Genomic DNA, 57,671 nt, shown 5'->3' with positions numbered 1-57,671 from the left:
TAATTTGAATCTAATCTATGATAGCTTATAAATACTTTCATAACAAAGCCCCAAGTAAAATGAGTCCAATAATTATTAATCCATAAAAACAGATAGTCGAAACAGATGCTAAAAAAGCGCGGAAAAATGAATATTTCCATCCCTTATAACGATTTAATGCCATTTCAAATTCTTTTAAGTTCTTTTGTTCAGCCACTGGCGTTATTCCCGCAACATCATTATAAATCCCAATAAACTTATATTCTCTAGAAAGGTAGAACGCATCAAGAACCCAAAACAACACTGTCGGTGCGATGCTAATCCAAATAAACAGTTTATTGCCTGTATCCTCTGAGACGGTAGAAACATAAATGGCGATCAGCGCTGATACAATCGCAATAGCCCATCCTTTCATTTGGAACGAGCATTGATTCATCCTTGTAATATTTGCTTGTAAAAATTCAAGGTGTTTATCGTTAATCTTATCTTTTACATTATCCTCTTCCATTATCTAAACCTCCGCATTTACTTCTATTATAACACAATTTATCAATATAGTAAATCCGTTAATCGAACACATTTAACAATAAAACACCGAAATCTCTATATTTCATTTAATTGCAACAGTTGCATTTTTTCGTAAATGTGTCTTGACTTATTATTAAGTCTATTGTATAATGGATATGATAAATGTAAAATGTTGCAATTATCCGCAATGGAGGATGAAATGGAAAGCATCAAACGAGATATATATCTCAAAAGGCTGATTGACAGAGAACAAAACGGATTAGTCAAAATTATTACCGGAATTCGACGTTGCGGTAAATCCTATCTTCTTAATAATCTTTTTTATGATTACTTAAAAGGAAAAGGGATTGCTGATAGTCACATCATCAAGATTTCTCTCGACGATGATGAAAATGAAGATCTACTCTTGCCAAAAGCATTAAGCCGTCACATCAAAAGCTTGATTGTTGACAATGACCTTTACTACATTTTACTTGATGAGGTCCAACTCGCGGACAATTTCGTTGGCGTTCTGAACGGATTGTTGAAACGGCCCAACGTAGATATTTACGTCACCGGTAGCAATTCGAAGTTTTTATCTACCGATATCGTGACCGAGTTCCGCGGACGCGGGGACGAGGTTAGAATTCTACCGCTTTCATTCTCGGAGTTTATGTCTGTATATGATGGAAGTGTATCCAACGGCTGGAAGGATTATTATACCTATGGCGGTCTTCCCCTTGTCCTTTTGCAAAAAAGCGAAGAAGCAAAGATGAATTATCTCAAAGGACAACTGAAAAACGTTTATCTCAACGATATTATTGATCGGAACCACGTTCAAAACGAAGAACAGATTAATGCTGTCGTAGAAATTTTGGCATCAAGTATCGGTTCACTTACCAACCCATTGAAATTGTCCAACACTTTCAAGAGCGTAGCCAATTTGCCTATTGCGGATAAAACAGTTTCCAACTTCCTATCATATTTAGAGGACGCTTTCCTTGTTGACAAGGCAAAGCGATACGACGTAAAAGGTAAGAAATACCTATCTACCCCATCGAAATACTATTTTACCGACCTCGGCTTGCGTAACGCCGCGCTCGGATTCCGCCAACAAGAAGAAAACCACATTATGGAAAATATTATCTACCTTGAACTCATCAAGCGTGGTTTCTCCGTAGACGTTGGGATCGTAGAAGTCGCCAAGCGCAACGAAGAAGGCAAAGTCGTTCGCAACTATTATGAAGTAGACTTTATCGCTAATCGCGGCAACAACAAATTTTATATTCAGTCAGCGTTTGCGATGGACGCCGAAGAAAAGCAAGAACAAGAAAAGAAATCTTTGATAAAAATAAAGGACTTCTTCAAAAAAATAATCATCGTCAAGGACGATATTAAGCGCAAGCGCGACGAAAACGGCATCGTAACTATGAGCATTTACGACTTTTTGCTCGATGAAAACAGTATCGATTACTAACTGCATTTAGAAGGAATAGTTTTGTATGTTAAATCAAACAGTTAAGACTGATAAAACCGAATTTGACAAGGTATTCTTAGAAATTGAACATAATGAAACTCTTTGTGTTGGCAATAATCGAGAATTAAAATTTTTCATGCTAGACATCGAAAACAATAACTATTGTTACTATAGAATGTTTGAGATATTAAAAAGAAACTTGGGTAGGTATGCTTTATCTCGCAAAGAGTTTGACAAAGATCCCGAAATGGCTATTTCAAAAGCCATTTCTCGTTTCCATGAAATTCAGAATGCTGGTACGGGTGCCGGCGGAGAATTGGGCGAGATTTTGCTATATATGTTTTTAGAAACAGTATTAGGTGCTCCTAAATTGTTATCCAAAATGGAATTAAAAGGAACGAGAAATCAATACAATTATAATTCAGATGCTGTTCATTTCTTTTCATTTCAAACTGAAAATGGACAACACAATCAAATCATTCTGTGCGAATCTAAACTTATAGGGGATGTTAATGACGCGATTACAAATGCCTTTAAATCTTTGCAAATCTCTTTAAAAAATAGAGATTATGATTTTTCACTTGTATCCACGGAAATCTTTAAAGAAACCATCTCGGAGAAAGAAGCAGAATATATAATAGAGCAAATAGTGCCTAATCTTACATCTGATTATATAAACAATGTGATTAAAGAAACAGCTGCCGGTATTTTTATTGGATATAATCAAGAGGTTAATCCATGTGATGACACAATACAAACTCGCAAAAAGAATGTTGAAGCTATTCGAGCACTAATTCCCCAAATCACACAAAAATTAAACACTGAGATTAAGAAAGCGCAACTAGAAGGAATGTCATTCTATATTTTCTTTTTGCCATTTAACAAAGTCGATGCTGATAGAGCAAACATAATGGATCAACTTTTAAACAATTCTTCGTATAAGGTATAATTATATGTTAAAATTAGAAGACCGTTTGTATAACAATTTGACTGAAAACAATTACTTGCATGATTTGTTTAATAAAATCGCATATAACTATTGCAATCTATTATTAAACAGTAGTTTTACTGTGACGCTAACGCAAAAAGAAAAAGTTGACGCATTACGGTTTGCCGATGTCCTATCTAAATGCACTATTGAAGCAAAAAAAGACCAGTGCTTCAATTATGCACAAAACATTGTAACGATGCTTAACAAAATATTTGAACAAGATGAATTGGTAAAGTATTGTATGGGTTCAGTGCTATCAAATGTAAACAATTACTTCGGGCTTAATCAGAATACACCCAATTATATCAATCAAGATGTTATTGAATGCTGTAAAGAACAAATAGTAAAAGAAGAATACAGGATTCCTTGGGAAAGCGAAAGTTATTTTATTAATAAGCAAAGGATTGCTTTTGATTGTTTAAAACGCAATGAATGTTATAGTTTTTCAGCCCCAACTTCTCTTGGAAAAACATTCGTAATTAGAATGTTCATTAAGGATATCATTCGTAAAGGGGAACGTTCCAATTTCGTTATTGTTGTTCCCACAAACGCTCTTATTAACGAGTTATATGAGCGTATTATCGAAGATATAAACGAGGATTTATGGGAGAAAAAGTATAAAGTTGTTAAAACACCTGCTATGATTATCGAGGAAGAAGATAATTATAACTACGTAATGATATATACACAAGAAAGATTGCTTTATCATTTACTACAAATTAAAAATGTGTCTATAAACTATGTTTTTATTGACGAAGCTCATAAGATTTCAAAAGGTGAAGATCGCAGTGCTTTCTTCTACAAAATTATGAGCATTATTAACAAAGAGCATAGCGGTGCAAAAATATACTTTTCAAGCCCTAATATTCCGAATCCACAAGTATACTTGGAATTAGTTAATGATAATCTCAATAAAACTTCAACTAGAATTAAGTATTCTCCAGTTAATCAAAGTAAAATTCTTATTGAGCGTGATCTTAATAAAATGAGTTTTTATTCTGATGTTGATTCTGCTTTCTATGACCTACCGGATTCTGCAAGATTATTATCTGAACAAGATAATGTAGTATCAATTGTTAAAAAATTAGGGCATAATAAAAGCAACATAGTGTTTTGCGAAAGCAAAAAGAATGCTGTTGAATGGGCAATGGAATATATGAACGGCGAACCGGATATAGATGACCAAGAATTAGATGCTTTAATAAAAGACATCGCAGAAGATATTCACGATGACTGTTATCTGACAAAATCATTAAAAAAAGGCGTAGCATATCATGTAGCATATATTCCTTCAAGAATAAAAGAAAAGATCGAAACTCTATTCAAGAAAAATAAGATAAAAACTGTTTTTTGCACTTCAACTTTATTGGAAGGAGTAAATTTCCCTGCTGAAAACTTATTTTTAATGCTGAATTCTTCTTCCAATTGGTTAAAAGATACTTATCGTGTAGATTTTAAGAATTTAATAGGAAGAGTTGGACGAATTGAGTTCAATATGTTTGGTAACATATTTTTAATATCAGATAAAGACACGAAAGAAAAATATAAAACAGCCATTGGGTGTGAAGTTGATGATCAACAACTATCTGTAGATTATTATTTATCTGACAGCAAGAAAAAAGACATTATAAAAGCATTATCCCAAGGAAAAACCGTGCTTGAAAAGAAAAGTGATACTTATGACCAATATACATTCGCTAGATATGTAATGAATATTCTATTGAAAGATATCTTAAATGGTCAAAAAGGTAAATTTCATAAGTTGTTTGAAAAACAATTAACTCCCGAAATAATTGAACAGATCAAGGCTCATTTTAAAGATAATCCTTGTGTTCAAGATGATATCACGACTACTCCCGACCAAATACAATCTGTTGACAACGAAATTAAACTGTCTCAAATTGCTTATCCCCCCAATATGTCTTATCAGTCTGTATTGGGCTTTTTATGTCTACTTCATAAACTTTTCAATTGGGAAAAATATGAAAGTAAAAAGGATATCGGGAAAGAAACGTGTTTGATGTATTATTCTGTTATACTGTTACAGTGGATGAATGGATTAGGAATTAAGCAAATTATAGAGCAAACAATAGATTTTTATCGAAATAAGGGTGAAATATTCATTGCCGGGGAGATAATTCCATACATTGATGACATAGATCAACGCAATCATTTAATCAATGAAATACTGGACACCATTGAACGTATCATTCAATTCAAGATCAAAAACTATTTCCTTAAGTTTTCCGAACGGAAAATGATTAGTGGACAAGATATTAGTAATAATGATTGGTATGAGTATGTGGAGTATGGAACTTGCAACAAACAAGTTGTTTTATTGCAAAAGATAGGCTTTACAAGAGAAAGCGCAATATACATTTATTCCCAACATAAAGATAAAGTGACAACTAAAGAAGGCAAAATAAAAGCAATAAAAAACAGCCTTTTGAAGTGCCCTAAAATATCAGAAGAAGCTAAACGAGTAAAATATAACTACTACGACTTATTTGTCGACGATTAGTACAAATATCAAAGCGTTTCGAAATGTCTGTTTACGACGAATTGATTTTTGATGCAAAATATATATAGTTCAAACTGACATTCAGTTGCGCCGCCAATTGGGATAAATAGTGACCCCACTATTTATCCCGATTTCGTTTTAAGGGACACGTTGTACTTAAAACCGTGCCAATTTAGGCAAAATGGGGTTCGTACAGCGTTTTCTTTATATCTCCACTATTGCGTACATTTCGCTCTCAAAATACTGCATTGCATTTTTTATTGGTTTTGCAAAACCAATCGTGGGTCATTATTAATCTCACTTTATTCGCCACATCGCGCGGGGTAGGGACGGCTACGAAGGAAGCGAGTAGCCCATCCCTAAGCGCAAAATGGGATGATAGAAAATTATCCATCCATTTGACAAGGGGCGTCTATTTGCGAGAGAAGTAATAGGGAAAAGCAACGGGCAGTTGCTTGAAAAACCGAACGAAACGTAGTAGAATAATGATGGAGGTTGCGCTATGGACACGAAGGACATTCTATACGAATTGAGGACAAAAATGGGTTGGTCGCAAGACGAACTGGCAGAAAAACTGTTTGTGACGCGGCAGGCTGTGTCTCGATGGGAAAACGGCGATACTGTGCCTAACACCGACTCGCTCATCTTGCTTTCCAAACTCTACGACGTATCCATCAATACGCTACTGGGCTCCCCGCACAAGCTTATCTGTCAATGTTGTGGCATGCCCCTCGAGGACGACTCGATCTTGGGCCGCGACAGTGACGGCGCCCTCAACGAGGAGTATTGCAAGTGGTGCTATGCCGACGGCACGTTTACCTATGATGATATGGACGACCTCATCGACGTGTGCGTCGAGCACATGGCGGGCGAGGGGTTTCCACGAGAGGAGGCACGCACGTATATCAAGGGCGTGCTCCCCAACCTCAAATATTGGAAAAATCACAAGGCGCTGGGGGACAGCGGGCGTTTCGAGGCGCTCAAGAAGCAACTGATCGAGGAGATCAACGCCTTGCATATCGAGGGCATGCCCACGGTAGACAAACTGCACGCTTTGGTGGGTGCCTATGTCAACATAGAGTATACTCTGCCCGGTGGCGCCAAGGTCAAATTCCTCGACGACAACATCACCTATCTTGGCACCCAACTGGTGTCGCTTGGAGACGCCAAGCGGTGCTTTGGCGTTTTGGCCAACGTGGAATTTATCCTCATCTGTACCTATGGCGAGAATGGCGCCGACCCCGAACTTGTACTCTACAAAAAGAGATAACGCAAGCCGTTTGTTGGGCTTACGACCAAAGCATTACAAATCCCATTTTCCCCGCCACAAACCCGTACGAACGTCGTGCGGGGTTTTTGTTGCGGACAGTTGGGGGTTAGGGCGTATAAATAATATGACCGTTAATGCAAGAAGTGCAAGGAGCCCTACGCCGAACGGCGCGTAAACTATATTGCGGGAATAAGCCGTGCCTTTGAAGTGATTGACTGTTGCGGTAGAATATATTATGATTATGGCAACGAAGGAAAACAAGGGAGGACGAGGAATTATGAAGAGGATATATTTGGCGGGGGGATGCTTTTGGGGAATGCAACGGTTTCTGGACGGGGCCGAGGGCGTGACGAAGACAGAAGTGGGATACGCCAACGGCAGAACGGACAGGCCGACCTATCAAGAGGTCAAGAGCCAAACGACGGGGTACGCCGAGACCGTGAAAGCGGACTACGACGAACGGGTGCTGCCGACCGAACGCTTGGTACGGCGATTTCTCGAAGTGATAGATCCCTTCGCCGTCAACAAGCAGGGAGAAGACGAAGGCGAGCAATACCGCACGGGGATATATTTCGAGAACGAAGAGGATAGACGGATCGCCGAGGAAGAGGTGCGCAAAGTGGAAGAAGCAAGCGGCAGAAAGTGCGCGGTGGAAGTGGCGCCCCTTAGTAACTATTGGACGGCGGAAGAATACCACCAAAAGTATTTGGAGAAGCACCCGAACGGATATTGCCATATCTTCGTAAAGTTTTGAGAGACAATTTGCACCTTGGAGGGAACGGAATGAACGCGAATATGAACCTTGCATTACTGCCTGCGCAAGCGGCCGCTCTGTTGGCGGGAGAAAGCGACGTGGTAGCGAATTTGGCCAATACGTCGGCACTTATTTATGACCAAGTGCCCCAAATCAACTGGGTGGGATTTTACTTTTTGCGCGGGAACGAACTGGTATTGGGCCCATTCCAGGGCAAGCCCGCGTGCGTGAGGTTAAAGCGCGGGCGCGGCGTGTGCTGGGCGGCGGTGGAAGCGGACGACGTAACGGTAGTCGGGGACGTGCACACCTTCGCGGGGCATATCGCCTGCGACTGCGCCACGAAGAGCGAGATGGTGGTGCCCTTGCACAAGGACGGGGGGATATTCGGCGTATTGGACGTGGACAGCCCCATCGAAAACCGCTTCGACGAAGAAACGGTCGCTCGGCTCCGTGCCACGGCGGCGGCGGTGGAAAAGGCTTTGGCGTGAGCGCGCATTGACAAAACGAGGAAAGCGTGCGATAATGCAAGGGAGAAAGGCATAAGGAGACAATAAGGTGAAATTCAAAGACTTACGCATCGTAGACAACTTCTATCAAACGTCCGCGTTCTTCCCCATGCCCACCATTTTGGCGAGCACGGTGGCGGAGACGGGACAGACCAACCTGGGCGCGTATTCGCTGTGCTTCCCGTACTACGTGGCGGGCAAGGACTACTACGCCATGATCTTCGAGGTGCGCAACAGTTCCAACACCGCGCAAAATATCCTGCGGACGGGCAAGGTGACATTGAACTTCATCCCCGACAAGCGCAAGTATTTCAAAGAGGCCGTGCGATTGGGCTTCCCGGGGGACACCACGGCGGAAAAGATGAAGGACTGCATCTTCACCCTGGTGGACAGCCCTTTGGGCGAGGGACGGCCGCAACTGGTGGAAGAGGCGTTTCAGGTATTCGAATGCACCTGGGACAGCAGTCTCGAAGACGCCTACCAAGACAAGCCGGGACAGTTGGAGGGGTACGAGCCGCCCTACCGCAAGTTCAACGGCATTACGAGCAAATTCGGCGCGCATTTCATCCTGAAAATAGACAAGATATGGATGGAAGAAAAGTATTACGACGCCATCGTAAACGGAGTAAACCGTAACAACTTCCCCTCGGTGCCCGTGGACTACGGCTACCGCGACAGCACTGATTTTTGGTGCTCCGCTTTCCGCAAGCCCTTCGCGGAGAAGATACCCGAACACGAGGGGGACGTCAAGTCGGTCATTTACTGCGCCAAACGCATCGACCCCACCGTGACCTTTACGGACGAGGCGTGCGCCAAATTGGTGAAGATACCGCGCGTCTTTTTGAAAGCCGCCCTCACGCAGATGGTTGAGATAGCCAAAGAGGAAGGAATATCGGTGATAGACGAGGCCGCCCTCGCCGTCATCAACGACAAACGGCGGAAAGAGAAGAAGAAATAGGCGTGCGACGGACGAGAACGCCGAAAACGAAAAACGGGAGAATACGATGACGAGAGAAGAAGCGTATGCAAAATGCGAGGCGTATATCGCCGCGTTCGACGAGATCATCGCGGACGTCAAAAGTATCCGAAACTACCGATACAGTAGTTTGTGCACGGACTTTTTGAGCGGCACGCTAAGCCAACGCGACAAGGCGTGGCAACTGCTGACCTACGTACACCAGCACGCGAGCGACTACGACGCAACATACGCTGAAAGGGAATTGGAAACGATAGCGGCGCGCATAGAGAACGCCAAAAAAGAGTTGGCGTTCATCAAGACGCGCGGCCCTTTCAAAAATCCGTACGGGAATTGAGAAAACGAAACGCTTATAAAAGCGTTTTTTTTTCGTATCTTTGCTTCGTTTTGCGCGTTAACTATTTGATTTTTGACGGAACAAACGATATAATACAATATATACTTACGAGAGAGATTGCCCTATGTTGTTGGATTTCATCAATAAACTGGAAAAACCTTGGAATATACTCGCATGGGTGGCGATGGTGCTCGCGGTGCTCATCGTGTGCATCTTATTGACCAAACTGAACAAGATCATATTCAAGCGCATTCAAAAGACACGGAGCGGACTGCATTTGCTGTTCTTCCAGCATCTTATCTCCGTCCTCATCGTGTTGGGTTTCATCGTGTTGGTGATCAGTTCCTTCGCGGGCGTGAAAACCGTGTGGACGACCATCTTCGGCGGTACGGCCATCGTGAGTGCGGTCATCGCCTTCGCGGCGCAGGACATCATCAAGGACATATTGGCGGGCATCATGATAAGCATCCATCGCCCCTTCGAGGTGGGCGACAGGATCATATTGCAGGACGGTACGGCGGGCATCGTGGAAGAAATGACCTTGCGCCACGTGGTGCTGATCGGCGCGGAATCCCTGCGCTACGTCGTGCCCAATCACGTCATCAACGCCATGCGGTTGGACAACTTCAGTTTCAAGACCAAGACGCGCTCGATCACATTCCAATTCGCGGTGGGATATGAGAGCGATATGGAAATGGTCAAGAAGGTCATACACGACACCGTGGAGGCCAGCGAATATTCGGTGCCCGGCTTCGTGAATAAACAGGGCGAAGAACAATACGGCGACGTGTACTTCTGGCAATTCACGGACAGCGCGCTCATCATGCAGACCACCGTGTACTACCTGCCCACCAGCCGCACCGAGCAGGTGCGCGACCAAATCAACGTGTCCGTGCGCGAGGCGCTATTGTCAGCGGGCGTGGAGATTCCCTATCGCTACGTCAACGTGGTGGAGAAACCTATCGCATAGCGATAAATAAATCCGTGCTTTGCACGGGAGAAATCTGCGTTACACGCAGGAGAAATCTTGCCGGCGGCAAGGTGAAATCCAAAACAAAGTTTTGGGATGTGGTTAAAGCATACCGTTGAAAAGACAAAAAGGCTATGCCCGGGCGGCGCAAAGGGCGCGGAAACAGGCGCAACGTACCGGCAACTGAACGACTGCTGGCCGACCGCATCCTGGTCGAGCTACGACTACTACGGCGAATACAAGGCCCTGCAATACGCGGCGCGGCGCTTCAACGCGCCCCTCACCGCGTCCATCGAGGACGAAAAGGACAAAGTGCGCCTTATCGTCATAAACGACTACCCCTACGCAAAAACCGTGGACGTGGCGTGGTGTGTATTCGATTTGGAGGGTACGTCCCCCACCTTTTTGCGTAAAAGCACGGTGCCGCCATTGGGCAACATGGTCGTAGCCGAGATGGCGACCGCCGAGATAGACGAAAAACGGCAGGGCGTGGCCGTGCGGCTGCATGAGAACGGCGCTATGCTCGCGCAAAAAAACTGCCTGTTGCGCCCCGAAAAGAAACTCAAATTGCCCGTGGGGGATATACGGATAGCGGTGGACGGCGACAATATCACCTTGCATACGGACGTATATCAACGGCTGGTAATGATAGAAGACGAGGGGAAAGGACACTACTCGGACAACTTCTTCGACCTATTGCCCGGCGAAACGAAAACGGTGCGAAAAATAGGAACGATCGAAGGCGACGTGCGCGTGAAGACGGTGGCGACGCTGCCCAAGTCGAAAAAGCGGGGCACCGTGAAAACGCGACTCAAAGTCTTTTTGTCGGCGAGGAATATCGCCAACGCCCCCTACCACGGCAAAGTGCCCAAACCGTATCGGGAAGAATAAGAAATATTTATAAAAGAATTTAATGACATTACTATTTTCGAATTGACATTGCTATTTTCGATATGCTAACATAAATTATACCAACAAAGGAGAATAAATTATGGATAACAAAAACTTGACTCGCTTTTTATTGACGTTCTTTTTGGGCTGGATCGGTAGCATCATCATCAACCACAGCAGCCTGAAACCCAACGGCTTCACCTGCAGAACGGGCGGCTATATCTTCCTGTCGATGATCACGTTCGGCATCTACGGCTTGGTGGCTTCCATCTGCAACTTCTCGTTCGACGAGACCAAAGAGAAGAACATCGGCTACAAGAAAGACTAAGTAATCCAATCGAAAAAAGCGACGTCGCGGGACGTCGCTTTTTTCGTTGCTTTTTGTAGTTTCTCGTAGCGTTTTTCGTTGCGTTCGTCGCTCTGCTCTACTCCGTGCCTATACCTCGTCGATGCCGTCGTAATCGTCCTCGTCGTCGTATATCTCGCGGTGCTGACGGCGGCGGCGCGCCGAGGGGCGAACGATCATCAAAACGATGGTGATGAGGGGCACGATAACGCCTAAGATGAGCACGAAACGCACCCAAGTAAACTCCTTCTCTTTGGCGGTCTCGGCCGCACTCTGCCGCGGCTTGGACTCGACGACGTTGGCGGCGGGATGCAAAACCGCCTCCACCTTGGCCACGGTGGCAGCCGACGGCAAAACGTAATAGACGTCGTTCTCTTCCTCTTTCCTGACCGCGTAATAGACAAAACCGCCGCTCTCGTACGAGCCAAGATAGGTCAACCGAGTGGTGGCCGTGATATTGCCGCGCATCTCAATCCGCTCACCCTCCGCATCCTTGACGTAGTGATAGACGGTGGGACCGTCCACGTCGACGATGATGGTGGGCAAGGCGTTCTCGGACGGGGAAACGGTCATTTTGTCCAAATCCGACTTGGCGATGAAGCAATCGGTGAGACCGCAATAGGTCACGCGAACCTGCGCGCTCTCGGTGGCGACCACCTTGACGGTGTAGCCCGCGGGCAAAAGGACGCGCGCTTGGTCGAGCGTAAACTCGCCGTTGACGTTGGCCATTCGGGCATACTGCATATAGACCTCTTGCCCTTCGGGTACGACGTAGTAAATCTCCTCCGCACCTGCGACGGGGGAAACGACGAAAGCAAACGCCGAAACGACGACTATAAGAAATAGGGCAAGAAAGCGCTTCATACCGCTATTATACTACGGATCGTGGTAAAAATAAAGAGGAAATTTGGAATAGCTTGGAGAAAGTTGGAGGGGAAGGCCGATCGGGGCGGCGAAACCCGAGGCGCAAAGCCCTTGGGTACCACGCGTATTGCGTATTGACAAGGTAGAAGAATAATAGTATAATGTAGAATAGATAAGTGTGCACGCGTGTGCGTGCGCTATCAAGCGCGACGCGTATGCGACGAAAGGAAGTAGGCTATGAGAAAAAACCTGACGACGATTGCTATAATATTGCTGTTGGTGCTTGCGCTATCTTGCGGTCTGGCCGCCTGCGGCACCCAAGAGGCCAAGTTGACGTCTATCAAGGTGGCAACGGGCTCCTTGAAAAACGCCTATACTGTGGGCGACGAATTGAACCTCGACGGCGCGCGCCTCGTCCTCTCCTACTCGGACGGCAGTACCAAAGAAATCGAATTGACCGAGAATATGCTGTCGGGCGAATTCAATACCAAATCCGAAGGCAGCCGCTCCATCATCGTGACCTACTCCGACCAAAGTTGCAAATTCTCGTACACCGTGGTGGCCCCCGCCGCCGCGTCGCACGTGCTGTCCGTCGAATTGACGGGTATAAAGACCAACTACAAAGTAAACGAAAGTATGAGCTACGAGGGCACGTTGTCCGCTACCTTTGACGACGGTACCTCGGGCGAATGGACGCTGGAAAGCATACGCCGCACGCTGAACGTCAACGGATTCAAAACGGACAAGGCCGGCAACTTCGTGTGTCAGTTGTCCTTTGACTCGGTCTACGGCATGATCACGGCGGACTACGCCTATCAAGTGGCGCAACCCGCCAAAATCACCAAAGCGACATACACCTATAATCAACCCCTCGTGGTCTTCGTGGACGACACGCGGGCGGAATTTGCGACGGCGCTATCCGCCTACCCCTTCGAGGTGACCTACTCGGACGACACCGTGGAACAAGTGTACGTGCGGGACGCGAACGCCATAGACCGCAACTTCTCCACCGAAGCCGTGAGCGCCAACAACGCCGTGAACGTGACCGTGACCGACGCGCAGGGGCGCACCGTCAAGGTGAGCGTGCCCTACGCGGTGGTGGAACGCTATGCGATACACGAAGTTACCTTTGAACCCAACTTCGAAAGCGCGGCAAGGGTGACCGTGCGGTCGAGCGAATGGACGGGCAAGGTGGCGCAGCAGAATTACAACCGCAAAGGCTACGCCTGCCTCGGCTGGTACGTAGGGAGCGAAAGCGGCGAACGCTTTAACTTCAACTCGGTGGTGGAGGACGACCTGTTGCTCGTCGCCAAGTGGCAGACACAAGACTACTATGTCAAAATCACCAATTTCGGGCAGCCCTACGGCAGTACGCGCTTTTATACGGTGGCGGACACCTTGACCTTGGACGAACCGCTGGCGCAGGACGGTTATGAATTCCTCTACTACACCTACAACGGCACGCCCATCGAAAATAACACCATTTACGCGGGTACGTATGCCGAAAATCTGGACCTCGTGGCCGTGTGGCACGCCATCGAATACGACGTGAGTTACGTGCTGAACGACAGCTTGACCTACCCCGTGACCAACAAGGAAGCCTTTGCGCCCGCGAAATATACGACGCAGGATACGCGTGCGCTCACCGCGCCCGTGCGCGAGGGGTACACCTTTGTAGGCTGGAGCACCGAGCAGAACGGCACCCGAATGGTCTCTTCGTTCGGCGGCCTAACGGGCGACTTGACGCTCTACGCCAACTGGACGGCCAACACCTATTACGTCACCTTTATCCAAGCCGAAACGGGCCGCGAGATCGGCACGAAACTCGGCTTCAGCGCGGGCGCGACGGACGATATCGCAATCAAACCCGCCGAAGTGGTGGGCTACCGCTTCGAGGGCTGGTATACGGATGAAGGGTGCGAAAATATCTTCAACAACGGCGTGTACGTGATACGCCGCGGGGCGTTCGCGGCTGACTTCACCTTGTACGCCAAGACCACGCCCGTGTATACCTTGTACCTCGCAAGGGAAGACCGCGAGGGTAAAACCGCCGTGCAATTCGCTGTGGGCGAGGACGAGGACGAGGCTTACCTGTCCGCTTGGCGCGACGCTTCGACAAGACGGAATTGCCTGTTGGACCATTGGTATTATGCGGGGGACGACACGCTCGACGCGCTGTCGCTGCGCATAGAAACGGGGGACGAAACCGCCGTATCCGCGACGACGGAAGCGTTGGCCGCCTACGACGGCAAAACTTTGACCGCCGTGTGGAAAGGCTACGAACGCACCATAACCTACTACTATAACGACGACCGAAACACGCAGGTAACGGCAACATACGACACCTACCTCGGCACCGTGCTGATGGAACCCGAAAGAGCCGGCTACTACTTCGCAGGGTGGAAACGCAACAGCCTTTTGTCGGGCGCAACCTATACCGAGATAGGCGGTTGCGAGGAAAACGCCGACCTGTCCTTCTACGCCAAGTGGATAGTGACCTCGTACACCGTGAGATTCTACTACCTATTGGACGACGCGTCCCTCTTGACCAAAAAGTTGGAAAACGTCAAGTCCACCGCGGCCTATACCGTGGATACCTACGACTACACCGTGGAAAGCCCGACCTTGGCCTTTACGACCGTGTCGGCCAAATACAACACCTTTGGCGGGTGGTACACCTCGATGGAGTTCTCCCCCCGCACGAGGGTGGGCGAATTGACGCAAGGAACGGTGGGTATCACCGAATTGTACGCCAAGTGGACGCCCACCGTGTACGGCATACGCTTCTACGACAAGGGCACGTCCGCCTTCGGCGGCACCTTGGACGGCAACCAGATACACGAAGTGACCTACCGCACGGGTGACGTCGTGCTGTATACGCCCGCGAAACGCGGCTACGCCTTCGAGGGGTGGTATCGGGATAGAGCCGCCACCGAAAAGATGGCGCAGAACGACGCGGGACAGTACGTGGTGAATATCGGCGACGTGCTGGACGAGATAGGCGACACATTGCGGCCGGACGACGGCAATATGCAATACGTCGTGACCGCATACGCCAAGTGGACGGCCATACCCTATACCATTACGTTCGGCAACGGAAAGGCGGGCAATACGACCGTGAGCGTATGGGATAACCCCAATACGGAAGGTAGCGACACCACCTTGACCTTTACGGCGGACTACCCCGTGACACTCGCCGACGCCACCGCCAACGGCTACGCGTTCCTCGGCTGGTACACGGACAACACCTACGCGCGGCAGGTGCGCTCGACCGCGGAATTGTTTGAGAATACCGCGCTGTATCCCAAATGGGAAAAGGCGACCTACCAAATTGCCTATGGCAATTTGACCGAAGAGAAAGTGACCGCGCTGAACCTGCCGACCACCTACCAGTTGAGCGGCAACCTGAGCGCGGCGAGCTCTTTCAACACCAACCTGAAGAATAAACTGGTGCGCTTCGGCTACACCATCGTCGCCGTGTACGAAACCGAAGACTTGTCGGGTACGGCGGTGACTATGCTGGGCAGCGCCTCGCCCAACGGCACCAACGCGCCCTACTGTAAAGACGTCGTGCTGTACTGCGATTGGGCCACGGTGACCTACGTCGTGGCGTTGAAGTACACGACACCCACGGGCACGACCGCCGACTACGTGGCCGCCGAATGGGGCGCGAAGAGCAGGTCTATGACCGTGGAAGACATAGGCGACGGGTATCAACTGCCGCAAATGAGCCAAACGGGATACGTGACGCAACGGGATTGGTACGCGGATAAGACCTTCACCAAGCCCATAGCGGACGGCGTGCTGACCGTGGACCTATTGGAGTCCTACAAATCGCTCCTGACGGGCACGACGACCAAGACGTTGACGGTGTACAGCCGCTTCGAAGCGCAAACGTACACGCTGTCCTTCCGCTGTGGCGTGGAGGGCGCGGCGTTGCCCGCGGATACGACCTTTACCTATTTTGAGGGAAAAGCCTTGCAGGAATTGGACAGCACGGAGACGCACAAGTGGTTCGGCTGGTACACGGACGAGACCTACTCTCAACGCGTGCAAAACGTCAATATCAACAAGAGCACCAACAATCTGGTGGCGGCCGAAGACCTCGTTTTGTGGGGACGTATGGAGGCATACCGTACCATTACCTACGATTTGGCGGGCGCGGACGAACTGACGAATCCCACCGTGCGCTTCACGACGGCGGACGTGGTGACGCTGCCGACCGCCGTCTACTCGGACAAAGTGTTCGCGGGCTGGTATATAGAAGACGTGGGCAACGTAGGCGTGACCTTAACGGGTATCGACCGCGACGTGACCGTGACGCCCCTCTTTGCCAACAAGGGCACGACCGCCAAGACCTACCTCGGCTATAACGCCGACGGAACGGCGGGCGTGGTGTGCCGCTACGAAGGGGCGAATACCTGCGTACTACCCACCACGATGGGTACCGCCGCCATGTACGCGGCCGGAACGGAAATACCCGTGACCGCCATAGCAAACGGCGTGTTCGACGGCAAGGCGACCTCGTCCATCAATATTCCCACGGGATATACGAGCATCGGGCGCCGCGCGTTCGCGGGGTGCAAGATAAGCGCCGTCACCCTGCCCGCCACCGTGACGACCATCGGCAGCGACGCCTTTGCGGGGTGCACCTCCTTGAAGACCGCCACCATTCTGGGCGGCGCGATAGGCGCGAACAGTTACCTCTTCTCGGGCTGTACCACCTTGACCACGGTCACCATCCGCGACTGCACGATAGCGGACAACAGCAATATGCTGTACGGTTGCGCCAAGGTGACAACCGTGACCCTCGACTGCGACACCGTGGGCGTGAAAGCGTTGGTGGGCGCAAGCGCGCTCTCCAAATTGTACGTCAAAGGCAACGTTGCCATTGCGACCATGTTCAATACCACGTCGGGGCAAGTCAACTATCCCGACACGCTGAACGAATTGCATATAACGGGGGATAGCATAACGCAATCCTTTGGCAACCTCATCGAGAAATTCACGACCATCGGCAATGTGTATTTGGACGCAAACGCAGTGGTAGACGTAAGCTATATCGCCACCTTCCTGTCCACCCGAACGATATACGTGCCGTCGGCCTTGGTGGAAACCTACAAGGCGACCTATCCCGACTGGAATATCCTGTCCAAATAGAAACGGCATAGAGAATTTGCCGTCAATAAAAATCGCACCACTCTATGGAATGGTGCGATTTTGTATATACCGTATAGGGGGTTTTGCGTTACTCGGTGAGGAGTTTGGTGACTTTGGCGACGTAGGAAGCGGGATTGTCGACGGCAAGCCCGACGGACATACACGCGTGGTCGTACAGCACGTCCACCAAGTCGGCGGCTTTGTCCTTGTCCTCGGCGAACAGTTTGACGAGTTTGTCGAACACGGGATGGGTGGTGTTGATCTCCAGCACACGCTCGGCGCGGACGTTGCCCTCGGCGTTGGGCATGGCGTTGAGCACGCGTTCCATCTCCAAGCTGACGTCGCCCATGGCCGTGAGGCATACGGCGTGCGATTTGAGCCGCTGGGTGGGCTTGACCTTGGACACCTTGTCGCCCAAATGCTCTTTGGCGAAGTCGAAGACGTCTTGGTGGTCGTCCGCTTTTTCCTCGCTCTCCTCGGCGACTTCGTCGGCGATATTGGCAAAGGTCTTCTCTTTGTAGTCGCGGAGCATTTTGACCGCGAACTCGTCGATATCGGCGTCGAAACAGAGGACGTCGTAGCCTTTGTCGAGGATCTGCTCGCTCTGCGGCATGGCCTTGACCATCTCGACCGAGCGCCCTACGCCGTAGTAGACGGCGGGTTGCCCCTCGGGCATGGCTTCCACATATTCTTTGAGGCTGACCATCTTGTCGTCCTTGACGCTACGCCACAACAGAAGATCCTGCACGAGGTCTTTGTGCATACCCCAATCCGCGTAGGCGCCGTATTTGAGTTGGAGACCGAACGCCTTGTAGAACTTCTCGTACTTCTCGCGGTCCTTTTCCATCAAAGACAAGAGTTCCTTTTGAATCTTGGTCTCGAGGTTGGCGGCGATGGCTTTGAGCTGGTGATTTTGCTGAATGGTCTCGCGCGAAATGTTGAGGGGCAGATCGCTGTCCACCAAGCCCTTGACGAAGGAGAAGCAGTCGGGCAAGAGGTCGGCGCACTTCTCGCTGATCATCACGCCCGCCGTGTACAGTTTGAGCCCTTTTTCGTAATTCTTGCTGTAATAATCGTAGGGGGCTTTGGCGGGGACGTACAGCAAAGCCTTGTAGTCCACCTTGCCCTCTACCTTGGTGTGAATGACCAACAAAGGATCCTCGTAGTCGTAGAAGTTGGCCTTGTAGAACTCGTTGTATTCTTCCTCTTTGACCTCGCTCTTGTTTTTGACCCACAACGGCGTCATGGAGTTGACGGTCTTGTCCACCTTGACCTCTTGCTCCTCTTCGCCCTCCTCGGCCTTTTGGTACTCGGTGACCTGCATCACGATGGGATAGCGAATATAATCCGAATACTTCTTGATGAGGTCGCGCAAGGTGTACTCCTCTAAGAAGCGGTCGTAATTCTCCTCGTCCGTGTCGTCCTTGAGGTAGAGGGTGATCTCGGTGCCGTAGCCCTCTTTTTCGGCGGGCTTGATCTCGTAGCCCTCGACGCCCGAAGACGTCCACACGTTGGCCTCGGTCTCTCCGTACTTTTTGGAAAGCACCTTGACCTTCTTGGCCACCATAAAGGCCGAATAGAATCCCACGCCGAATTGGCCGATAATGTCGATATTGTCGTCCACGTTGGCGGCCTTGAACTCGGACGAGCCCGAACGCGCGATGACGCCCAGATTGGAGTCCAACTCCTCGGCGGTCATGCCGATGCCGTTGTCGGACACCGTGATGGTGCGCTCGTCCTTGTCTACGTCCACGCGAATGGAGAAACTGTCTCTCGTAAGCCCAGAAATGTTCTCGGACAGGCTCTTAAAATACAATTTGTCGATGGCGTCCGAGCAGTTGGATATGAGTTCGCGCAAGAATATCTCCTTGTTGGTGTAGATGGAATTGATCATGATGTCCAATATCTTTTGCGATTCCGTTTTGAATTTTCTCATATTTGCATCTCCTTATTGAGTGATTAACGATAATAGTAGCGGCATCAGCGTTTGTCCCGCTCGGCGTTCATGCCGCGCTGAATGGCCTGCACCTCTTCGACGGGAAGGCGCAGCGCCTTGCCCGCGCGCAACTTGGCCATAGGCCGCTTGACCATATAGCCGAACCGACGAAGCTTGCGCCCGTGATTCATCTGGTAGGACGAAATGACGTCGATGACCTGCTCCTTGACGGGGGCGTTGTCGTGGTAACGGCACGATTCGAGGCATACCGTCACCCCCTTATCCGCGTCAAACGCGACGGTGAACGCCCCGTCGACCAGGGGTTGGGACACGCCGTCGTATACGACAGTGCCCGCGTCCACGTCGGCGAAACGCAAGGTGACCTCGCGGCGAGAGGGCACGACGCTTTCGTCCCCCTCGAAGGGCGCTATAGTGAAGGTGAGCCGATTGCCCTCCTCGCGGACGGACATCTCGGTCTTGGCGTAAACGCCCCGTTTGTAGGCCTTGGTCTCGCCGTCGTCCTCGTATAGAACGAATTGACCGTTGCCGTGATAGATATATACCTCGAGGGGTTGGTCGTTGGACAGATTGTTGCTGTCCGCGTCGCGGTACATGGGAATGATGGCGCCCGCCGAGGCCAGCACGGGTATCTTGGTGAGGTCGCGGCACATCGTGTAGTAGCGTCCGCCGCGATAGACCGCGCCCGTGAAGACGTCGGTGTAGGTACCCTCGGGCAGCCATACCTTGACCGAAGCGCGCATAGTGGTCTCGTTGGCCTTTTCGGTGATGGGCGCGACGATGAGTTGGGAGCCGAAGCGGTACTCGTTGGGCACGGTGTAGGCCTCGGGGCTGAGCGGATTGCCGTAATACATGGGCTCGCACAGGGCCACGCCCTCTTTGTGCGTGCGGTAGGCCGCCGAATAAATGTACGGAATGAGACGGTGGCGCAAACGCATACAGTCGCGTATGGTGCGGTGCGCCTCGCCCCCGCAACGCCACGGCTCCTTGCTCATAAACTCGTTGGCCGTGGAATGCAGGCGATGAATGGGGCTGAAAATGCCGAATTGCACCCAACGCGTGAACAGTTCGTCGTCCTTGCGGCAGAAATGATGCCCGCCGATATCGTGGCTCCACCAAGTGTAGCCCGCATTGGCGGCGTTGGCCGTAAAGTAGGGTTGGAAGCGCAGACTCGCCCAATTTTGGGCGCTGTCCCCCGAAAAGCCCAAGGGGTAGCGGTGCGAACCGTCGCCCGCATAGCGCGACAAGATGAGGGGACGCTTGTCACCTCGGTCGGAATCGAGGTAGTGGTAGTGATTGACCGCCCAAAGGGGATCCAACCCCTCTACGTCCGAGCGTTTGCCCTGCTGCCAATCCAACCACCAGAAGTCCACGCCTTCCTTCTCCAAGGGGTGGTGCAATACGTCGAAATAGGCCTGTAAAAACCGCTTGTCGCCCAATTTGAAGCGAATGTACGGCTTCTTGTCGGGATCGAGCCCCATCGCCTCGCACATCTCGGGATATCTGTCCTCGAAAAAGCGCACGCCGTGCGAGGGGTGCACGTTGAGCGTGACGTGGTAGCCGCCCTCTTGAAGCCGACGGAGAAATGCCTTGTGATCGGGGAAGAGGTCGGTATTCCAACTGTAACCCGTCCAACCGGGCATGAACTTGGCCATGGCTCTGTCGGCGAAGTTGCGCCCGCCCTTGGCCTTGGCCTCTTTGCCGAAGCGCTTGATGACGTCAACCCAATGCCAATCCATATCGATGGTGGCCACCGTGACGGGGATTTTCTCCCGCTCGAAGCGCGCGATAACGCCCTCGTACTCCTCTTGCGTGTAGGCCTTGTAGCGGCTCCACCAGTTGCCCAAAGCGTACTTGGGAATGAGGGGCACTTGGCCGCAAATGCCATAGAATGCGCGCATACACGCGCGATAGTCGCGGCCATAGGCGAAGACGTAATAATCCTTGCCGGCGGCGCGCTTGACGATATCCTCGCCCTTGAGAAGAAGGCTGTCGTCCGTCATAACGGTAACGCCGCCCGCCGAGACGAGTCCCTCGGACAATTTGATGGCGCCCCACGCGTTGTCCAAAGTTCGCGCGGTGCCTTTGAGATTGCCGCGAGCGAAATCCGTGACGACGGCGTTGCCCAACTTGACGTGTAGCAACTTGCCCTTGTCGGACACGGCGAATGCGGCGCGGGACGTGGTGACGGTGAGAACGCCGTCCTGCTGCGTGGTCTGATAGCGAACGACGCCCAAGTTGCGATGCCACACCTTTTGGGTGGGATAATCGCTGAACGGCTTGGTCTCCACGCGCAGAAGCCCGTCGCATATAACGCTGACGCGGGCGTCTCCGTAGACGTAGGTATTCTCGGCGGCGGCAGGCGCCATGGGAATGGAAAAACGCGACATATTACTCTCCTTCTTGGGTTAATTTTTGCTTGATAAGACGGCGAAGGTCGTCTATGCCCTCGCCCGTCTTGGCGCTGACGCGGACGGCGTCCACCAGCCGCGGCAAGGGGCCCGAAACCCCTCGGTCGACCTTGTTGTACACGATAAGGGTGGGGGCGTATGCCCCTATTTGGTGCAAAACGTCCTCTACAACGTCGAACTCCTCGGTCATATGCGGACTGCTGCAGTCCACCACGTGCAACAGCAAATCGGCATAACGCGCCTCGTCCAAGGTGCTCTTGAACGCCTCGATAAACTCGTGCGGCAAACGGCGGATAAAACCGACCGTGTCCGTAAGTAGATATTTGTAACCGTCGTCCCACACCGTGCGGCTGACCGAATCCAAGGTGGCGAACAGTTTGTTCTCTTCCAATACGCCCGCTTTGGTGATATAGTTCATCAACGTGCTCTTGCCCGCGTTAGTGTAGCCCACGATGACCACGTTTTTGAGCCCGCCCGCCTGCCGCGTTTGGCGACGGGAATCGCGCTCCTCTTCGAGTTTTTTGAGTTTCTCCCGAACCTGCACGATTTGACGGCGAATGGTGCGGCGGTCGGTCTCGGCCTTGGTCTCGCCCGCGCCCGCCATGGCGTGTAAGCCGCCGCGCTGACGGCTGAGCCCCTCTTCCCCGTTGCCGACCAAAGGAAGGCTGTGCTGTAACCGCGCCAACTCCACCTGCAACTTGCCCTCGTTGGTGGTGGCGTGGCGGGCGAAAATGTCCAGAATGACCGTGGTGCGGTCGATGACCGTAAGCCCCAAGGCGTTCTCTAAATTGCGGATCTGCACGCCCGACAGTTGGTGGTCGCAAATGACGGTATCTACCCCTTTGACTTGGCAAGTAAGCGCCAGCTCGGACACTTTGCCGCTACCCACGTAGGTAAGGCGGTCGGGCTTCTCTCTCTTCTGCACGAGCTCGTCCACGGGGGTATACCCCAACGTGAGGGACAATGCCGCCAACTCGGACAAAGACTCCTTGACGTCGCGTTCGTCGCCCGCGTGAACCAACAGACAACGCCCCGCCTCGCGCTCGGGTATGGCCTGCCGCTTGGTATCGGCCTCGGCCACGCCTATGCGCCCCAAGAGATCGGCGTCGTCGAAATGACTGCCGCGAATATAGACCTTCTCCACGCCCGCGGGGGTGAGATAGGCCACTTCCATATCCACTACTCTGCCGTCCCGAGCGCCCACCGCGCACATACAGTCGAAGCGCGAAGCCGTGAGAGCGCTGACGTCCACGTCGGACAAACGCCCCGACGCGTTGGGGTGGGTGTGAATGCAACGCACGCCGTTAAGCCGTTTGTCGCTCCGTTTCTTGCTGAGGTCTTTGAGGGGGACGGTGGACGCGTTGCCTACGCCGATGGCCAATAGTCGGCCGCTACGCGACAAAAAGACGCACAACTCCCGATTGAGAGAAAGGGAAGTGCGCACCATCTCGGCAAGCAACTCGCGGTCGATAAAAAGGGTGCGGTCGTATTGCTCCGGCCACTCCTTCATCGCCCAAAGGGTCGCTTTTTTGATACCTTCCAAATTGCCGTATATCATATCGTGCACCAAAACCGCGTCCACGGTGGGACGCCTATATTATTGTAGCGCGAAAGGCGCGAAAAGTCAATAGAGATAGACGGAATACTCGCGCACGCACGCAAAAATGAGTATTGACATCGTTTCGCTATTATTATATAATCAAAATAGAGTATAATGGCGGCTTGCGGTCGCCGAAAGGAGTATATATGGACGAAGCAAGAGTAAACGAAATACTCGCCGAAATGGCGATAGAAGAAAAGGCCGCGCTTTGCTCGGGACTCGACTTCTGGCATACCAAGCCCAACAAGAGATTGAAAGTGCCCTCCGTGATGATGACCGACGGCCCGCACGGAATGCGCAAAGAGGACGATACGGATACGTCCGTGGGTATGAAACGCTCTATCCCCGCCACCTGCTTCCCGCCCGCCGTGACCTGCGCGTGCACCTGGAATCCCGACCTCTTGAAAGAGATGGGCGCCCATATCGCCGACGAAGCGAGAGCGCAAGGCGTGGTGACAGTGTTGGGCCCCGGCACCAATATCAAGCGTTCGCCCAAAGGGGGCAGAAACTTCGAGTATTACAGCGAAGACCCCTACCTCGCGGGGCAACTGGCCGCCGCGTATATTGCGGGCGTGCAGGGAAAAGGCATCGGCACCTCGCTCAAACACTTCGCGGTGAATAGCCAGGAATACCTGCGTATGAGCATCTCGGAAGTGGTGGACGAGCGTACCTTGCGCGAAATCTATTTGCCCGCCTTCGAGAACGCCGTCAAGCAGGCCCAACCCGCCACCGTGATGTGCTCGTACAACCGCATAAACGGCACCTACGCCAGCGAAAACAAGTATTTGCTGACGGATATACTCCGCGACGAATGGGGCTTCGAAGGCATCGTCGTGAGCGACTGGGGCGCGACTTCCGACCGAGTGAAAGGCGTGGAAGCGGGGCTGGACCTCGAAATGCCCTCCTCGTTCGGCTACAACGACAAGAAGATCGCCGAGGCCGTGAAAGACGGCAGTCTGAAAGAAGAAGTCCTCGACAAAGTGGCCAAGCGTATGCTGACCTATATCCTCAAATACAGCGAGCAAATCACGCCCGATTTTGAATACGACTACGAAAAGAGCCACCGTTTGGCCCGCCGCATAGCGGCCGAAGGCGCGGTGCTTCTGAAAAACGAAGGCGGCCTGTTGCCCCTCCGCAAAGGGGAAAAAGTGGCCATTCTCGGCGCGCTCGCCAAAGAATCGCGCTACCAAGGCGCGGGCTCCTCGCTCATCGTGCCCAAACACCTCGTGCACCTGCCCGAAGTGCTGGACGCGGCGGGACAGCCCTACGACTATGCGGACGGCTACTCGCTGAAAGGGGACGGCATGGACGAGGCGCTGATCAAAGAGGCCGTGGAAGTGGCCAAAAAGAACGACAAAGTGGTCGTGTTCGCGGGACTAACCGCCAACTACGAATCCGAAGGATTCGACCGCAACAATCTCGACATTCCCGCCGGGCACACCGCGCTCATCGAAGCCGTGCGCAAAGTCAACGAGAACGTCGTGGTGGTGCTGGTGGGCGGCGCACCCGTGCTGACGCCTTGGGCGGACGACGTACCCGCCATTCTCAACGCGTACCTCGCGGGCGAAGCGGCGGGCGAAGCCTATTACGACGTGCTGTGGGGGGACGTCAACCCCTCGGGCAAATTGGCCGAAACCTATCCCATGGCCGACGAAGGACTGTCGGACAAATACTTCCAACAAGGACCGCGCACCGTGGAACACCGCGAAGGTTTGTACGTGGGTTACCGCTACTACGACAGCGCGAAGAAAGCCGTGCGCTTCCCCTTCGGGCACGGGTTGAGCTACACGACCTTTGCCTACTCCGACCTCAAAACATCCGCCAAAACGGCCACCGAGGACGAGGGCGTGGACGTGACCTTCCGGGTGACCAACACGGGCAAAACGGACGGCAGCGAGATCGCGCAAGTGTACGTGACGGACGAAGTGAGCACCGCCTATCGCCCCCAACAAGAATTGAAGGGCTTCTGCAAAGTATTCCTGAAAGCGGGCGAAAGCAAAGAGGTGACAATCCACCTTGATAAGCGCAGCTTCGCCTACTACAACGTGAATGAAAAGGATTGGGTGGTGGAAAGCGGCGTGTTCGTGCTGTCGGTGGGCGCGTCCTCGAGAGATATACGCCTGACCGAAAAAGTGACCGTCATAGGCCGCGACGGCGTCAAACAGGACGACCGCAAAGGCGACCTGCCCGCCTATTATGATATCGCGGGCGTGGACGCCATACCCGACGAGCAATTCCGCGCCTTATTGGGCTTCGACATCCCCGACAATACGCCCTTGAAAAAAGGCGAGTTCGATATGTGCAGTACCGTGCGCGACCTCAAAGCCACCCGCTTCGGCAGGGCGTTCGCCAAGGTAGGCGTCAAGGCGTTGAAGGGTACGGTGAAAGACGGCGATATGACCACGATGATGATGATGGAAGCGGGCTTTTTGGACGTGCCTATCCGCAACTTCGTGGGTATGAGCTCGGGCATCGTGACGCACAAGGTCGCCGAGGGCGTGGTGGAGCGTGCCAACGGCCACTTCTTCAAGGGCTGGGGGCATATCCTGAGCGGCGTTCCGCACGCCATCAAAGCCTTGACCAAGAAATAGGATTGCCTTTGCCGACGGCACTCGACATAGGTTAGGCGCGAAACGCGCATCGTGAGAAACAAAAACGCCTTGTCCGAACGTCGGGCAAGGCGTTTTGGTATACGGGAAATCAATCGTCGGCGTACAGTTTGGCGAGGCCGCCTTTGGCCGTCTCGCGGTAGAGCGAAGTGAGGTCCTTGCCCGTCTCGAGCATGGTTTGGCATACCATATCGAAGGTGATCTTTTCGTCGTCGGGCATGAGAAGGGAAGCCAAATCGTAGGCGTCCACCGCACGCTTGGCGGCGACGGCGTTGCGCTCGATGCAGGGAATCTGCACGTAGCCGCAAATGGGATCGCAGGTAAGCCCCAAGTGGTGCTCCAAGGCAATCTCGGCGGCTTGCTCGATATGCCGATTGCTCATACCGCGCACGTAGGCGTAGTAGGCGGCGGCCATGGCGCACGCCGTGCCCACCTCGGCCTGACAGCCCGCCTCGGCCCCCGAAATGGACGCGTTGCGTTTGACCAGATTGCCGAACAGGCCCGCAACGGCCAAGCCGTCCACGACCGCATCCCGCGTCAAGCCCAACTGCTCGACCGAATAGCGAACGACGGCGGGCAATACGCCCGAAGAGCCGCAGGTGGGCGCGCATACGATGCGACCGCCGCACGCGTTTTCTTCGGACACGGCGTAGGCGTACGCGTACAACCTCGCGTGTATATCCTTGGCGGCGCGGTACATACGCGGCGCTTTGCGGTCGATTTGCAACCGTCCGGGCAACTTGCCCTGCGTCCGTAGCCCTCGCTCGACCGCCTCGTTCATCACGTCGGCGACCGTCTGCAAAAAATCGCGCACGGACTCGCCCTCGAAGTGCATCACGTACCCGCAGAAATCCAACCCGTGCATATCGCAATACGCCTCGATCTCGCGTAGGCTGTTGTGGTGATAGATCTCGGTGGCGGGATTGGGCGCGTCACCCACGCGGACGATACTGCCGCCGCCTATGGACACGTAGGTCTCGGTGACCGTTTCGCCCAAAACCTGCGCCTCGAAACGCATCGTGTTGGGGTGGTCGCACGGCGCGTCCGCGTCGAACAGTACCTCGTGCGGTCTGTCGCCCAAGGTCTTGTCTACGATATAATCGGTGAGGTGCCCCTCGCCCGTCTGCGCCAAAGAGCCGAACAAGGTCACCTTGACGTAGGTCGCGTAGGGATAGCGCGAAAGAAAATCTTCCGTCGCCCGTTTGGGCCCCATCGTGTGGGAGGAAGAAGGGCCGTTGCCTATCTTGAAAATCTCTTTGATACTTTCCATAAAAGTCTATCTCTCGTCCGAAGTGTAGGAATATAAATCGCCGAACGGCGTCTTGATAAGGGGAAGAGCGCGCAAATAGGCGGAATCCTTTTCCTGCCGATATTTGCCCTCGAAAACGTAGTCCGCCACCCGCAGCATATCGTACTCGGCGAAGGCTACGTCCGCCGTATACGGACGGTTGTTTGTCCGTAAAACGGTGGTGACGTGGCGGGCAAATTGCGCCGTAAGGCCGTCGTTGCTCTTGATGAGCACGCCGGGCATAAAGGCCTGCGGCATCTTGTACGCGCCGAATTTGCGATAGTAGGCGGAAAGACTGTCCACCGCCTTTTGGTAGTCCTCGCGATCGGCGGACAAGGCGAAACGGCGGGCATACGCCACGCTATCCGCGATAGGTCTGCGCGGATTGGCCGAACGGGCGCGGCACCAGCCGCGATAGGACGAAGCCCATCTTTCCTCGTGCGAAACGCCCGAAAGAGAAAGCACGGTATCGGGACGCTCGGCGACGGGGACCAACGAGAACGCGCCTGCCTTGGCGACGAAGGGATTGGGCACCGTCTCCCCGTCCACTACGACGGTGGGAACGACCTCGTCGTCGACTTTGACGGTGACGGTCTGCCCCGCCTCGGGCAACAGGGGCGTAATCTCTATCTTGGGCGCAAATCGCCGCACGAAGCGCCAGAACGCCTCGATATTCTCGTAGGCGAACACCGTCCACTCCCAAGCAACGGTCTCCTCGGGCGCAAGCGTCCCTGCGGGCATAAACGCGATGAGATCCCCTCTTTCGGTAGGACGCAAACGCTCCTCTTTGACGGCGGCCACCCTGCCCTCGTGCATAACGAGGCCGTAGCCGTCCGACGCGCCGTTGAAACGGGCGTTGGCCATATAGAACACGTCGCCCGCCAACAGACAATGCGTAAAGGCGCGGTAGTGAATAGCCACCCTACGTATATCGTATTGCTCGGCAAAGGTGACGTAGACGCCCACTTCGCCCTCGGCGATGGAAATAGCCTTTTTGCCCACGTTTTGCCAAACGTAACGCTCGGTATAGCCCTCGTCCGTGAGGGTGCGCGTGACCGTAAGGCGAAGGTCGGTCATATACTCGTAGACGTGGCGAACGCCGTCCGCTATCCCCTCGCGCTTGTCGAGATAGCACATACCGTAGGGCATACCGAAAACCCCGCGTATCCACGTGAAAGGACGGGCGGATGGCACCAACTCAAGGCTCTCCACCTGCCCCGTGCAGTAATGCCACCCGACGCGGGCCTCGCCGCGTTCGATTTCGATGGGCGCAGAGGATTTTTTCATCAGAATTGCACCAACGCAAAGCCGTTGGCGTAGGTGTAGGTATAGGAGAACGTGCCGCTGAGCATGAGCGCCAAGCGGGCGTCGTTGATGGCGTCCTTGAACTGCTGTTCGGTGGGTTGGGACGCGATGTACATCTCGATAGTCCGCTCGCCCGCGCGATACATCGCCTTGAAGGCGTCGGTAAACTCGGACGTGTCGGCCGCATAGAGAGAACGGCCCGCCACTTGGGTATTGCGATAATAGTCGTAGGCCTCGGCGGTGGCAAGCGTATCAACGCATACACGATCGCCGTCCTTTTCGCTGTGATTGGCTTGGAGCACGTCGTCCGACACCATGAAGTAACGGTGCGTGACGCAATCGGCCGCCTTGCTCCAAGTGGCGTCCACGCAGTACCATACGCCGCCCACCTCGACCTTGTTCCAGGCGTGCGCTTCGCTACTGCCCGACGAATTGATGCCCACGCCCGACACCTTGACGCACTCGATGCCTTCCACCAAACACAAGATGCGGAAAGCGTCCGAAATGCCGTCGCAAACGGCGACCTTGCCCACCAACGCGCCGTAGGCGTCGAAGGCGCTGGACGTCAAAGCGTCCAAGGCCGCCACCATGTCGGCGTAGGTCGTCTGGGCGCATACGCCCTCGATATCCGTATCGAGCGAAGTGCCCGTATAGCCGCGCGACGTCACTTGATTGCGGGCGTAATCTTTGATCTGCACCATCGTATCGGCCTCGAACTGCTCGAAGGTGGCAAGCCAGTTCGTCCAAAACGCCTTGGCGCCGGGCTCCGCCGCGCGACGACGCACCAAAGCGGAGGCGGCACGGTAGTTGGTGCTACCGTTGACGTCCTTGCGCTCCTCGTCCGAGAACGCGTTCCATTGATTGGTGGCAACGGCGGCGTTGTGCCATACCGCGTATTGATTGTGCTCCAAAATGCCGAGATTGTTGGTGATTTCGTACCAGACCAACGAATAATAATCGTAGGTGACGTAGCGGGCCAGATAATCGTAGAACACCTGCAACTTCTGCACGTCGGTCATGCTGTCGCGAACGTAGGTCTTGCACACGTCCAAAGCCGCGTCGTAGGCGGCCTTGGCCAGCGTAGTGGCCGTATCCACGCCGCCGAAGACGGGTTTGACGCCCAAGGGAAGGTCGGCCAAAGCCTGCACGTTGGCCACCTTGGCGGTGGTGGTAAGCCCCTCGATATAGGTCGTGCGCGAAGTGGCGTTGGCGGTAAGCAGGGTGCGCGTATCGCCGTATTCGGCCGCTTCGATGCCGTTGACGTGCGACTTGGCAATCTGTTGATTGAATTTGACCGTGACGGTCAACTCGCAGGTATGCGAGGAAGAATCAAACGTGCCGGACAGGAGAATGGAACAACTGTACGGAGAACTGTAGCCCGCGTTGGACTCGGCCAAAAGCATATTGAGCACGGCGTTGGTGTCGGTGGTCTTGACAACGTTGTCGTCCACGAACACCTTTATCTCGGAAGTGCCGTACTCCCCTTTGGTGTAGTCGATATTGCCGCCGTAGGACAAGAACTTGGCCACGTCGATAAACTCGGCGATGGAGCCTACGTAGAGGTCGGGCTTGCGCCCCTCGAACTCGTAGCGGGCCTCGAGGTAGGGATAGGCCTTGTCCGTGGGGTGTATGGTGTAGGACGTGGTGCGGTCGTTGGTGGGACAATAGACCGTGAAGGTGTGCGCGTCACTCTTGACCAACTCGCCCAAGTTGACCGCGTCGTCCGCCGTCAAGCGACGGGCCGCGCCGTCCAACTGATAGTAGTGCTGAGTGCCGCCGCAATCGCAACGGAACTTGCCGTAGGCCACGGTGACGTCCTCGTCGTAGGACAAGACCACGTCGTAGGGCGCGGACTGCGAATTGTAAATCTGCAACGAGAAATCCGCCGATTGGGGCGCTTGCACGCAATAGGCGTATTTGTCCGCGTGCAAGGTGGCGAGATAGGACGCTTTGAGGGTGACGGACGAAGCGTCGAAGGTGTAGTCGGCGGTGGAAATGCCCCCGCCGATGACGGCGGTAGCGCCCGCGGGTACGCCCGTCAATTTGAGGTCCTGCCCCGAAGCTACGTCGTACAAAATGGCGGCGGGCAAGGAAACGTGCACCGTAAGGGATATGGCGTGCTCGTCCCCCTGACAATCGGTATAGGTAACGCGCAAGACGTGGTCGCCCTCGCCTACGCCGTAGACGTAATCTCGCGGAATGACCAACTGCGACGAAGAGAACGTATATTGGTCGGCCGAAAGCGCCGCGCCGTCGTAACTGACGCCGACGAGAGTGTTGGCGTTGACGACCAAACCGACGACCAACGAGGCTTTGGACAACTCGTAATCCATCTCCTCGATGGGAAGGCCCGACCCGCCCACGAACGACATGGGCCTGGTGTCCGTGACGGTGACTAAAACGTGATGCACGCTCAACGTACCCACCACGCGCATATAGTGCAAGCCGACCGTCTGCTCGCGGAGCATATCCGCCGACAAGGTCAACAGCCCCGAGAAGGTCTGCGACAGCACTTCGCCGTCCCATTCCACCTCGCGGGGGGAATATTCGTCGTAGGTGAACGACGCGTCCTTTTTGTCGTAAGCGGCGCTCTCCGCCGTCTTGGCCGAAGCCGCTACGTACGAAACGACTTTCTCTTTGGCGGCGTAGTTGTAGCCCGCTCTGCCGGTGACCGTGAGCACGACCGTTTGATCGGCCGTGGCGTCCACCGTCAAAAGCGCGAAATTGGCGCGGCTGTCGACCGTGGCGTCGCCCACGCGCAAGTGCACGACCTCGGCGCCCTCCACGTCCGACCAAACGCACAAAATCCTGCCGTCGTCCACGCGCAACGCGTCCACCGTCACTTCGTCCAGACTGACCTCGGCCTCCACCGTGTAGGTGACGCCGTCCGCATCCGCGACGAAGGGACTGTTGATATATTTATCCCCCGTGGTCTCGGCGCGAACGAGGAAAAGGTAGGCGCCGGCAGAGAGGGAAAGCACGGAAGGATCGAAAGAATTGGGCAATATAACCCGCTCGTCCAAGACCTCGTGCGTGGTCTTGTCGATACATTTGATACGATATTGGTCGGCACCCGAAACGGCGTTCCACACGACGACGCCGTTGTCCAACCGCATGGTGGGCGTGGCCAACGTCTGCACTTCGGGCGTGACGTTCTGCTCGTTGGTCTTGTCTTTGCCGGCGATGGAATCCATCCACTCGACAATCTTGGCGCAACCCGTCAAAGAGAACGACAGTACGACGAAACACGTAATAACACATAAAACCACGCAGACTTTTTTCACGTTACGGCACCTCCGGCTCTGAATTCTTTGTCCTTTTTGTCTTTTTTGATATACCAGATACGCACGACTTTGCAACTATACGGCGAAACGCCGCCCACGGCTTGCTCGGGTGAGCACGGATTGCCCTGTGCGTTGACCATGGGTGTGGAAGAGCCCTTGGCGTAGAACTGCACGCAAACGACGATGGTATCTATATAATTGTACATATTGGGATCGGGCGCGTCGCTGATGGTCGTCACCTCGATATCGAAGACGTCGGTATGATTGTTGGACGAGCGCAAAAGCTCCTGCATACCGCGCGCCGTCGCCAGCGAATACCCGGCGACACGCGGGGTTTCGCCCACTTTGGTGGCGTCGTTGTATTTGGTGCGGATATACCCCACCTGCTTGCGCACGTCGTCGAAGTACGCGATGAGTTGCTCGTCGGTCGTCTTCTTGATGCCGCTGCGTATGGCGGGCGTGACGGCGGCGGCCAAAATGCTCATAAGGGCGATGACCAGCGCGAGTTCCACCAACGTGAAACCCAAAGGACTCTTGAACACTCTACGCAACTTACACATTTTCATAAAGCCCCCTATGCCTGCACCTCGCGCCATACGGCGACGACGGTCATATCGGATTGCACGCGCAAGGACGCGTCGTAGTCCTGCCAACAGACGAACTCGTACCCGTCGCGCGTGGGTTGCTTGGGCAAAGCCAGCACGTCGCCCGCGCAATAATAGGTGTCGAACGAACGCCCTTCTTCCACCTGCCAGGTGACCACGTAGTCGTAGCTGCTGTTCTTGTCCAAAGTGAAGGTGATGTCCTTGGTGACCACGTAATCGGGCGTCCAATTATTCCAACTGTAGGCGTAGGCCTTGTCGTCCTCGTCGGGATAGAGCGGATAGGGATAGGGCTTGATCGCCTCGTCGTAATCGATGACCGTGCCGTAGGACAACTTGTACGAGGCAAGCGTCTGCCCCTTGTATTTGAACGAAACGATGTAGAGGCGGACGTGCATATTGAACACGGCCACGAAGGTAACGTCCGCAGCGAGCGTCATACCTTCTTCGTACCCGCTCCAATGGGAAAAGGTGTACGCGTAGGAATCGGTGGCCTCTTTCTCGGGAGAGACCTCGGGCAACTCGATAGGCGTGCCGTAAGGCGCGGTGGTCTCCTCGCCGTATGCGGTACCGTCGGGCAACGCGAAGCGATAGGTGTAGCGGTTGACGGTGGCGCCGAATACGGCCACCGCGACGAGATCGCCCTCGACGGAGGCAAGTCCCTCGTCCGCTATGCCGTCCTCGTCCGTATCCCACCCCACAAAAGCGAAGGTAAATTCGGCGGTGGCGGCACGGGTGGGCGCGGTCTCCTCGGGATAGGCGGCCGCCGCGCGATAGGTCGTTTGGGCCTCGGTCGTTGCGCCGTCCACGTCGAACGTGACGGTATAGTAGCGCGCCGCTTCCTCGTAGAGCGCCCACGCCTCGAAGTCGGCGTACAGGCGGAATTTGTTTTTGACGTCGTCCTTGACGCCGTCCTCGTCCACGTCCCAACCGAGGAAGGTATAGGTCTTGTCCTCGGTGGAATCTTTGGTGGGAGAAGGCAAGGTGATCTGCGTGCCGTACTCTACGGTGCGCACGTAGTCGACCTGCCCGTTCTGCAAATGCAGGGTGTAGGTATAGCGATTGGTAATGGCGTCGTAGGTGGCGTGCACGACCATATCCTGCCGCACGTCGTTGTAGTCCCCCTCGTCGGAGACCCACCCCGCGAACTCGTAACTGTATTCCTCATCACCCTCTTTTTTTGGCGGAATGGGGGGCGTGGCAAACGAACCGTCGGGCACCCGCTCCACGGACAACTCCTCGTCGTCTTCGCCCCGGAACGTGACGACGTACACGCGACGATAGACGCCCGTGATGGTGACGTTCTCGGTAAGCACGGCGGGTTTGCCCGTCCACTCGCCGAACACGTAGCCGTCCTTGGGGGGTGCGGCGGGATAGACGATATCCCCCACCGAAGCCGCCTGCCGCGTGCCGACGAACGTGCCGTCGTCCATCACGAAAGTAATCGTGAAGGTGTTGGTCTTGATCTGCTCCTTGACCCAGCGGCCGTAGAGGGTGGTATCCGCGGTGACCTTGCCGGGGTTGACGTACTGCGTATAGGAAGAATCGATGTACCAGCCGTCGAAAACGTAGCCCATTTTCTCACCGACGTCCAAGCCGGTGGAGAGGAACGCGGTGCGCGTCATATCGCGGAAGGGAGTGCCGTCTATGACGAAATGCAGATTGACGTCTTCGGCCTCGACGAAACCGCACGACGATAGTGCCAACGCCGTCGCGCATAGAAGAACGATGAAGATAAACGTAATCAATCTGCGTGTCATATACATACGCGGTGCGTGCGCATACGCACCATACTCCCACTATATTGTACTATACAAAACCATATTTGTCAACAACCAAAGCACGGCGGGCGCGACAAAACGGACGAGGGAGCGTTCGGGCGCGTCGAACGCGGAGAAGAAAATCGAAAAATGCGGGATTGCACGAGAAAAACGGCGATTTGCGGCGCACGGTGCGATGCGCGAATGCGAATGGAAACACATGGAAACGGGCGCGGAACAAACAAAATAGAGGCAATCTGCAAAAAACGTTTGCCATTCGATGTACGCTATGATATGATATATACATATCAAAATATGCGTACATAGGAGGATAACATGACAGCGTTTTTGGACACGACGTTCGACTTCGACAAGCAACGGCCCAACCTCGGCATCATCACTTTGGACGGGGCAAAAGATTTTGCCAAAATGGTAGACGGGTATCTGGTGCAATGGTACAACGCCGAAGCGGAGAAGCAAAACAAGCCTTTCCGCAAATCCACCTTCATCCTGGATTGCGTGTTTCCGCGGTTCACCTCGGGCGACGGCAAAGCGCTCATCAAGGAATCCGTGCGCGGTATGGATATCTATATCGTATGCGACGTAGGCAACTACAGCATCAAATATAATATGTTCGGTCAAATGGTGCCCATGTCGCCCGACGATCACTACGCCGACCTCAAGAGAGTCATCGGCGCCATCGGCGGCAAGGCCGCGCGTATCTCGGTGGTAATGCCCATCCTCTACGGTGGCAGACAGCATCGCCGCACCGCGAGAGAGTCGTTGGACTGCGCCATGATGCTGCAGGAATTGGAGAATCTGGGCGTCAAGGAAATCATCACCTTCGACGCGCACGATCCCAGAGTGCAAAACGCCACGCCGTTGGTCGGCTTCGATAACTTTATGCCCCCCTATCAGGTGATGAAAGCCCTGCTCGGCAAATATCGCGATCTCGAGATGGACAAGAACCACTTTATGGTGGTATCGCCCGACGAAGGCGCGTTGGGACGCAATATGTACTACGCGTCCATCCTGGGCGTAGACCTCGGTATGTTCTACAAGCGGCGCGACTACTCCACCGTGGTCAACGGCCGTAACCCCATCATTGCGCACGAGTATATCGGCAGTTCGGTGATGGGTATGGACGTCTTTATCGCCGACGATATCATCGCGACGGGCGAGTCTCTCCTCAGCCTGGCCCAACACCTCAAACAGCAAGGCGCCAACCGCATCTTCCTGTGCGCGACGTTCGCGTTGTTCACCGAGGGCGTGGAGAAGTTCAGCAGAGCGTATGCGGAGGGGTTATTCGACGCGGTCGTCACCACCAACCTCACCTACAACAATCCCGAGGCGTTGGCCGAACCTTGGTTTATCGTGGCCGATATGAGCAAGTTCACAGCGTACATCATCAGCAGTTGCAACCAGGATATGTCCGTGAGCGGCTTGTTGGATCCGCACGATAAAATCACGGAACTTATTGACAAACGAAATCAAATCGGTTAAAATATAAAAAGAGTTTTCGACAAATTCGATATTGGAGGCTATATGAACATAAGATGGCTCGGCCATTCCTGCTTTGTGCTTACCGAGAGTACCGGCACCGTTATCGTTACCGATCCGTACGGAAAGGAAGTGGGTTTTTGTATGCCTCCCATATCGGCTGACGCCGTGTCCGTGTCGCACAAACACTACGACCACGCCAACGTCAAAGCGGTCGGCGGCAATCCCAAAGTGCTGGACAGCGTCGGCTCGTACGAAATCAACGGCGTGCATATCGCGGCGTTTTTGACCTATCACGACGAAGAGAAAGGCAAGAAGCGGGGCGAGAATAACGTGTTCAACTTCCGCTTGGACGGCGTGGACGTATGCCACTTGGGCGATATCGGCCAACCCTGCACCGCGCGTATCTGCGACGCCATCGGTTCGGTGAACGTGCTGCTTATCCCCGTGGGCGGCAACTACACCATAGACGCCGAAACGGCCAAGGACTACGTGGACAAAATCATGCCCGACATCGTCATTCCCATGCATTATAAGACCGAGGACTGCAACATCGACATAGACGAAGTGGACGCTTTCCTCGATTTGTTCGACGAAGAGGATATCACCTATCTGGAGGGGGATAGCCTCGATTTGGATCGCACGCAATTCGACGGCGACTACTCGACAAAAGTCATCGTTTTCCGTCGCTAATCGCATCGTTATTCGCGCCCCACGGGCGTATACTTATTTTAGGCAAACCCTAAACTCATTGCCGCATTTGGCATTTTTCTTTACGACGATATTTTACCATATACGGAGGTTTTATGGATAAAACTTTTTGGAATGAAATCACACACGAGGCGTTGCGCACTCTGCCCTTGCCCTCGTTGCGCGCATTGGCGAAACGTGCGGGCATAACCGACTACTTCTTTATGTCTTCCACCGCCATTTGCGAAGCGCTTTTGGCCAAAAAAGCCCAATACGTGGGGGAGGTATTCGATACCAAAGAGGGCGTTACGCCCGAAAACGCGACCGAGCAGACGAGAGAGGAAGGTCAAACCAGATCGTCCAGACCTTTCGTGCGCGACGCACTCGGCAAAGAGGGCTTCGCCGAACAAAGCGCGGGGCCCGGCGAAATACGCGAAGGCTTGTTGGAAATACTGCCCGACGGATACGGATTTATCCGCGTGGAGGGCTTCCGCAACACCCCCAAAGACGCCTACGTGGCAGCCGTGCGTATCAAACGGTACAACCTGCGCATGGGCGACAATATCCGCGCCTACGTCCGCACGACCACCGAGGGCAAGCCCCCCGCCGTCGTCGACCTCATTTCGGTCAACGGACACGAGAATTGGACGCCCGAAACCCCGCGTCCCACCTTTGAGAACTTCACGCCCGTCTATCCCGACCAGCGATTCCGCTTGGAAGTCGCGGGCAAGCGCAACGAATTGGCGACGCGCTGTATAGACCTCATCGCCCCCATCGGCAAAGGACAGCGCGCGATGATCGTTTCGCCCCCCAAGGCCGGTAAAACCACCCTGCTGAAAATGGTCGCCAACTCCTTGACGACCAATCACCCCGAAGTAAAACTGCTGGTGCTGTTGATCGACGAGCGTCCCGAAGAAGTGACGGATATGCAACGAAGCATCAAGGGCGACGTGTACTACTCCACCTTCGACGAGGAATGCGACAATCATATCAAAGTGGCCGAAATGGTGCTGGCGAGAGCCAAGCGCTTGGTGGAAGAGGGACAAGACGTGGTCATACTCCTGGACAGCCTGACGCGTATGGCGCGCGCCAACAACGTAGTGGTGCCCTCCTCGGGCAAAACCCTGTCGGGCGGCGTGGACCCCGTGGCGCTCTATTTTCCCAAACGATTCTTCGGCGCGGCGCGTAATATCGAAAACGGCGGCAGCCTGACCGTCATCGCCACCGCGCTGGTGGATACGGGCAGCCGTATGGACGATATCGTGTACGAGGAATTCAAGGGCACGGGCAATATGGAAGTGCATCTCGACCGCAAACTCAGCGAAAAGCGCATATTCCCCGCTATCGATTTGGCGCGTAGCGGAACGCGCAAAGAGGAATTGCTGTTGACGCAAAAAGAGCTGGAAGGCGAGTACAATCTGCGAAGACTGTTGGCGTCGGGTGACAGCCAAGAAGCGGCCGAAGCCATCATCAACCTGATGAGCAAGACCGCCTCGAACGCCGAATTCCTGCAAGGGCTGGAACTGCAAATAGCGAAAATGCGCAAAGACGGATTCCGTATTTGACGCAAAACGAAAAAAGTGCGCTGCCGCAAGGCCGCGCTTTTTTCTTGCCCGAGTGAACGGGAGTTTATCGTTTTTTCGTACTTGATTTTTGTAAATGCACCGAGAATTTATCGTTTCTTGTCGTACTTGGCGGTCACTCTGTCCAACGTCTCGATATGCCCGTCGTATTTTCTGCGCCACTTGGCGACGCGCTTGGCGTCGTACCGCTTGGGCATCTTGCCCGCGATGGAAGACGCTTTGAGCCCGTGCCCGACCGCGGCGAGCAATTTGCCGTTGACGGAAGGTTTGAAAATCAACTTGCACACGGTGGCAAGGAACGCGCCCAAGGGAAGGGGAGGCTTGCCGTACCCTTTGGCCAGCATGACGTAGGCCAACTCTTTGTATTGCAGGAACTTGCCCGACAACGCCCAATCGAAAAGCGAAGTGGGCCAGCGCAACGCGCAACGGCGCAAGGCGTCCAAAAAGGCGAAGCCTTTGCCCAAGACACGCATATACTCGACGTAGAAACCCCACATTCCCTCGGCGGTAAAATCGGGCGTCTGTTGCGACGCCACGTAATCCGCGAAGATTTGACCGCCCTGCATAGATGCCTCGATGCCGCTCCCCATCACGGGAATGGTCATAAACGCGCTGTCGCCCAAAACGACGTAGCCGTCGGCGACGGGACAGGCAATGCCCTTGCGCAAGCAGATAGGTACGACCTGACCGTGCAGCAACTCCTCGCCGAAGATGGCGTGACGCGCCCGAAGCTCGTCGATCATCCGGTCGATCTGCGCTTGCGTCAAGCCGCCCATGCGGGCGATGAGCACGTCGCACTCGCCGTCGGGGCCGTAGTTGCACCAGGAGATGCCCTCCCAGCCCAAGGGGCGCACGGACATGGTACAGCGCACGCCGTCGGCGAACGTCTCAGCACCCTCGGGCACGCGATAGAACGCGCGATATCCGTACAAAACGTCGGTGTCGCGCGGGGTGGCCTGTACGCCGTACTCGGCGGGCACTTGCGCCCGCAATGGCGAGAAAAGCCCGGTAGCGTCTATGACCAAATCGTACCGCAAGGGGGTGCCGTCCACGACGACGCCAACCACTTTGCCCTCCTCTATCCATAGATCCGACACCGCTTGACCGAAGCGGCACGTTGCGCCCGCCTTCTCGGCCAAGTCCACGAAATAATCCGTGAGCCGACGGCGTAAAACCGAAATCTCTTCCATAGGTTTGAGCACGGGTACCGCCAAAGCGCCCTTCCAATCGGGCGGAACGAACACCCAATTCGGCTTTTGTACGTAGGCGGCTTCGGGCAAGGGGGGCAAGCCCACTTTCTCGAAAATATCCGAGCGGATGTCGTCGCGCCAAGGATAACTGACGGCGCCGCGCTCCTTGCGCTCGTAGACGGTGACGTCCGCGCCCTTTTGCGCCAATTTGACGGCGGCTACCATGCCGCCCTGCCCCATACCGATAACGGCGATCTTTGCTTTCATAGTGACTCCTTATTATTTGAGAATGACGAATTCGTTGAGCAACGAAGTCTCGGGAATGTTGATAAACGGAACGTCTCTGACTTCATCCATGACCGCTTTGACGTTGGCGAACGCCTCCATTTCGCAGTCGTCCATAATGCGCCCGAGACAATGCTTGTGCACGAATAATTCGTAATGAAACCCGCTGTCCACGTCGAAGTCCGCCTTGTTGATATAGGGCGTTATGTATTCCGCCTCGGCGCGGCATACTTCCGTCCATTGTTTCATCGTGGCTTCCAGCGTGTGCCCGCGCGTGTAGTAATCGCGGACGGTGCGACGGATAAGCCGCAATTCGTCGGGCGACAGCACGCGCCCCGAGGGCATGAGGTACGAACGACGGGGTTTGATGCCTATTTTGCAAAACCGCGAACGGTCGTGCCCCTCGACGAGTATGGGATTGAGCGCGTGAATGCCCTCGATGAGGACGATATCCTCGGGATAGAGGCGAAGAAGGGAAGCGCGCGGCATGGACTTGCCCGTGAGAAAATCGTAGCGGGGAAGCTCCACCCACTCGTCCTTCATAATGCCCGCGATGGTCGTGTGCAACGCCTTCAGGTCCAACGCCGCGAGCGAATCGTAATCTCTCAATCCCGAGGGAAGAAAAGGCACTTTGTCACGGTCGATAAAATAGTCGTCCATGCAAATGCGGTGCGCACGCACGCCGTAGTGCTCGATCCTGTCCGCCAGCAAGTTGCAGAAGGTAGTCTTGCCCGAAGAGGACGGGCCCGCTATCATCGCCACGCGCAACTCGGGCACTTCGTACAACTGCCGCGCGATGCGGTCGACCTGCCGATCGAAGCCTTCCTCTGCGTCGAACACAAGCTGCGCCATGTCGAAGCGCGCCATTTGATCCACTTTGCTCCAATTGATCTGTTCCATTTTACCTCGCAAATCTAAACCACGCTTGGGGTTTCCACGTATCCAACGCCGCGTATTCCGCGGCGAATATCGTGCTGATATAGACGGCTTTGGCGTACACCTTGGACGTGGATTGCAGGAAATCGCACGGCGCGGCCTGTACGCACATCATAGAAAGGGTTTCGCTGATATCCTCTTGATTGTTGGCCTTGCCGTACGTCGTGAGGAAGTAGGCGGATAGGCCGTTGGTGCGGTCGTACACGCCGCGGGTGTTGTTGTTGGCGGCGACGTACGTCTTGCCTTTGTAGTAGTACGGCACGCCACCGTTGTAGGTGGACAACGCCGACGTGGAAAGAAGATTGTTTTGCGTGGTCGCCGAAGAGGAAAAATACAGCAAGTGGAAGTTCTCGTGCACCATAATGTTGTAGTAGGTGCTGTACATACTTACGTCGCGTTTGCGCGTGGAGAAAGCCGAATACCACACGTTGTTGCCGTCGTCCGTAAGACCGTAGATGACGTTGGTGCCCTTGCGAATGCTCTTGCACAAATAGTAGGTGACCTTGGCGTTCACGTCGGCAAGGTCTATCATGACGTTGTGCCCGAAGACCTGCAAGGCGTACTCCACGCCGTGCAGAAGGCGCATGAGTTCGCCCACGTCCGAAGTGGCGCTCAACTGCGTCATGGAATAGTCGGACGTATGCCCCGCGCGCCACGAAGCCGCGTAGTAGATATTGACCTTGAAGTGGTTGGCAAGAAGTTCCGCGCCCGACGAAACGCTCTCGAACGTGCGGGCGGTCAAGTTGGCCTTGACGGCGCCCATATATTGCAGGGGACGACCGTTTTGGGCGGTGACCGTGGAAGCGCGCACGGGATCGTGCGCGACGCCCGCCGCGCCGTCGCGGCCGCGGGTGCCGTTGTAGGCATCGGTGACGCCCGTACCCGCAAGGCCGCCTTTGCCGCCCGTGGCGGACGAACCGGCTATCAAAACGAGACTGCCGGTAAAATCGTAGGTGAGGGACTCGGCGTATATCGCGTAGCCGCCCAAGCCGCCGTTGCCGCCCAAGCCGCCATTGCCCGCGTAGGTGGCGGCGTCCGTGGCGTCGAGGCCGTTGGTGCCGTCCGTGCCCGAGGAAGCGTCGCCCCCTTTGAGCGTGAGACTGCCCGCGCCGGACAACGTGAGATCGTAGGCGCATACGGCGTTGCCGCCGTTCTGCCCCGCAAAGCCGTCCATACCGTCCGCAAAGCGCATATCGCCCGCGTCGTCCGCTATCATAAAGCCGATGGTGGACAAGGCGTAGGCGTCGCCCGCCGCGATATAATTGGCGTTCTCGGCGACCAACGTGACCGTGGCGTTACCGCCGAAATCCAGCACGGTGTCGGTGAAGCCGTTGTCGACGATCACGCCGAAGCCGTTGAGATAGACGGTGATGGCGTCCGTGGTGAGAAAATAGAAATAGAGATTGGTGTAGCAGGTGCCCAAATTGCCGTCGTAGGCGCCGACTAACGTCAAAACGTCCACGTCGTCGCTGACGACCACCACGCTGTCCGCGGCCGCATAGGGCAAGCCGCGCAAGTCCAGACTGACCACCGAGTGGCCGTCGAACAAGTGCGGATCCGCGTCCAAATCCGCCCAACGGGTGAACGCGGGACTGTAGGAATAGGCGTCCACCTGCAAGGTGACGCGATTGGACGTGACGCCGTCCGCAGACCGCGCTTCTACGACCACCTCGCCGTAGGCGGAGGCGTTGGTGACCGTGAATACGTTGCCTTCGATAACGCCGAACGCATTGCCCTCGACGACGTAATAGACTACGTCCCCAAATGAGGCGTTCTGTGGCGAGACCGTCGCCTCGAACGTGACGGTATCTCCCTCGTGTAAACCCGTAGTGGGATCGGCGGTGGACAACACCACTTCCGCGACGGGAACGGGCACCACGCGGAACTCCAACAGTCCGAAGACCGAGCCGACCGAGCCTTTGACAACGACGGCGTCGTTACCCTCGCCCATCGAAAGGAAGGTGAGAGTATCCCCGTCTATGGCGCAATAGTCCGCGCCCTCTTCTATGGTATAGACGACCGTGCCGACCGCATCGCGCGGAGAGACCTCGGCAAAGACGCGGCGCACGTCGCCCACCTCAACCGATGTGGAGCCGTCCGTAGACAGGACGATTTGGGTGGGTTCTACGGCGACGGTAACGAGGTGCAACTCGCTGTGCCGGCCGTCCGCCGTGGCGCGAATGACGATGGCGACGCCTACCTCGCGCGTGATAACGCGGTAACTGCCCGTAGTGGGCAACGTCTCCACGTATTCCGCCCCCTCCACGACCGTATAGGTAACGGATCGGTAGGTAGCGTCTATGGGGTATACGCGACAAGCCGTAGTGACGACCTCGCCGTACGACACGCGATAGCCCTCTTCCTGACGGCTGAGAACGACGCTTGAGACGGGCGTCTTGACCACGGTAAACGACACGGTGCGCGCGACGGTGCCCGCCGTAACCTTGACGGAGAACTCGCCCTCGGGCGCGTCCTCGGACACGTAGACGACGTCCTCGCTTAGCGTGACGAACAAATCGGCGAAATCGCTGCGCTCCTTCTCGAAGCGAAGATCGACCGTAGCCATGGCGGGCGTGACGGCGGTCTCGATGCGGACGCTATCCCCTCGGCGCAAGGTGGTCCGCTCAACGGAAAGCGCCAAATCGGTGGCTTGCACGGTGGAAACGGGCACGACCAACGGCGCGGAACGCACGCCGCCCGCTTCGGCCACTACCTCGACCGTGCACGACCTGTCCGCCAAAGGCGAGAGGGTGAGCACTTCGCCCTCAAGGCGCGCGCACTCCGCTCCGCGCGTGAGCGTATAGGTTATTACGTTGTCGTCGGCATAGGCGGGCGTAACGACGGCGGACAAGGTGAGTGATTCTCCCGCCCGCATGGGCGACACGGGGGCGAACGAAACCCCTTCGACGGGCGTGCGGCCTATGGTGCAACGCACGGACTCGCTGTAGATGCCCGCGGTGACCTTGACGACGATGTCCGCGCCGACTACCGCCGAATTGAGCACTTTGAGTTTCTTGTCGTAGATATAGCAAAACTCCTTGCCTTCGACGATCTCGAACTGCACGCCGGCGGCGATGATGGACTTGGATATCTCGGCCGAAAGCCCTATCTCGGCGCCTCTGTAGACCTCGCCGTCCAACTGGATCTTGATAAGGGGTTCTTTCTCTTTTTCGCACGCAAAAAACGAGACGGAAATCACCGCCAGAAGCAAAATAAGCAAGATGAAAACACGCGTGCGCACCTTTCTCATACTATTATTATACTACAAATTTCTTAAATTGCAATAGGCTATTGCATTAAGGCGGTAATTGGGGTACAATGGAAATGGCGAACGCCAAAGGAGCGAAAGAATGATAAAGTACAACCCCAAAACGAAAGTGCTGCATTTGACCAACGGATATCTGTCTTATATGATCTACGTCAACGACTTCGGCTATCTGGAAACCGTGTACCAAGGCAAGGCCATCGGCGATATCGACGATATCGACTGTATACGCCGCCAATACGCCGAACGCCACGACAGTAGTTTTTATTACGACCGTCGGACGGGCGAGGAACGCCGCTACACCGACCTCTATATGAACAACACCGCCCCGTTGGAGTTGTCGGCGCACGCAGTGATGGACAAGCGGTACGCGCCCCTGGTATGCCGCCACGCGGACGGATCGTACGAAACCGATCTGCGATACGTTTCGCACGAAATAGTGAAAGGCGTGCCCGTCATAGAGGATATGCCGCACGCGAGAGGGGGCGACTGCGACACGGTGGACTTTCTATTGCGCGACCGCTACGGCGTGGAGGCGCATTACCTCGTGACACTCTATAACGACAAGAATATCCTCTTGAAAAGCATACGCATTGTCAACGATACCCCCCATACGTTGCACCTTATTCGTGCCATGAGTATGCAAATGGACCTCACGGACGACCGCTGGGAATGGGTGCATTTCTGCGGGCGGTGGCAAAAGGAACGGGATATGGTGGTGACGCCCATTGCGGACGGCGTGCAGGGCATAGGCTCCAACCGAGGCCGCACCTCGCACGAAGAAAACCCCTTCGTCTATTTCAAACGCCCCGAGACGACCGAAGCCACGGGCGAGGCCATCGGCCTCAACCTCGTGTATAGCGGCAACTTCGCCTGCCGCATAGAAACGTCCACCTATCGCGCGCCGCACGTCGTGTACGGCATGGCGGACGAGGACTTCGACTGGGTGCTGGCGCCCGGTACGAGTTTTCAAACGCCCCAAGCCGTCATCGCCTACTCCCTTGACGGCGTGGACGGTATGGCGCAAGCCATGCACGCCTTCGTCAAACAAAACCTCGTCAACAAGCGGCTGGACGATATAGAAAAACCCATCTTGTTCAACTCTTGGGAAGGGTGCTTCTTCGACTTCGACACCGAACGCGTGCTGAATTATATCGACGACGGCGTTAAGATAGGCATGGAAATGTTCGTGTTGGACGACGGCTGGTTCGGCGGGCGGAACGACGACACGGCGGGATTGGGCGACTGGGTGGTCAACACCAAGAAAGTAGACCTGCACAAAGTGCTGGCGCATTGCAAGGAGCGCGGCGTCAAGGTGGGCATTTGGTTCGAGCCCGAGATGATCAACTACGATTCCGACCTCTTCCGCGCGCATCCCGAATACGCCCTATTGGGCGGGGGCGAGGAAGCGTCGTGCATACGCCATCAATTCCATCTGGATATGAGCAATCCGTCCGTGGTGGACGAAATCTTTCGGCAACTGTCCGCATTCTTCGACGAATACCCCGTGAACTATATCAAGTGGGACTACAACCGCATCGTGTGCGAACACTTCTCCCCCGCTTGGGGCGCGGATAGGCAAGGGGAAATCTACCACCGCCTTACGCTGGGCTACTACAACCTGTTGGCAAGGCTGAGCGAACGCTACCCCGACCTCTTCATCGAGGGGTGCGCGTCAGGCGGCGGCAGATTCGACCTGGGCACGTTGTACTACGCGCCGCAAATATGGGCGAGCGACGAGTCCGACCCCGCGCAAAGAATGGAGATAAACTATACCACCTCTTTGGGCTATCCGCTGTCCGCTGTCGGGGCGCACGTCAACGCAAGCCCCGTGGCGAGCTACCACACCAAAGCCGTTTTGGCGCTGTTCGGCACCTACGGGTATGAGATGAACCCCAACAAATTGTCCGAAGACGAGAGGAAAGACCTCAACGACGTGGCCGACGTGTATCACCGCTACCACAAATCGGTCGTGGAGGAAGGCACCTTGTACCACTTGCTCAATCCCTATCAAAGCAACTATATGAGTATGCAATGCGTGAGCCAAGACAAAAAGACCTCGCTCGTCGTGGTGATGAATCGAAAAAAAGAACTCGACCGCTTCCGCTTCCTGCGCCTGAGAGGGTTGGACGAAAAGGCCGTCTACTACAACGACTACGAGAAAGCCGCGCACACGGGCGAATACTATATGCAGGTGGGCATCAATTACTCGCGCGAATGGCTGGACGAATTCAGTTGTCGCCTGATCATACTGACCGAAGTCGAATAGGCGAACGCAAAAAAAGCGCGGCCCTTCCCCTTGTGGAAAGAGCCGCGTTTTTGATTGTTTCAATATCGAAAACCGTATTTGGTATCAAAAAAGCCGTGACGTATGCCGCTATCGGCGACCACGCTATTTGCCCAACTCTTTGGTGCGAAGATAGGCCTTGGTGACGGCGTCGATGCACGCGGCGCGCAAACCGCCCTCTTCCAACGCGCGGACGCCCTCGATGGTGCTACCCGCGGGACTGCAGACCTCGTCCTTGAGTTGCTCGGGATGCTTGGCGGTGGACATGGCCGTTTTGGCCGCGCCCAAGAGGGTTTGCTCGGCATAGAACAAGGCTTTTTGTCGAGGCAGACCGCACGCCACGGCGCCGTCGGCCAACGCCTCGATGAACATATAGACGTATGCGGGGCCGCAACCCGAAACGGCGGAAGCCGCGTCGATGAGGCGCTCATCCAACTCGTCCACTTTGCCCGCCTTGGCGAGAATGGACAAGAAGAGTTGCGTTTGGTCGGCGCTCACCTCGGCGTTGGGCGCATACAAAATCATCCCTTCGCCTACGGCGACCGACGTATTGGGCATAATGCGGACGATAGCGGCGCCTCGGGGAAGCAACGCCGACAACCGCGCGAGCGGTACGCCCGCCGCCATGCTGACGTAGAGGGGCCTCTCGTTGAGCGTCAACCCTTCGACGGTGGCCGCCAGCATTTGCGGCTTAACCCCCAAAAACACCACGTCACTATCCGTCAAGTCCGCCGCCGTGGCGGCTTTTGCGCCGTACAGACGGCACACCTCGGCCATTCGCGCCGCATTGGGCTCGATGACGAAAATCTCGTGCTCGTTGAGTGCGGCGACCGCGCTAAGCAACGCGCCGCCCATATTGCCTGCTCCTACAAACGTAATCTTGCTCATATTATCGTACCTGTCCGTTTCCTTTGATAACGTATTTGTATGTGGTCAACTCGCATATCCCCATCGGGCCGCGAGCGTGTAATTTTTGGGTGGAAATGCCCATCTCGCACCCCAAGCCGAATTCGCCGCCGTCCGTGAAACGCGTGGACACGTTGTGGTAGACGGACGTGCTGTCCACCGTGCGGAGGAAATAGTCCGCCGCTTGGGCGTCCTCGGTGACGATGGCCTCGCTGTGGTGAGTGGAATGGGCGTTGATATGCTGGACGGCTTCGTAGACGTCCCCCACGACCTTGACCGCCAAAATATAATCCAAAAACTCGGTGTCGAAGTCGGCTTCGCCCGCAGGCGTGCCGTCCACGATGGCCGCGGCCTCGCCGTCCAGGCGCAACTCGACGGGGGGCAAGCCTTTTGCACGCCTTTCGTCGACCAACGCCTTGACGAGTTTGGGCAAAAACGCGGGAGCAACCGACCGCGCCACCAAGCACACCTCGCACGCGTTGCATACGGAGGGGCGGGAAGTCTTGGCGTTGACGAGAATATCGATCGCCATATCCAAGTCGGCCGCACCGTCCACGTAGACGTGACAAATGCCCATGCCCGTCTGAATGCAGGGAACCTTGGCGTTCTCGGTGCAGGCGCGGATGAGTCCGCCGCCACCGCGCGGAATGAGCAAGTCCACGTAGCCCACCGCCGTCATCAACTCGTTGGCCCCTGCGCGAGAGGTATCCTCTACCAAATTGACGGCGTCTTCGGTGACGCCCGCCGCGCGAAGCCCCGCGCGCAACGCGGTGACGATGGCCGCCGCCGAACGGTGCGCCTCTTTGCCCGAGCGCAGCACGCAGACGTTGCCGCTCATAAGAGCCAAAGCGGCCGCGTCCGAAGTGACGTTGGGCCTCGACTCGTAGATGATGGCCACCACGCCCATGGGTACGGACACCTTCTCGATGAGCATACCTTTGGGATGGCGATAGGAAGACAGCACCTTGCCCACGGGATCGTCCAAAGCGGCGACGTCCAGAATGCCTTGTGCCATACCTTCAATGCGCGTCTCGGTCAGGCGCAAGCGGTCTATCATCACTTCGCCGATGCGCTCGCGGTTGGCCTCGATGTCTTGGGCGTTGGCCGCCAAAATGGCGTCCGCATCGTCCGTCAGTGCTTTGGCCATGGCGCGAAGCGCGGATTTTTTCTCTGTGGCTGTCAGCATGGCGACCGCGGACTTGGCGGCGCACGCTCTAACTAAAATCTCTTGCGTAGTCATAGTTTCTTCTCCCCGAATACGGTGCCGACGGGTTTGCCTTCCAAAATGTCGTACAAGCAGTTGGGATCGCCGCCGTTGGCGATGATCATCTCCACCCCGCCCGCAATGCACATTTTGGCGGCGTTGAGCTTGGTGACCATGCCGCCCGTGCCCAACGTGCTTTGATGCTGACCGGCCAAGGCCTCGATGGCCTCGGTAACTTGGGGTACGTGGGGTATCAATTTGGCCCCCGCCACCTTCTTGGGATCGGCGTCGTACAATCCGTCTATGTCGGACAGAATGATGAGCAAGTCGGCCTTGACGTTGACGGCGACCACCGCCGCCAAGGTGTCGTTGTCACCGAAGCGAATCTCCTCGGTGGTGACGGTGTCGTTCTCGTTGATAATGGGAATGACGCCCATCTCCATAAGCCTGTTCATCGTGTCGCAGAAGTGCTGACGGCGCTCGGAGTCGTTGACGTCGCTACCCGTCAACAACACTTGGCCGACGATATGATTGTAGCGCGAGAACAACTCGTCGTAGACGTACATCAACTCGCATTGCCCGACGGCGGCCGCGGCCTGCTTGGTGGGAATGTCGGTGGGACGGGAGGGCAAACGCAACTTGCCCGAGCCCATGGCGATGGCGCCCGAAGTCACCAAAATGACGTCGTGCCCCATGTTTTTGACGTCGGAAAGCACTTTGCACAGCGCTTCCACTCTGCGAATATTGATGCGGTAGGTGTCGAACGCCAGGGTGGACGTGCCGACTTTGATGGCAATACGCATAAAAATACCTCTCTTTCTATAATGATTATACTATATTCGGGCAAGTCAAGTCTATAATTTGCCGACATTCGCGCGGTTTTTCCGAAAAAAATCTTTTACTTCGCCGCCAAAGCGCCCCGTGCAAAGGGAAAAAGTGACGGCGACGAACCCGTTTTTACCTACTTGTGCGCCACGCGTAACGCAAAAAGGCAGGGACGTACCCTGCCTTTTGACTGCAAATACACAATGAAGAAGCGCCCGCGCCCCCGCCTTAGCTTCGTTTGCGACTGACGCATCGCGTGCGCATAACGCCGTCGGCAATGTTGACGTGCTCGCGCGTGCACAGGCTGTTGCTGTTGTAGATGCAATCGGCGTCGCACGCGATGATGATCTCGGGCTCTTCCATCGGGTAGGCACTCGCGGCCTCGTAGCCGGCGAACACCTGCGACAACGCGCCGCCCTCGCGCTTGGTCTTGCTGCGGCACACGGCTCCTTTGGACACGTCGATAATGCCCGCTTGACAGCGCTCCATCGTGTTGAATTCGCAATTTGCGGTAGTACATCGTAATCCTTTCATAACGCCTCCTTGGGGCGTAGTATGCACGGTGCGGGGGAATATATACATTATCGAAATGGGACTTGCAAAAAGCCGCGCAGTTGTGATATAATGGACGTAGACGAACGCAAAGGAGATACGTTATGAAAGTATTGCTGATAAAAGACGTAAAAGACCAGGGCAAGGCGGGCGATATCATATCGGTAAGCGACGGATACGCGCGCAACTTCCTTTTGGCGCGCAAATTGGCCGTGCCCGCCGAGGGCAAAGCACTCAACGAGGCCTTGCAAAAGAAACAGTCGGAGGCGTATCAACTGGAAAAACGCAAGGCAAAAGCGCAGGCCGACAAAGAAGTATTGGACAAAGAGACCGTCCATATCAAGGTGCGCGCGGGCGAATCGGGTAAGATATTCGGCTCGGTGACCGCAAAGGAAATCGCGCAGGCTTTGTGCGACCTCGGCTACGAGGTGGACAAGAAGGACGTGGAACTCGAGGAACCCCTCAAACAGTTGGGCAGAACGATGGTGAGTATCAAACTCTTCACGGGCATCGTGGCGCGCGTCAACGTGGTGGTGGAAGCCCTGTAAACGCATGGAAAATATGGCGGGACTGATGACAGTCCCGCTTTTTTTGTCGTCCAAACGGCAAGGGTGGCAATCGACCGCAAGATGGCGACGGCGTAGAACGACCCGCCCCGCCCTTGCGGCAAAACGCCGTGACTTTAACCTTGCGTCGAAAGTTGAAGCACCGTGACGTTGGCGTCGGTAAGGTTCATAGAAGCGGCCGAAGTGTTGACCAAAGTCAAAGCCGTAGCGGCAGTGGCCGTGTAGAGAATGGTCTTCTCGGCGCGAGCGCCCATAGCGCCACTTGCACCGAACGTCAGCACTTCGCCCGTGACGGCCGCACCGTCGGCATAGAGGGACACCTGCCACTCGGTAAGGGTGGTCGTTTGTGCGTCCTGCCCGACAGCACCCGCGCCGTACGCCACCAAATAGGTGCCCGCGGGCAGATTGACGGCATTGGCGTCTACCGTAATGTCGGTACCTTCGGCAGCCGTGCGCAAGGTGAGGGGAATGACCGCATCGGCATCTACCGCACCCGCCTCGGCCGCGGCGTAAACGCCGTTGGAGGCACCGGGCTCACCTTGGGGGCCTTGCTCGCCTTGAATGCCCTGCTCGCCTTGGGGGCCGGCGGGACCGACGGGGCCTTGCTCACCTTGAATGCCCTGTTCTCCTTGGGGACCTGCGGGGCCAACGGGGCCTTGGATATACTGCGTGGTGGCGGCGGTGAAAATGGGACGGGGAATGGGCGCGTCGTCGCAACGAGGACGGCACGGATCGAAACAATGATTATTGAAAATGCACATATATACTCTCCTTTGTAAAGAGGAATAACCCTCTCTAAAGGATATGAGAGAATGCGTATGGTCGTGACAAGGGAAGCCCGAACAAGGGGCAGAAAAGAAGAATTACGCGGCTAAACGGTCTCTTCGACGAAGGCAAGAAGCGCCTTCAAAGTGGCGGTCTGCTCACGATAGCCCAAATGCTCGAAGATGGGAATGACCTTGGAAAGTACGAAGGCAAAATTGCCGTCGCGGGGCATAGAGGGCGTCATCAAAAGGTCGTAGGCGGCGAGCATACGCTCGTCCACCTGCCTGTCGAGGGGGTTGCGGTGATAGGCGGCGGTGGCCAAATTGACCAAGGTGACGGCAGTCTCGGGCAAGGGCGGCTCGATGCGGCTGAGCACGTCCAACGCCTTTTGGTACGTCGCTTCCGCTTCTCGATAGTCCTTGGTGGTCATGGCGTAGGACGCCATATTGTTGTACAGGCTCGCCAGACGATAATCGTCCGCGGCAAGGTGCGCCAAATAGACGGCCTCGACCTCGCGATAGAGGGGCAAGGCGCGCTCGGGAAGACCGAAATGGCAATAATCGGTAGCCAAATTGAGGCGTATGGTGGCGTCGCCCACGTTGTCGGGGGACAAGCGGGGCAAGAGCCGTTCGGCGACGGCAAGGGCCTTTTCGCGCTCGTCGGTGCGACGGTAAAGCCCCAAAAGTTCGTTGTCTATCTGCTTCTCTCCGACCTCGTCGCCGAGAGCGACGGCTTCGTCGCGCCAATACAGCAAAAGTTGCTCGGCAGCGACGAGATCGTGCCGAGCAAACAACGATTCCAATTTGTCGTAGATACGCGCAAGGTCAATGGCCATCAGTACATGATCAATTCCACCGCGCCGACGGCGATGGCAAGACTGCCGAACAAATAGTAGCAAAGATGATTGACGGCGTTGCCGACGGCGGGCAACACCAAAAGGGCGATCAATATGCCGACGATCATCGTGAAGACGGACAAGATGACGTCGAGAATGACCTTCTTTGGACCGCGCTGGGCGACGGCCAGGACGATGAGCATAACAAGGCCGAATACGGCGATGAGCGCACCCACGATGATCAACACCCACGTGGCGATGGTACCGCGATAGATAAGCGCCAGCACGCCCGCAGCGATGAGCAATAAGCCGACCAAAAGCCACACGATACCCGCATTCTTGGTGCGCTTGGCACTACGCCCCGCCAATACGCGAATGCCGCTGACCGTGAGATAGAAGCCCGCGACCAACGCCGTAAGACCGAACACGGTGACGAACATAGAGGTCGTAGAGTTGAGCAAAACGCACAACATAAGACCGACGAACATCAAGACGGCGCCCATCAAACGGACGGACGCGGGGCTAAAATTGCGAACACCGCTCGGGGCGGGCGTGGATTTGGATTTGGCCATAATAATCTCCTTGTCGATAAAGATTGCGTCGTATTAAGTATAGCAAGCGGCGGGGGTATATGTCAATGGCAGTATTTGTACAAAATAGAAAAAATATGCAATTCGCGTTGACTAACGGGGAAAAACTTGCTATTATATAAAGGCAAGAGAAACGTACCGCAAGCGGTTATTATTTGATTATTTCGAGGTGTAGCGCACTCGTCCGACCTCGCGCCATTGCTTATTGCGCCCGTTGGTTGCAACTTCGCCTTTTGCGCGGGTTGTCCTCTCCGTGTCACGTCTCGCTTCGCTGTACGCGCCACGGTATGCCTGTCGGCGCATAGAATAAGGGTTGTGCATAGCACTTCCAAACGTAAATTAAATATTTCGAGGTGTAGCGCAGTTTGGTAGCGCGCTTGGTTCGGGACCAAGAGGCCGTGGGTTCGAATCCCGTCACCTCGACCACAAGCAAGAGTTGGCGATGCAATCGCCACCAAGCAGACAAAAGACGGTGTGCCGAGTAATCGAGCGCATCGTCTTTTTGTATGCGGCAGGCGCTTATAGCGCCGACTTGCGCCGTGGAATGACAACGCTTTATGCGTTTGCATACCAGCATCCTCTTTTTGGGCGAGGGGACGGGAAGAACTCACGGCGGGCCGTGCTGCACCCCTCGCTTCGCTCGTGTGTAAAGCGAATCCCGCACCTCATCCAAACAAGCCCTTCCGTCACCGCACTTCCATTAGGGATTTTTCGGTAAGGCTGTCCTTTGAGAATCAGGCGTGGCGTGATGCCACGCCTTTTCTCTTGGTTGTTTTAGTCGAAGTCGGGGATATCAACGGCTCCGACGAAGTTGTAAATGATTTCTATTGTGTGTTTGTAATGTCCGTCAACTTTCTGCTTTTCGTAGATAAGCACGTTGTCTATGAACGCTCGCAGGTTTTCAGGCGTCAATTCTTCGAAGTCGCTGTATTTGTCCTCTAGAGAGTACCGCTTTTTCAACTTTTTTATTAGCTATTTGCTTGGCTATCCATCTTTTTCGGGAAGCAGGATAAGAAAATAGCCAAGGGTGGCGTATTTTGTATGGCGTCGCCGACGGCGCGCCGAACAATCGGGAAACCCAATTTTAGTTGTTCGTTTTCTGCTTTTCGGATCGCTCGGGTGAACGGCGTAATGCTCCCGCCAGCCCTATTTGCAGGGTTTCATTCCATATATTCGACGTCCATCGAATATACTCCTAACGAGCATACTACTCTTTGACTTCTTTATCATATCACAAAGCCGTCAGCCGTTTCAAATTTACACTTCCCAATATTGAACGGTGAAATATTTATCGTATGTTTAATGATTCCTCAATTAAAATAATTGCGATATTTTAGATTTCCTAAATTAGTATTTGATTCTCCCTTAATTCTCTCAACTCAGCAAGGTTCCTCATCGTTTTCTCAAAAACAATTAAAAAATTCCAGTTCTTTTCAAAGAATAAATAATCTGTGGAACTAATGCGATTTCTTTATTGTGCGTTTTTTCCAACAAAGAAATATAGGAGTTCCTAAATTTATAACAAAATGCTTTAAGTTGTGTTGCAATAATTGGTTTATCGTTTTCATTTGCTAATAAGTATAGAATAGAATACCAACTAATTCTTCCACACAGTTTTTTGTATGCCGACTTTCCATTAATAGTGTTTTCGTCAATAACATCTTGTATTAAGGAATCGCCTATAGGAAATCTTATAAAGGTTTCTTTAATAACATTATTATTAACATGAATATCAAGAATCTCCTTAATTTTTGAATCTAATCCAGGAATATATTCTTTATATAAGTTTAAAACTTCCAAGCATAAAGCTGATGTGTCAAAATGACTTCCTGTTTCAGAAGCCCAAAACTCCTCACCTGTTTTCCGTCTATCTGCTAATTGTTTAACTACTTTTTCCAACCGCTTTAAATAGTTTTCGTCTTGTTTTGTTAATCCTACTCCATTTCTCCAATCTTGATACATTGGAAACATACATATACATATTCTTGCTGACATCCATGGTGCTTGTGATGGTTCCCATAGAGAAAGGTTTTTTAGCTTTGCAAAAAGTGAACGTGTGACAAATCGTAGCAAATAATTATCAACTTTTTTTAGTTTAAATAGAATACTTATTAGCAAACCACAGGTGTAATTAAATTGCAAATCATCTTCTTGCGAATCAGATAAAGCAGCTTGTTTTGACAAAACAGCAGTCTCGTTTTTCATCTTATCAATTGGAATTTCAGATAAATAGTACCTATAGTTTTTATCTATTTGTATTTTTGATTCTGAAATAAGTTTTTCAATATATCGAAAAATAGTTTCATCATCATTATCATCATCCCACAATATAATGGATTGTATAAAGAAAAGAGATGTTATAGAATTATCCCATTCTTTTCTAATATCAGTAGGAGTTTGTTCAATAAAACTTTCCATCGAAACAATAGTTTCTTGTGGTTTTCCTTTTTTTATTATAAAAAGTGGAAATTCATTTTTAAAAACATCCGTTCCATATCTTGTATCATCGATATACAGATTGTTTTCTTCTATTGTTTCTATAATTTTCTTATAACTATAAACATAGAAATTTTTGGGCATCTTAGTGTCAAACCTAGTACCATCTTTCAAATATATATCAAATTTGTCATAAGGAGATATTATTTCCTTATTATCTTTAACAAAATTTCCCACGGTACCATACAACGATTGAAAATCTATTTTATAACAACCTGTTTCTCGGGGGACAGGTTGACTAGCAAATATTGACAAAGGAAACATGACATGACCATACAAAGATTCTTTTGTTATTCTTTCGTCTTCCGCAATTTCTTTAAGTTTTGCTATTATTTGTTCATGGCTTTTGTAGTAATTAGAAAACTTGTAAACACTTTTTCCCAACAAATAGCCTTCTTGAGACAGTATTTGCTCTATGTTAGAGAAAAATACAGAGATACTGTTTGGTGCCACATTTCCTATGGCCAAATCACCGATAATAATATCAAATATCGTCTTATTCTGGCTAAAAATACTTGCCATCTGAAGCCAATCAGCGTAAATAAAGGATTCTTCTTCTTTTATTTTAGGATCTATTTCCGTTGAAATTTCGTCATAGTATTCACGACTATAATCTATGACATATACCTTAAATCCTTTCGAATAGGCTAATTGTCTAAATTCCACAGTTGAACCCAAAATCAAAACATTGGGAACAATAGTGGACGATTTTTTCCTTTTTACTATTTCGAAATATTCTCCATATATTTCTAGCTCGCTTTTAGAAGGACGCGACGGCGCTTTCATTGAATGCCAAGTTCTCGCATAATCAGCAGTCCATTCTACTTCTACGTTTTCTTGCGAATTGTTTATATTCGAGTAATTCTTTGGTGTAATTCCCACGATTAAGCGATCGAAAAAGGCTTGTTCATCACCTTGCCTTAAATCGAAATTGTTTTTATTTAATTGTGTAAATGCATCTATTGTATCATCTTTTAATATACCGTTGAGTTCAAATAGTCGACGAATGTTGGCGACATCTTGTTCACTAAAAGACTCGCCGTTAATATTTGCGCTAATAAAGACTAATTCGTTATCGGTATTCTTTCTCTTTTGTCGTACTATTTCAGCAACTTTTAATTCTTTTGCCGTAATGCATTTCGGGTTCAATTGTTGTCTTTCATCGAAAAAGCCATTTGTAAAGCCCGAAAAAAGAAACATGACAAAATATTTTGCAGAACTAATAAGTGAGGACAACTCATCTTCATTTGCATAATTCCCACTTGTCTCTAAATCGGAAAACCATACTTTTCCATAATTTCTTTTATCTGATGTGTCTTTGTTAATTCCTTCAATATACTGTGCAAATAACTTTGGCAATAACACATTATTGTTTCCTCTATAACAAATAAAAATGTCACATTCTTTCTTCATTAGCCAATCCCTCAATTTTGCTGATTGTGTTTATGTATATTCTATTTAATATAATTCCCAATGTCCTGTTTTATCCGATCCAACCCTTTTAACAACGCCTGCTTCTTTCAGTTGGCTTATATTCCTAGATACCGTTGTCTCATTTTTGCCAAGTGCGCTTGCCATTTCTTTTATTGTGATTTGGGTGTTCTCTCGCATTAACTGTATAATTGCTTTTTGTGTTGCAGACAATTTTACACCTGCATTTACACCGGCGTTTACATTGGCATTTACACTGGCGCCCTTTTGTTTTTTACCATACAGAGCGTTATGGATCGTCACCTTAAAGTAGTTCCTGTCCGAGAAGAATTCGACGTGGTTTTTGCCGTCGTTGAAGAGGGCGTTGGTGTTGTCGGTGATCTTCTTCAATCCCGAGCCGCGGCGTTCCATAAACTTCATACGGGCGAAGATGTCTGCGAGGACGGGATTGCGGCGTTCGGACGCGACCACGTCGTCCACTTCTTTGTCGATGATCTTGCCGGACATCATGCAGCCGGGCGAGGTGACTTCGAGACGGTCGTCGTAGATATCGACGCACACTTCTGCGCCGAGACGGGTATATTCCCTGTGAATGATGCCGTTGACGATGGCTTCTCGCACGGCTTCTTCGTCGTACTCGGGCATTTCCACGCGCGTCATACCCGATTTGTGCCATTTCTTCTTGGTGTTGTTGCGGACAAACTCCATCGCGGAAAACAGTTGTTGTAGCAGACCGCCCGATATTTCTTTATCGTCCACCGCTTCGCCGTTAACAGACGTCTTGGTCAGTCCGTTCCAACGAGTGCAGAAGATACGGCTATGCGTATAGATGTTTTGATCGGCGAGCAATACGCCGGCGTTCGTCAAGTATCCGTCCTTATCCACGAGGTTAAACGAGAGATAATCGCTCTCGGTGATCTTCGTCCGCGTAATATCATAGAAAGTCGCCTCGAAGAAGGTAAACGAATAGTCGCTCTTTTTATAGTTGGTTTTCAAGGTGTCGTAGGTTTGGTTGAGACCTTTCAACACCAATTCGTTCAGAATATGCGGTGGAGCGATGATGGATTCGTTCCCACTACGGATATAGGCTTCCTGCACGCCGTCCGCAACGTAATAGTAAGGCGTGGACGTGCCGGCATAGACTTTGACGGTCACAATGGCTTTGCCGTCTTCCATAAAGCTACCGAGAACGTATATCGGCGTGGGTTTGATACGCTCGTTGATGAGTTGGGAAATTTTTTCTCCGAGACTTTGCGGATCCTCGACGCCGACGGCGACTTTATCGTTGGTCACACCGAAAAAGAGAGTCCCGCCCAGCGTATTGGCAAACGCCGACACGCTTTTGAGCCAACTCTTGGGCTTTTTGACTTCCAACGCCTGTTTGAAGTCGTAATCGGTGCATT

General features: G+C 53.4%; 42 protein-coding genes and 1 tRNA gene (1 of these 43 running past the window's edge). 19 read left to right on the top strand and 24 right to left on the bottom strand.

Annotated elements, in window-relative coordinates:
* Positions 1-41: the start of a TIR domain-containing protein gene (locus II896_01245; GenBank protein ID MBQ4443271.1), read on the bottom strand. 472 nt of this gene lie to the left of the window's left edge; 41 of the gene's 513 nt are visible here — the first part of the coding sequence; the start codon lies at positions 39-41; the stop codon falls past the left edge of the window.
* Positions 38-487 carry a hypothetical protein gene (locus II896_01240; protein MBQ4443270.1) on the bottom strand — a complete coding sequence of 150 codons (450 nt, stop codon included), beginning with the start codon at positions 485-487 and terminating at the stop codon, positions 38-40. Before II896_01240 ends, II896_01245 begins: the two co-directional genes overlap by 4 nt.
* 219 nt (positions 488-706) lie before the next feature.
* On the opposite strand from II896_01240, the gene II896_01235 reads away from it, so the two are divergent.
* The 11 genes from II896_01235 (at position 707) to II896_01185 (ending at position 11,507) form a co-directional block, all read left to right on the top strand.
* Positions 707-1,963, top strand: a complete 1,257-nt coding sequence (locus II896_01235; protein MBQ4443269.1) for an ATP-binding protein — start codon at positions 707-709, stop codon at positions 1,961-1,963.
* Positions 1,964-1,988: 25 nt separating this feature from the next.
* Complete coding sequence (locus II896_01230; protein ID MBQ4443268.1) at positions 1,989-2,912, top strand: DUF1837 domain-containing protein; 924 nt, start codon at positions 1,989-1,991, stop codon at positions 2,910-2,912.
* 4 nt (positions 2,913-2,916) lie between these two features.
* Positions 2,917-5,475 (top strand): DEAD/DEAH box helicase, encoded by a 2,559-nt coding sequence (locus II896_01225; protein MBQ4443267.1) that lies wholly within the window; start codon positions 2,917-2,919, stop codon positions 5,473-5,475.
* Positions 5,476-5,977: 502 nt separating this feature from the next.
* The gene (locus II896_01220) at positions 5,978-6,745 is read left to right on the top strand and encodes a helix-turn-helix domain-containing protein (protein ID MBQ4443266.1); all 768 of its coding nucleotides are present in this window, start codon (positions 5,978-5,980) and stop codon (positions 6,743-6,745) included.
* Positions 6,746-7,022: 277 nt separating this feature from the next.
* Positions 7,023-7,499, top strand: a complete 477-nt coding sequence (gene msrA, locus II896_01215; protein ID MBQ4443265.1) for a peptide-methionine (S)-S-oxide reductase MsrA — start codon at positions 7,023-7,025, stop codon at positions 7,497-7,499.
* 29 nt (positions 7,500-7,528) lie between these two features.
* Positions 7,529-7,987, top strand: coding sequence for a GAF domain-containing protein (locus II896_01210; GenBank protein ID MBQ4443264.1), 459 nt, complete (start codon positions 7,529-7,531; stop codon positions 7,985-7,987).
* Between the two features lie 67 nt (positions 7,988-8,054).
* Complete coding sequence (locus II896_01205) at positions 8,055-8,963, top strand: hypothetical protein (protein MBQ4443263.1); 909 nt, start codon at positions 8,055-8,057, stop codon at positions 8,961-8,963.
* A 46-nt stretch (positions 8,964-9,009) separates the two neighbouring features.
* Positions 9,010-9,318: a hypothetical protein gene (locus tag II896_01200; protein ID MBQ4443262.1), complete on the top strand. Its 309-nt coding sequence runs from the start codon at positions 9,010-9,012 to the stop codon at positions 9,316-9,318.
* Positions 9,319-9,442: 124 nt separating this feature from the next.
* Positions 9,443-10,288: a mechanosensitive ion channel gene (locus II896_01195; GenBank protein MBQ4443261.1), complete on the top strand. Its 846-nt coding sequence runs from the start codon at positions 9,443-9,445 to the stop codon at positions 10,286-10,288.
* Positions 10,289-10,384: 96 nt separating this feature from the next.
* Positions 10,385-11,179, top strand: a complete 795-nt coding sequence (locus tag II896_01190) for a hypothetical protein (GenBank protein MBQ4443260.1) — start codon at positions 10,385-10,387, stop codon at positions 11,177-11,179.
* A 100-nt stretch (positions 11,180-11,279) separates the two neighbouring features.
* Positions 11,280-11,507 carry a hypothetical protein gene (locus II896_01185; protein ID MBQ4443259.1) on the top strand — a complete coding sequence of 76 codons (228 nt, stop codon included), beginning with the start codon at positions 11,280-11,282 and terminating at the stop codon, positions 11,505-11,507.
* Positions 11,508-11,615: 108 nt separating this feature from the next.
* On the opposite strand, the gene II896_01180 is transcribed toward II896_01185, so the two are convergent.
* The gene (locus II896_01180) at positions 11,616-12,389 is read right to left on the bottom strand and encodes a hypothetical protein (protein ID MBQ4443258.1); all 774 of its coding nucleotides are present in this window, start codon (positions 12,387-12,389) and stop codon (positions 11,616-11,618) included.
* Between the two features lie 237 nt (positions 12,390-12,626).
* Here II896_01180 and II896_01175 point away from each other — a divergent pair, with 237 nt between their 5' ends.
* Positions 12,627-17,549 (top strand): InlB B-repeat-containing protein, encoded by a 4,923-nt coding sequence (locus II896_01175; protein MBQ4443257.1) that lies wholly within the window; start codon positions 12,627-12,629, stop codon positions 17,547-17,549.
* Positions 17,550-17,637: 88 nt separating this feature from the next.
* Here the strand turns inward: II896_01175 and htpG are convergent, their stop codons facing one another.
* From htpG to hflX, 3 genes are read right to left on the bottom strand one after another with little or no spacing between them, the layout of a single operon-like run.
* The gene (htpG, locus tag II896_01170) at positions 17,638-19,485 is read right to left on the bottom strand and encodes a molecular chaperone HtpG (GenBank protein ID MBQ4443256.1); all 1,848 of its coding nucleotides are present in this window, start codon (positions 19,483-19,485) and stop codon (positions 17,638-17,640) included.
* 44 nt (positions 19,486-19,529) lie between these two features.
* Positions 19,530-21,893 carry a DUF5110 domain-containing protein gene (locus tag II896_01165; GenBank protein MBQ4443255.1) on the bottom strand — a complete coding sequence of 788 codons (2,364 nt, stop codon included), beginning with the start codon at positions 21,891-21,893 and terminating at the stop codon, positions 19,530-19,532.
* A gap of 1 nt (position 21,894) precedes the next feature.
* Entirely contained in the window at positions 21,895-23,496 is a 1,602-nt protein-coding gene (gene hflX / locus II896_01160) for a GTPase HflX (protein ID MBQ4443254.1), read from the bottom strand.
* A gap of 164 nt (positions 23,497-23,660) precedes the next feature.
* Between hflX and II896_01155 the strand changes: the two genes are divergently transcribed.
* On the top strand, positions 23,661-26,105 hold the full coding sequence (locus II896_01155) for a glycoside hydrolase family 3 C-terminal domain-containing protein (GenBank protein ID MBQ4443253.1): 2,445 nt from the start codon (positions 23,661-23,663) through the stop codon (positions 26,103-26,105).
* A gap of 109 nt (positions 26,106-26,214) precedes the next feature.
* Here the strand turns inward: II896_01155 and II896_01150 are convergent, their stop codons facing one another.
* The 5 genes from II896_01150 to II896_01130 are packed head-to-tail and all read right to left on the bottom strand — an operon-like array spanning position 26,215 to position 34,362.
* Positions 26,215-27,393 carry an L-serine ammonia-lyase, iron-sulfur-dependent, subunit alpha gene (locus tag II896_01150; GenBank protein MBQ4443252.1) on the bottom strand — a complete coding sequence of 393 codons (1,179 nt, stop codon included), beginning with the start codon at positions 27,391-27,393 and terminating at the stop codon, positions 26,215-26,217.
* Positions 27,394-27,399: 6 nt separating this feature from the next.
* Positions 27,400-28,698 (bottom strand): hypothetical protein, encoded by a 1,299-nt coding sequence (locus tag II896_01145; protein MBQ4443251.1) that lies wholly within the window; start codon positions 28,696-28,698, stop codon positions 27,400-27,402.
* Positions 28,698-32,000 carry a hypothetical protein gene (locus II896_01140; protein ID MBQ4443250.1) on the bottom strand — a complete coding sequence of 1,101 codons (3,303 nt, stop codon included), beginning with the start codon at positions 31,998-32,000 and terminating at the stop codon, positions 28,698-28,700. The genes II896_01145 and II896_01140 overlap by 1 nt, the downstream gene beginning before the upstream one ends.
* Complete coding sequence (locus II896_01135; GenBank protein MBQ4443249.1) at positions 31,997-32,566, bottom strand: prepilin-type N-terminal cleavage/methylation domain-containing protein; 570 nt, start codon at positions 32,564-32,566, stop codon at positions 31,997-31,999. Before II896_01135 ends, II896_01140 begins: the two co-directional genes overlap by 4 nt.
* 8 nt (positions 32,567-32,574) lie before the next feature.
* Entirely contained in the window at positions 32,575-34,362 is a 1,788-nt protein-coding gene (locus II896_01130; GenBank protein MBQ4443248.1) for an InlB B-repeat-containing protein, read from the bottom strand.
* 336 nt (positions 34,363-34,698) lie between these two features.
* On the opposite strand from II896_01130, the gene II896_01125 reads away from it, so the two are divergent.
* From II896_01125 to rho, 3 genes are all read left to right on the top strand, one after another.
* Entirely contained in the window at positions 34,699-35,865 is a 1,167-nt protein-coding gene (locus tag II896_01125) for a ribose-phosphate pyrophosphokinase (GenBank protein MBQ4443247.1), read from the top strand.
* A 42-nt stretch (positions 35,866-35,907) separates the two neighbouring features.
* Positions 35,908-36,555, top strand: coding sequence for an MBL fold metallo-hydrolase (locus II896_01120; protein ID MBQ4443246.1), 648 nt, complete (start codon positions 35,908-35,910; stop codon positions 36,553-36,555).
* A 113-nt stretch (positions 36,556-36,668) separates the two neighbouring features.
* The gene (gene rho / locus II896_01115) at positions 36,669-38,117 is read left to right on the top strand and encodes a transcription termination factor Rho (protein MBQ4443245.1); all 1,449 of its coding nucleotides are present in this window, start codon (positions 36,669-36,671) and stop codon (positions 38,115-38,117) included.
* 107 nt (positions 38,118-38,224) lie between these two features.
* Here rho and II896_01110 read toward each other — a convergent pair whose 3' ends face one another.
* Genes II896_01110 through II896_01100 form a run of 3 tightly spaced genes read right to left on the bottom strand, consistent with a single transcriptional unit; the run spans position 38,225 to position 43,796 of the window.
* Entirely contained in the window at positions 38,225-39,592 is a 1,368-nt protein-coding gene (locus tag II896_01110; protein MBQ4443244.1) for an NAD(P)/FAD-dependent oxidoreductase, read from the bottom strand.
* 12 nt (positions 39,593-39,604) lie between these two features.
* Positions 39,605-40,510 (bottom strand): hypothetical protein, encoded by a 906-nt coding sequence (locus tag II896_01105; GenBank protein MBQ4443243.1) that lies wholly within the window; start codon positions 40,508-40,510, stop codon positions 39,605-39,607.
* A gap of 1 nt (position 40,511) precedes the next feature.
* Positions 40,512-43,796 (bottom strand): hypothetical protein, encoded by a 3,285-nt coding sequence (locus tag II896_01100; protein MBQ4443242.1) that lies wholly within the window; start codon positions 43,794-43,796, stop codon positions 40,512-40,514.
* A gap of 100 nt (positions 43,797-43,896) precedes the next feature.
* Here II896_01100 and II896_01095 point away from each other — a divergent pair, with 100 nt between their 5' ends.
* Entirely contained in the window at positions 43,897-46,080 is a 2,184-nt protein-coding gene (locus tag II896_01095) for an alpha-galactosidase (protein MBQ4443241.1), read from the top strand.
* 123 nt (positions 46,081-46,203) lie between these two features.
* Here the strand turns inward: II896_01095 and proC are convergent, their stop codons facing one another.
* The 4 genes from proC to II896_01075 form a co-directional block, all read right to left on the bottom strand.
* Positions 46,204-46,986 carry a pyrroline-5-carboxylate reductase gene (gene proC, locus II896_01090; GenBank protein MBQ4443240.1) on the bottom strand — a complete coding sequence of 261 codons (783 nt, stop codon included), beginning with the start codon at positions 46,984-46,986 and terminating at the stop codon, positions 46,204-46,206.
* A gap of 1 nt (position 46,987) precedes the next feature.
* Positions 46,988-48,244 carry a glutamate-5-semialdehyde dehydrogenase gene (locus tag II896_01085; protein ID MBQ4443239.1) on the bottom strand — a complete coding sequence of 419 codons (1,257 nt, stop codon included), beginning with the start codon at positions 48,242-48,244 and terminating at the stop codon, positions 46,988-46,990.
* The gene (gene proB / locus II896_01080; GenBank protein ID MBQ4443238.1) at positions 48,241-49,011 is read right to left on the bottom strand and encodes a glutamate 5-kinase; all 771 of its coding nucleotides are present in this window, start codon (positions 49,009-49,011) and stop codon (positions 48,241-48,243) included. Before proB ends, II896_01085 begins: the two co-directional genes overlap by 4 nt.
* A 250-nt stretch (positions 49,012-49,261) precedes the next feature.
* Entirely contained in the window at positions 49,262-49,567 is a 306-nt protein-coding gene (locus II896_01075) for a DUF1540 domain-containing protein (GenBank protein MBQ4443237.1), read from the bottom strand.
* A gap of 122 nt (positions 49,568-49,689) precedes the next feature.
* Here II896_01075 and rplI point away from each other — a divergent pair, with 122 nt between their 5' ends.
* Positions 49,690-50,133 carry a 50S ribosomal protein L9 gene (gene rplI, locus II896_01070; GenBank protein MBQ4443236.1) on the top strand — a complete coding sequence of 148 codons (444 nt, stop codon included), beginning with the start codon at positions 49,690-49,692 and terminating at the stop codon, positions 50,131-50,133.
* A 134-nt stretch (positions 50,134-50,267) separates the two neighbouring features.
* Here rplI and II896_01065 read toward each other — a convergent pair whose 3' ends face one another.
* The 3 genes from II896_01065 to II896_01055 all read right to left on the bottom strand — a co-directional run bounded on the left by II896_01065 (position 50,268) and on the right by II896_01055 (position 52,323).
* Positions 50,268-50,912 (bottom strand): collagen-like protein, encoded by a 645-nt coding sequence (locus tag II896_01065; GenBank protein MBQ4443235.1) that lies wholly within the window; start codon positions 50,910-50,912, stop codon positions 50,268-50,270.
* Positions 50,913-51,022: 110 nt separating this feature from the next.
* Positions 51,023-51,751, bottom strand: a complete 729-nt coding sequence (locus II896_01060) for a tetratricopeptide repeat protein (protein ID MBQ4443234.1) — start codon at positions 51,749-51,751, stop codon at positions 51,023-51,025.
* Positions 51,751-52,323 (bottom strand): DUF308 domain-containing protein, encoded by a 573-nt coding sequence (locus II896_01055; GenBank protein ID MBQ4443233.1) that lies wholly within the window; start codon positions 52,321-52,323, stop codon positions 51,751-51,753. The genes II896_01060 and II896_01055 overlap by 1 nt, the downstream gene beginning before the upstream one ends.
* A 367-nt stretch (positions 52,324-52,690) precedes the next feature.
* Between II896_01055 and II896_01050 the strand changes: the two genes are divergently transcribed.
* Positions 52,691-52,767 (top strand) — tRNA-Pro (locus II896_01050).
* A gap of 348 nt (positions 52,768-53,115) precedes the next feature.
* On the opposite strand, the gene II896_01045 is transcribed toward II896_01050, so the two are convergent.
* The 3 genes from II896_01045 to II896_01035 form a co-directional block, all read right to left on the bottom strand.
* Positions 53,116-53,301: a DUF4368 domain-containing protein gene (locus tag II896_01045; protein ID MBQ4443232.1), complete on the bottom strand. Its 186-nt coding sequence runs from the start codon at positions 53,299-53,301 to the stop codon at positions 53,116-53,118.
* A 453-nt stretch (positions 53,302-53,754) separates the two neighbouring features.
* The gene (locus II896_01040) at positions 53,755-56,250 is read right to left on the bottom strand and encodes a hypothetical protein (protein ID MBQ4443231.1); all 2,496 of its coding nucleotides are present in this window, start codon (positions 56,248-56,250) and stop codon (positions 53,755-53,757) included.
* 45 nt (positions 56,251-56,295) lie between these two features.
* Positions 56,296-57,671: putative DNA binding domain-containing protein (locus II896_01035; GenBank protein MBQ4443230.1), on the bottom strand; the 1,376-nt coding region annotated here is incomplete at its 5' end.

Source organism: Clostridia bacterium, assembly GCA_017394805.1.
Classification (GTDB): domain Bacteria; phylum Bacillota; class Clostridia; order Christensenellales; family CAG-1252; genus RUG14300.
The sequence above is the reverse complement of the archived record's forward strand: the minus strand, read 5'-3'. Positions and strand labels throughout refer to the sequence as shown.

Excerpts from the sequence above, each read along its gene's own strand:
- II896_01055 (MBQ4443233.1), bottom strand. The coding sequence starts at position 52,323 with ATGGCCAAATCCAAATCCACGCCCGCCCCGAGCGGTGTTCGCAATTTT.
- II896_01130 (MBQ4443248.1), bottom strand. The coding sequence starts at position 34,362 with ATGACACGCAGATTGATTACGTTTATCTTCATCGTTCTTCTATGCGCG.
- II896_01110 (MBQ4443244.1), bottom strand. The coding sequence starts at position 39,592 with ATGAAAGCAAAGATCGCCGTTATCGGTATGGGGCAGGGCGGCATGGTA.
- rplI (MBQ4443236.1), top strand. The coding sequence starts at position 49,690 with ATGAAAGTATTGCTGATAAAAGACGTAAAAGACCAGGGCAAGGCGGGC.
- II896_01175 (MBQ4443257.1), top strand. The coding sequence starts at position 12,627 with ATGAGAAAAAACCTGACGACGATTGCTATAATATTGCTGTTGGTGCTT.
- II896_01040 (MBQ4443231.1), bottom strand. The coding sequence starts at position 56,250 with ATGAAGAAAGAATGTGACATTTTTATTTGTTATAGAGGAAACAATAAT.
- II896_01155 (MBQ4443253.1), top strand. The coding sequence starts at position 23,661 with ATGGACGAAGCAAGAGTAAACGAAATACTCGCCGAAATGGCGATAGAA.
- II896_01105 (MBQ4443243.1), bottom strand. The coding sequence starts at position 40,510 with ATGGAACAGATCAATTGGAGCAAAGTGGATCAAATGGCGCGCTTCGAC.
- II896_01100 (MBQ4443242.1), bottom strand. The coding sequence starts at position 43,796 with ATGAGAAAGGTGCGCACGCGTGTTTTCATCTTGCTTATTTTGCTTCTG.
- II896_01210 (MBQ4443264.1), top strand. The coding sequence starts at position 7,529 with ATGAACGCGAATATGAACCTTGCATTACTGCCTGCGCAAGCGGCCGCT.
- II896_01060 (MBQ4443234.1), bottom strand. The coding sequence starts at position 51,751 with ATGGCCATTGACCTTGCGCGTATCTACGACAAATTGGAATCGTTGTTT.
- II896_01095 (MBQ4443241.1), top strand. The coding sequence starts at position 43,897 with ATGATAAAGTACAACCCCAAAACGAAAGTGCTGCATTTGACCAACGGA.
- II896_01120 (MBQ4443246.1), top strand. The coding sequence starts at position 35,908 with ATGAACATAAGATGGCTCGGCCATTCCTGCTTTGTGCTTACCGAGAGT.
- II896_01075 (MBQ4443237.1), bottom strand. The coding sequence starts at position 49,567 with ATGAAAGGATTACGATGTACTACCGCAAATTGCGAATTCAACACGATG.
- II896_01235 (MBQ4443269.1), top strand. The coding sequence starts at position 707 with ATGGAAAGCATCAAACGAGATATATATCTCAAAAGGCTGATTGACAGA.
- II896_01165 (MBQ4443255.1), bottom strand. The coding sequence starts at position 21,893 with ATGTCGCGTTTTTCCATTCCCATGGCGCCTGCCGCCGCCGAGAATACC.
- II896_01150 (MBQ4443252.1), bottom strand. The coding sequence starts at position 27,393 with ATGGAAAGTATCAAAGAGATTTTCAAGATAGGCAACGGCCCTTCTTCC.
- rho (MBQ4443245.1), top strand. The coding sequence starts at position 36,669 with ATGGATAAAACTTTTTGGAATGAAATCACACACGAGGCGTTGCGCACT.
- II896_01240 (MBQ4443270.1), bottom strand. The coding sequence starts at position 487 with ATGGAAGAGGATAATGTAAAAGATAAGATTAACGATAAACACCTTGAA.
- II896_01230 (MBQ4443268.1), top strand. The coding sequence starts at position 1,989 with ATGTTAAATCAAACAGTTAAGACTGATAAAACCGAATTTGACAAGGTA.
- msrA (MBQ4443265.1), top strand. The coding sequence starts at position 7,023 with ATGAAGAGGATATATTTGGCGGGGGGATGCTTTTGGGGAATGCAACGG.
- II896_01145 (MBQ4443251.1), bottom strand. The coding sequence starts at position 28,698 with ATGAAAAAATCCTCTGCGCCCATCGAAATCGAACGCGGCGAGGCCCGC.
- II896_01180 (MBQ4443258.1), bottom strand. The coding sequence starts at position 12,389 with ATGAAGCGCTTTCTTGCCCTATTTCTTATAGTCGTCGTTTCGGCGTTT.
- II896_01200 (MBQ4443262.1), top strand. The coding sequence starts at position 9,010 with ATGACGAGAGAAGAAGCGTATGCAAAATGCGAGGCGTATATCGCCGCG.
- II896_01220 (MBQ4443266.1), top strand. The coding sequence starts at position 5,978 with ATGGACACGAAGGACATTCTATACGAATTGAGGACAAAAATGGGTTGG.
- II896_01225 (MBQ4443267.1), top strand. The coding sequence starts at position 2,917 with ATGTTAAAATTAGAAGACCGTTTGTATAACAATTTGACTGAAAACAAT.
- htpG (MBQ4443256.1), bottom strand. The coding sequence starts at position 19,485 with ATGAGAAAATTCAAAACGGAATCGCAAAAGATATTGGACATCATGATC.
- II896_01135 (MBQ4443249.1), bottom strand. The coding sequence starts at position 32,566 with ATGAAAATGTGTAAGTTGCGTAGAGTGTTCAAGAGTCCTTTGGGTTTC.
- proB (MBQ4443238.1), bottom strand. The coding sequence starts at position 49,011 with ATGCGTATTGCCATCAAAGTCGGCACGTCCACCCTGGCGTTCGACACC.
- II896_01190 (MBQ4443260.1), top strand. The coding sequence starts at position 10,385 with ATGTGGTTAAAGCATACCGTTGAAAAGACAAAAAGGCTATGCCCGGGC.
- II896_01195 (MBQ4443261.1), top strand. The coding sequence starts at position 9,443 with ATGTTGTTGGATTTCATCAATAAACTGGAAAAACCTTGGAATATACTC.
- proC (MBQ4443240.1), bottom strand. The coding sequence starts at position 46,986 with ATGAGCAAGATTACGTTTGTAGGAGCAGGCAATATGGGCGGCGCGTTG.
- II896_01085 (MBQ4443239.1), bottom strand. The coding sequence starts at position 48,244 with ATGACTACGCAAGAGATTTTAGTTAGAGCGTGCGCCGCCAAGTCCGCG.
- II896_01185 (MBQ4443259.1), top strand. The coding sequence starts at position 11,280 with ATGGATAACAAAAACTTGACTCGCTTTTTATTGACGTTCTTTTTGGGC.
- II896_01125 (MBQ4443247.1), top strand. The coding sequence starts at position 34,699 with ATGACAGCGTTTTTGGACACGACGTTCGACTTCGACAAGCAACGGCCC.
- II896_01065 (MBQ4443235.1), bottom strand. The coding sequence starts at position 50,912 with ATGTGCATTTTCAATAATCATTGTTTCGATCCGTGCCGTCCTCGTTGC.